Annotated in this window: 50 protein-coding genes and 6 pseudogenes (1 of these 56 cut by a window edge); 30 read left to right on the top strand and 26 right to left on the bottom strand. The window is 69.7% G+C overall.

Annotated elements, in window-relative coordinates:
* Together mgtA and OH809_RS07770 are read left to right on the top strand one after the other, a co-directional pair.
* A protein-coding gene (mgtA, locus tag OH809_RS07775) for a magnesium-translocating P-type ATPase (protein ID WP_406423103.1) crosses the window boundary here: on the top strand, nt 1-1,175 show its end. It extends 1,423 nt beyond the left edge of the window; only the last 1,175 of its 2,598 coding nucleotides appear in the window; its start codon lies off the left edge, out of view; its stop codon occupies nt 1,173-1,175.
* A gap of 369 nt (nt 1,176-1,544) precedes the next feature.
* On the top strand, nt 1,545-2,129 hold the full coding sequence (locus OH809_RS07770) for a TerD family protein (protein ID WP_406423104.1): 585 nt from the start codon (nt 1,545-1,547) through the stop codon (nt 2,127-2,129).
* A gap of 366 nt (nt 2,130-2,495) precedes the next feature.
* Here the strand turns inward: OH809_RS07770 and OH809_RS07765 are convergent, their stop codons facing one another.
* Complete coding sequence (locus tag OH809_RS07765; RefSeq protein ID WP_406423105.1) at nt 2,496-4,022, bottom strand: LCP family protein; 1,527 nt, start codon at nt 4,020-4,022, stop codon at nt 2,496-2,498.
* A gap of 138 nt (nt 4,023-4,160) precedes the next feature.
* Here OH809_RS07765 and tatA point away from each other — a divergent pair, with 138 nt between their 5' ends.
* Nucleotides 4,161-4,451 carry a Sec-independent protein translocase subunit TatA gene (gene tatA / locus OH809_RS07760; protein ID WP_406423106.1) on the top strand — a complete coding sequence of 97 codons (291 nt, stop codon included), beginning with the start codon at nt 4,161-4,163 and terminating at the stop codon, nt 4,449-4,451.
* Nucleotides 4,452-4,470: 19 nt separating this feature from the next.
* Here the strand turns inward: tatA and OH809_RS07755 are convergent, their stop codons facing one another.
* Entirely contained in the window at nt 4,471-4,701 is a 231-nt protein-coding gene (locus OH809_RS07755; RefSeq protein WP_406423107.1) for a hypothetical protein, read from the bottom strand.
* 379 nt (nt 4,702-5,080) lie between these two features.
* Between OH809_RS07755 and OH809_RS07750 the strand changes: the two are divergent.
* The 4 genes and pseudogenes from OH809_RS07750 to OH809_RS07735 form a co-directional block, all read left to right on the top strand.
* Nucleotides 5,081-5,245, top strand: a pseudogene (locus OH809_RS07750) (TetR family transcriptional regulator); the annotation flags it as partial.
* Between the two features lie 59 nt (nt 5,246-5,304).
* Nucleotides 5,305-5,841, top strand: coding sequence for an O-acetyl-ADP-ribose deacetylase (locus tag OH809_RS07745; RefSeq protein WP_406423108.1), 537 nt, complete (start codon nt 5,305-5,307; stop codon nt 5,839-5,841).
* A 49-nt stretch (nt 5,842-5,890) separates the two neighbouring features.
* The gene (locus tag OH809_RS07740; RefSeq protein WP_406423109.1) at nt 5,891-7,363 is read left to right on the top strand and encodes an AlkA N-terminal domain-containing protein; all 1,473 of its coding nucleotides are present in this window, start codon (nt 5,891-5,893) and stop codon (nt 7,361-7,363) included.
* 12 nt (nt 7,364-7,375) lie between these two features.
* Entirely contained in the window at nt 7,376-7,894 is a 519-nt protein-coding gene (locus tag OH809_RS07735; protein ID WP_406423110.1) for a methylated-DNA--[protein]-cysteine S-methyltransferase, read from the top strand.
* 81 nt (nt 7,895-7,975) lie between these two features.
* Here OH809_RS07735 and OH809_RS07730 read toward each other — a convergent pair whose 3' ends face one another.
* Complete coding sequence (locus OH809_RS07730; RefSeq protein WP_406423111.1) at nt 7,976-8,560, bottom strand: TMEM165/GDT1 family protein; 585 nt, start codon at nt 8,558-8,560, stop codon at nt 7,976-7,978.
* Between the two features lie 350 nt (nt 8,561-8,910).
* On the opposite strand from OH809_RS07730, the gene OH809_RS07725 reads away from it, so the two are divergent.
* Complete coding sequence (locus OH809_RS07725; protein WP_406423112.1) at nt 8,911-9,321, top strand: (2Fe-2S) ferredoxin domain-containing protein; 411 nt, start codon at nt 8,911-8,913, stop codon at nt 9,319-9,321.
* Here OH809_RS07725 and OH809_RS07720 read toward each other — a convergent pair.
* Both OH809_RS07720 and OH809_RS07715 read right to left on the bottom strand, forming a co-directional pair.
* Entirely contained in the window at nt 9,318-10,061 is a 744-nt protein-coding gene (locus tag OH809_RS07720) for an SIR2 family NAD-dependent protein deacylase (protein ID WP_406423113.1), read from the bottom strand. The genes OH809_RS07725 and OH809_RS07720 overlap by 4 nt on opposite strands.
* A gap of 374 nt (nt 10,062-10,435) precedes the next feature.
* Nucleotides 10,436-10,930, bottom strand: a complete 495-nt coding sequence (locus tag OH809_RS07715; protein ID WP_406423114.1) for an NUDIX domain-containing protein — start codon at nt 10,928-10,930, stop codon at nt 10,436-10,438.
* A gap of 151 nt (nt 10,931-11,081) precedes the next feature.
* On the opposite strand from OH809_RS07715, the gene OH809_RS07710 reads away from it, so the two are divergent.
* The gene (locus OH809_RS07710; RefSeq protein ID WP_406425311.1) at nt 11,082-12,197 is read left to right on the top strand and encodes a glycerate kinase; all 1,116 of its coding nucleotides are present in this window, start codon (nt 11,082-11,084) and stop codon (nt 12,195-12,197) included.
* A 294-nt stretch (nt 12,198-12,491) separates the two neighbouring features.
* Here the strand turns inward: OH809_RS07710 and OH809_RS07705 are convergent, their stop codons facing one another.
* On the bottom strand, nt 12,492-13,100 hold the full coding sequence (locus OH809_RS07705; protein ID WP_406423115.1) for a sigma-70 family RNA polymerase sigma factor: 609 nt from the start codon (nt 13,098-13,100) through the stop codon (nt 12,492-12,494).
* 62 nt (nt 13,101-13,162) lie between these two features.
* On the opposite strand from OH809_RS07705, the gene OH809_RS07700 reads away from it, so the two are divergent.
* Complete coding sequence (locus OH809_RS07700; protein WP_406423116.1) at nt 13,163-14,017, top strand: alpha/beta fold hydrolase; 855 nt, start codon at nt 13,163-13,165, stop codon at nt 14,015-14,017.
* A 200-nt stretch (nt 14,018-14,217) separates the two neighbouring features.
* Nucleotides 14,218-16,641: a SpoIIE family protein phosphatase gene (locus OH809_RS07695; RefSeq protein WP_406425313.1), complete on the top strand. Its 2,424-nt coding sequence runs from the start codon at nt 14,218-14,220 to the stop codon at nt 16,639-16,641.
* 91 nt (nt 16,642-16,732) lie between these two features.
* On the opposite strand, the gene pssA is transcribed toward OH809_RS07695, so the two are convergent.
* The 10 genes from pssA to OH809_RS07645 all read right to left on the bottom strand — a co-directional run bounded on the left by pssA (nt 16,733) and on the right by OH809_RS07645 (nt 28,691).
* Nucleotides 16,733-17,551, bottom strand: coding sequence for a CDP-diacylglycerol--serine O-phosphatidyltransferase (gene pssA / locus OH809_RS07690; RefSeq protein WP_406425315.1), 819 nt, complete (start codon nt 17,549-17,551; stop codon nt 16,733-16,735).
* Between the two features lie 22 nt (nt 17,552-17,573).
* A complete protein-coding gene (locus tag OH809_RS07685; RefSeq protein ID WP_406423117.1) occupies nt 17,574-18,221 on the bottom strand; it encodes a phosphatidylserine decarboxylase in 648 nt (215 codons plus the stop codon).
* Nucleotides 18,222-18,402: 181 nt separating this feature from the next.
* A complete protein-coding gene (locus OH809_RS07680; RefSeq protein ID WP_406514954.1) occupies nt 18,403-19,608 on the bottom strand; it encodes an acyl-CoA dehydrogenase family protein in 1,206 nt (401 codons plus the stop codon).
* 2 nt (nt 19,609-19,610) lie between these two features.
* The gene (locus OH809_RS07675; RefSeq protein WP_406423119.1) at nt 19,611-20,171 is read right to left on the bottom strand and encodes a MaoC family dehydratase; all 561 of its coding nucleotides are present in this window, start codon (nt 20,169-20,171) and stop codon (nt 19,611-19,613) included.
* Nucleotides 20,172-20,173: 2 nt separating this feature from the next.
* Nucleotides 20,174-21,193, bottom strand: a complete 1,020-nt coding sequence (locus OH809_RS07670) for an HpcH/HpaI aldolase/citrate lyase family protein (protein ID WP_406423120.1) — start codon at nt 21,191-21,193, stop codon at nt 20,174-20,176.
* Nucleotides 21,190-23,202, bottom strand: coding sequence for a protein meaA (locus OH809_RS07665; protein ID WP_406425317.1), 2,013 nt, complete (start codon nt 23,200-23,202; stop codon nt 21,190-21,192). The genes OH809_RS07670 and OH809_RS07665 overlap by 4 nt, the downstream gene beginning before the upstream one ends.
* A gap of 1 nt (nt 23,203) precedes the next feature.
* Nucleotides 23,204-24,541: a crotonyl-CoA carboxylase/reductase gene (gene ccrA / locus OH809_RS07660; RefSeq protein ID WP_406423121.1), complete on the bottom strand. Its 1,338-nt coding sequence runs from the start codon at nt 24,539-24,541 to the stop codon at nt 23,204-23,206.
* 410 nt (nt 24,542-24,951) lie between these two features.
* The gene (locus OH809_RS07655; protein WP_406514953.1) at nt 24,952-25,749 is read right to left on the bottom strand and encodes a GNAT family N-acetyltransferase; all 798 of its coding nucleotides are present in this window, start codon (nt 25,747-25,749) and stop codon (nt 24,952-24,954) included.
* Nucleotides 25,750-25,876: 127 nt separating this feature from the next.
* The gene (locus OH809_RS07650) at nt 25,877-26,692 is read right to left on the bottom strand and encodes a TetR family transcriptional regulator (RefSeq protein ID WP_406514952.1); all 816 of its coding nucleotides are present in this window, start codon (nt 26,690-26,692) and stop codon (nt 25,877-25,879) included.
* A gap of 217 nt (nt 26,693-26,909) precedes the next feature.
* Nucleotides 26,910-28,691: a 3-hydroxyacyl-CoA dehydrogenase family protein gene (locus OH809_RS07645; RefSeq protein WP_406425319.1), complete on the bottom strand. Its 1,782-nt coding sequence runs from the start codon at nt 28,689-28,691 to the stop codon at nt 26,910-26,912.
* A gap of 358 nt (nt 28,692-29,049) precedes the next feature.
* Here OH809_RS07645 and OH809_RS07640 point away from each other — a divergent pair, with 358 nt between their 5' ends.
* Nucleotides 29,050-29,637 carry an adenylosuccinate lyase gene (locus OH809_RS07640; protein ID WP_406423124.1) on the top strand — a complete coding sequence of 196 codons (588 nt, stop codon included), beginning with the start codon at nt 29,050-29,052 and terminating at the stop codon, nt 29,635-29,637.
* A gap of 113 nt (nt 29,638-29,750) precedes the next feature.
* Here the strand turns inward: OH809_RS07640 and OH809_RS07635 are convergent, their stop codons facing one another.
* The 3 genes and pseudogenes from OH809_RS07635 to OH809_RS07625 all read right to left on the bottom strand — a co-directional run bounded on the left by OH809_RS07635 (nt 29,751) and on the right by OH809_RS07625 (nt 32,010).
* Nucleotides 29,751-31,343, bottom strand: a complete 1,593-nt coding sequence (locus OH809_RS07635) for an alpha/beta hydrolase (RefSeq protein ID WP_406514951.1) — start codon at nt 31,341-31,343, stop codon at nt 29,751-29,753.
* Nucleotides 31,344-31,461: 118 nt separating this feature from the next.
* Nucleotides 31,462-31,854 (bottom strand): annotated as a pseudogene (locus OH809_RS07630) (radical SAM protein); the annotation flags it as partial.
* Nucleotides 31,855-31,872: 18 nt separating this feature from the next.
* A complete protein-coding gene (locus OH809_RS07625) occupies nt 31,873-32,010 on the bottom strand; it encodes a hypothetical protein (RefSeq protein ID WP_406423126.1) in 138 nt (45 codons plus the stop codon).
* Nucleotides 32,011-32,120: 110 nt separating this feature from the next.
* Between OH809_RS07625 and OH809_RS07620 the strand changes: the two genes are divergently transcribed.
* From OH809_RS07620 to OH809_RS07605, 4 genes and pseudogenes are all read left to right on the top strand, one after another.
* Nucleotides 32,121-32,564, top strand: coding sequence for an SRPBCC family protein (locus tag OH809_RS07620; RefSeq protein WP_406423127.1), 444 nt, complete (start codon nt 32,121-32,123; stop codon nt 32,562-32,564).
* 186 nt (nt 32,565-32,750) lie between these two features.
* The gene (locus OH809_RS07615) at nt 32,751-35,219 is read left to right on the top strand and encodes an MFS transporter (RefSeq protein WP_406514950.1); all 2,469 of its coding nucleotides are present in this window, start codon (nt 32,751-32,753) and stop codon (nt 35,217-35,219) included.
* Between the two features lie 267 nt (nt 35,220-35,486).
* Nucleotides 35,487-36,053: a transposase gene (locus OH809_RS07610; protein WP_406514949.1), complete on the top strand. Its 567-nt coding sequence runs from the start codon at nt 35,487-35,489 to the stop codon at nt 36,051-36,053.
* A gap of 9 nt (nt 36,054-36,062) precedes the next feature.
* Nucleotides 36,063-36,440, top strand: a pseudogene (locus OH809_RS07605) (ABC transporter permease); the annotation flags it as partial.
* Nucleotides 36,441-36,773: 333 nt separating this feature from the next.
* On the opposite strand, the gene OH809_RS07600 reads toward OH809_RS07605, so the two are convergent.
* Nucleotides 36,774-37,541 carry an SDR family NAD(P)-dependent oxidoreductase gene (locus OH809_RS07600; RefSeq protein WP_406423129.1) on the bottom strand — a complete coding sequence of 256 codons (768 nt, stop codon included), beginning with the start codon at nt 37,539-37,541 and terminating at the stop codon, nt 36,774-36,776.
* 420 nt (nt 37,542-37,961) lie between these two features.
* On the opposite strand from OH809_RS07600, the gene OH809_RS07595 reads away from it, so the two are divergent.
* Both OH809_RS07595 and OH809_RS07590 read left to right on the top strand, forming a co-directional pair.
* Nucleotides 37,962-38,588, top strand: coding sequence for an isochorismatase family protein (locus OH809_RS07595; RefSeq protein WP_406514948.1), 627 nt, complete (start codon nt 37,962-37,964; stop codon nt 38,586-38,588).
* Nucleotides 38,589-38,722: 134 nt separating this feature from the next.
* Complete coding sequence (locus tag OH809_RS07590; protein WP_406423131.1) at nt 38,723-38,980, top strand: hypothetical protein; 258 nt, start codon at nt 38,723-38,725, stop codon at nt 38,978-38,980.
* 227 nt (nt 38,981-39,207) lie between these two features.
* Here OH809_RS07590 and OH809_RS07585 read toward each other — a convergent pair whose 3' ends face one another.
* The 3 genes and pseudogenes from OH809_RS07585 to OH809_RS07575 form a co-directional block, all read right to left on the bottom strand.
* Nucleotides 39,208-39,447 (bottom strand): hypothetical protein, encoded by a 240-nt coding sequence (locus tag OH809_RS07585; RefSeq protein ID WP_406423132.1) that lies wholly within the window; start codon nt 39,445-39,447, stop codon nt 39,208-39,210.
* A gap of 266 nt (nt 39,448-39,713) precedes the next feature.
* Entirely contained in the window at nt 39,714-39,944 is a 231-nt protein-coding gene (locus OH809_RS07580) for a hypothetical protein (RefSeq protein WP_406423133.1), read from the bottom strand.
* 59 nt (nt 39,945-40,003) lie between these two features.
* Nucleotides 40,004-40,839: pseudogene (locus OH809_RS07575) on the bottom strand (aminoglycoside phosphotransferase family protein).
* A gap of 367 nt (nt 40,840-41,206) precedes the next feature.
* On the opposite strand from OH809_RS07575, the gene OH809_RS07570 reads away from it, so the two are divergent.
* Together OH809_RS07570 and OH809_RS07565 are read left to right on the top strand one after the other, a co-directional pair.
* Nucleotides 41,207-42,352, top strand: coding sequence for a winged helix DNA-binding domain-containing protein (locus OH809_RS07570; RefSeq protein ID WP_406423134.1), 1,146 nt, complete (start codon nt 41,207-41,209; stop codon nt 42,350-42,352).
* 278 nt (nt 42,353-42,630) lie between these two features.
* Nucleotides 42,631-43,512, top strand: coding sequence for a S41 family peptidase (locus OH809_RS07565; RefSeq protein WP_406514947.1), 882 nt, complete (start codon nt 42,631-42,633; stop codon nt 43,510-43,512).
* 130 nt (nt 43,513-43,642) lie between these two features.
* Here OH809_RS07565 and OH809_RS07560 read toward each other — a convergent pair.
* Nucleotides 43,643-43,762 (bottom strand): annotated as a pseudogene (locus OH809_RS07560) (IS5/IS1182 family transposase); the annotation flags it as partial.
* Nucleotides 43,763-44,743: 981 nt separating this feature from the next.
* On the opposite strand from OH809_RS07560, the gene OH809_RS07555 reads away from it, so the two are divergent.
* The 7 genes and pseudogenes from OH809_RS07555 to OH809_RS07525 all read left to right on the top strand — a co-directional run bounded on the left by OH809_RS07555 (nt 44,744) and on the right by OH809_RS07525 (nt 51,051).
* Entirely contained in the window at nt 44,744-45,577 is an 834-nt protein-coding gene (locus tag OH809_RS07555) for a M55 family metallopeptidase (protein ID WP_406514946.1), read from the top strand.
* A complete protein-coding gene (locus OH809_RS07550) occupies nt 45,570-46,913 on the top strand; it encodes a M20/M25/M40 family metallo-hydrolase (protein ID WP_406423136.1) in 1,344 nt (447 codons plus the stop codon). The genes OH809_RS07555 and OH809_RS07550 overlap by 8 nt, the downstream gene beginning before the upstream one ends.
* Before the next feature lie 20 nt (nt 46,914-46,933).
* Nucleotides 46,934-48,922: a prolyl oligopeptidase family serine peptidase gene (locus OH809_RS07545; RefSeq protein WP_406423137.1), complete on the top strand. Its 1,989-nt coding sequence runs from the start codon at nt 46,934-46,936 to the stop codon at nt 48,920-48,922.
* Nucleotides 48,919-49,863: an LD-carboxypeptidase gene (locus tag OH809_RS07540; protein ID WP_406423138.1), complete on the top strand. Its 945-nt coding sequence runs from the start codon at nt 48,919-48,921 to the stop codon at nt 49,861-49,863. The genes OH809_RS07545 and OH809_RS07540 overlap by 4 nt, the downstream gene beginning before the upstream one ends.
* 1 nt (nt 49,864) lies before the next feature.
* Nucleotides 49,865-50,089: pseudogene (locus OH809_RS07535) on the top strand (peptidase S15); the annotation flags it as partial.
* Nucleotides 50,090-50,202: 113 nt separating this feature from the next.
* Complete coding sequence (locus tag OH809_RS07530; protein ID WP_406423139.1) at nt 50,203-50,442, top strand: DUF1049 domain-containing protein; 240 nt, start codon at nt 50,203-50,205, stop codon at nt 50,440-50,442.
* 27 nt (nt 50,443-50,469) lie between these two features.
* Nucleotides 50,470-51,051: a GNAT family N-acetyltransferase gene (locus OH809_RS07525; protein ID WP_406423140.1), complete on the top strand. Its 582-nt coding sequence runs from the start codon at nt 50,470-50,472 to the stop codon at nt 51,049-51,051.
* A 50-nt stretch (nt 51,052-51,101) separates the two neighbouring features.
* On the opposite strand, the gene OH809_RS07520 is transcribed toward OH809_RS07525, so the two are convergent.
* Both OH809_RS07520 and OH809_RS07515 read right to left on the bottom strand, forming a co-directional pair.
* Nucleotides 51,102-51,824: a carbon-nitrogen hydrolase family protein gene (locus tag OH809_RS07520; protein ID WP_406514945.1), complete on the bottom strand. Its 723-nt coding sequence runs from the start codon at nt 51,822-51,824 to the stop codon at nt 51,102-51,104.
* Nucleotides 51,825-52,115: 291 nt separating this feature from the next.
* A complete protein-coding gene (locus OH809_RS07515; RefSeq protein ID WP_406423142.1) occupies nt 52,116-52,379 on the bottom strand; it encodes a helix-turn-helix domain-containing protein in 264 nt (87 codons plus the stop codon).
* Between the two features lie 170 nt (nt 52,380-52,549).
* Here OH809_RS07515 and OH809_RS07510 point away from each other — a divergent pair, with 170 nt between their 5' ends.
* The 3 genes from OH809_RS07510 to OH809_RS07500 all read left to right on the top strand — a co-directional run bounded on the left by OH809_RS07510 (nt 52,550) and on the right by OH809_RS07500 (nt 56,256).
* On the top strand, nt 52,550-53,101 hold the full coding sequence (locus tag OH809_RS07510; RefSeq protein ID WP_406423143.1) for a YciI family protein: 552 nt from the start codon (nt 52,550-52,552) through the stop codon (nt 53,099-53,101).
* An 821-nt stretch (nt 53,102-53,922) separates the two neighbouring features.
* The gene (locus OH809_RS07505) at nt 53,923-54,234 is read left to right on the top strand and encodes a hypothetical protein (protein WP_406423144.1); all 312 of its coding nucleotides are present in this window, start codon (nt 53,923-53,925) and stop codon (nt 54,232-54,234) included.
* A gap of 1,299 nt (nt 54,235-55,533) precedes the next feature.
* Complete coding sequence (locus OH809_RS07500) at nt 55,534-56,256, top strand: hypothetical protein (RefSeq protein WP_406514944.1); 723 nt, start codon at nt 55,534-55,536, stop codon at nt 56,254-56,256.
* The last annotated feature ends 203 nt before the right edge of the window (nt 56,257-56,459 follow it).

Raw genomic sequence — 56,459 nt, 5'->3', positions numbered from 1 at the left:
AGCAGGCGGACAGCGGTCTGCGGGTGCTGGCGGTCGCCACCGCCGAACGCCCCGCACGCACGCGCGACTACACCCCGGCCGACGAACGCGGCCTGACCTTCCGGGGTTTCGTCACCCTGCGGGACGCGCTCGTACCGACCGCGGCCGACGCCCTCAAGGCATTCGCCGACCGAGGCGTCACCGTCAAGGTCCTCACCGGTGACCACCCCGGTACGGCGGCCCATGTCTGCCGCGACCTGGGCCTCGCTCCCGGAGACGTACGGACCGCCGACGACATCGATACTCTCACCGATACCGAACTCACCGAACTCGCCCGCAGTACCACCGTCTTCGCCCGCTGCACACCGCAGCACAAGGCCCGGATCACCACCGCCCTGCGCGCCGGCGGACACACCACTGGATTCCTCGGCGACGGCGTCAACGACCTTCCCGCACTGCACGCCGCCGACGTAGGCATCTGTCCGCGCGACGCCGCGGACGTGACCCGGGAAAGCGCGGACGTGGTGCTGGCCGACAAGGACCTCACCGCGATCGACCACGCCATCACCGCAGGCCGGTACTCCAGCGGCAACATCGCCACGTATCTGCGTACCACGCTCTCCTCCAACCTCGGCAACGTCATCGCGATGCTTGCCGCGGGACTCCTCCTGCCCTTCCTGCCGATGCTCCCCACACAGGTCCTGGCGCAGAACCTGTGCTTCGACGCCGCCCAGCTCGCCTACGCCTATGACCGTCCCGCACGCAATGCGCTGCGGCGGCCCACGGTTCTGCGCCCGCGGGACCTCCTGCGCTTCATCACCGGCTTCGGCGTCCTCAACGCGGCCGCCGACCTCGCCACTTTCGGCGTGCTCGCGCTCGCGCTGCACGGGCCGGGGACGGGAGACGACGAGGCGGTGTTCCACTCCGGCTGGTTCACCGAGAACCTGCTCACCCAGGCTCTGGTGATGCTGCTCCTGCGCCTCGGCCGGCGCGGTGCCGAAGGCCGGACGTCGGGACCGGTCGGCCGGGCCGCGGCCCTGCTCGCCGCTGCCGGACTTCTTCTGCCCCTGTCCCCGCTCGCCCCGCTGCTCGGCATGGAACCGTTGCCGGGCCTCTGTTACCCGTTGCTTGCTGTCGTCCTCGCGCTCTACGCAATCGCGCTGAGGGTGGCCAGGGCACGCTACGAACGACAGTGAGCAGTTCCATCGGCGAGGTGCCATCGCATGAACGCGCTTCCCCGAAGACGGTCAGCTGTTACCGGGGTCTGCGCCGTGTACGCGCTGGTCGGAACGGCAGGTTCAGCTTCTGCCTGCATGCCGCTCACTCAGTCGCCCGCTGACCCGGTTGAAGATCGCCCGCGGGCCCGGAGCCGGTCGATCGTCTGCTGCGCTGCCGGTGGGTAATCCTGTGCCACGGGGGCTGGTTTCGCGGTGGCTTCGTGGCCCTGTACCGGCAGATGAAGTAGTGGGACGAGACGGTAATCGGCGGGCCAGATGTGAAGAACTCTGAAAGCCCCAGGCACACTCTGGGTGTCGCAGTCCCGTCGTCAAAAGGATGACCAACGCATGATTACGCTCAAGAAGGAAGACGGCCCGGCGGATCTGGACGGAGTGACCCACCTGTCCATCGGGGTGTCCTGGGATCCGACTGCCGGCAGCAGCGGTGGAGTGATGGGCATGCTTCGTCGCAAGTCCGGTACCGACCTCGACCTGATCGCCATCGCGATGCAGGGCGGGGACCCGGTGCGCCTGGCGGGACTCGACTCCCTCGACCCGATGGGTAACGGCTCCTTGGTGCACAGTGGCGACAACCAGACCGGGCACGGGGACGGTGACGACGAGACGGTGACGGTCGAGTTCGCGAGGATGCCGTCCAACATCACGTCGATAGTGTTCGTCGCCGCCGCCTACAAGAAGGGCAGTTCCTTCCAGAAGGCGCGCAACATCAGCTTCAAGGTGTACGACGCCACCGGGGGCAGCTCCCAGCAGGTTGCCGACATCTGGCCGAGCCTGCTCACTCAGGACAACGGCTGCGCCGTGGCCAAGGCCGTACGAGTCGGCGACAGCTGGAAGCTCGAAGTGATCAATACGACGGGGAAGATCAAGCAGGGCAACGAGCACGCCCTGATGCGCTTCGCCGTCAGCAAGTAGCGCGCAATGACCAGCCCGGTCCCGGTCTGCATCTGCTCGGTGGGCCGCCGGGCGGTCTCGCGGCGTCCGAAGGCGTCCCTCCGGCTCGGTCACGCCCGGTCCCTCGGTTCCTGTGCGCACACCTGCGGCAGAGGCTGCGGTCCCACATAGCGCTCGACCGGTCTCGTACCGCAGCGGCTCCTTGCCCTCGTCTCAGGCCGTCGGCACTTCAACGCGCTCATGGCACCGACCTTGTTTGCCGTGCTCGGCCAGATGGTGCCCGCATCCGCCCACCTTCCTCTCCCCCCTGCGCGGCCCCGGATCGGGATGGGCGGGCCTCGGATTTCACCTTCCTGGGCGGTGGGCGCATGGGCTTGCCGGGTGGTGCTACCCGTACGACAGGTTGGAGCACAGGTCGTCATCGGCCGAGCGGGCGTCGTCGGCCACGGTGGTGGGCACCGCGGTAGCCTCGGCCGAGGCGTCCTCAGCCGCGTAGGACCGGCCCAGGGTCACACTGATGCCCGTGCTCGTCGTCGAGTGCAACTGGGCGTTCGGGAAGAGCTTGGCGACGCTCTGGGCCTGGCTCTTCTGCCCCGGTCCGTACTCGATCACTGTGATGGCGTGGTCCTGGGTGCTCGCGTTCGCCGTACCGGTGACGGTGAAGTAGTGGTCGGTAAGGGTGGCTGCGGCACGTGCGGCGAGGCCGCTGGTGGTGGTGCCGTTGTAGACCGCGACGTCGACGCCTTCTCCGGACGGGTTCTCGTCAGCGCTCGGCGAGGCGGAGGCCGTCGCCGTGCTCTTCTTGCCGCTGGCGTCCTTGCCGTCGATGGTCCGGTCGGCCTTCAATGCGGCCCAGAGTTCGTCGGTGTCCGGCTGGACGATCGCGACGCGTGCACCCTCGTACCGCCAGGGGATGGTGACGAACTTGGTGTTGTGCAGGTCGATGTTCTTCAGGGACATCGCGAAGGAGATCATTTTGTCGGCCGAGCCGAGACCAGGGTCGACGGTCATAGACTTGGTGGCGGCGTCGGCGAGCGGCAGCAGCTTGGTGGGGGTGAGGCCGTCGCTCTTCACCCTCGTGATCAGGCTGCCCACGAACGCCTGTTGGCGCTTGATGCGGCCTATGTCGGAGCCGTCGCCGATGCCGTGCCGGATGCGTACGTAGTCCAGCGCCTTCTGGCCGGAGACGGTCTGCTCGCCCTTGCTGAAGAGGAGTTTGCCCTGGGTGGTGCGGTTGGGGTTGAGGTCCTTCTGGTAGATGTCCTGCGGCAGGCACACCTTCACACCGCCGGTCACGTCCGTCAGCTTGGCGAGGCCCTTGAAGTCGACGACCACCGTGTGGTCCACGCGCAGCCCGGTGAGTTCCTCGACGGTGTTCTGGGTGCAGGCGGGACTGCCGTTGGCTGTCTGCCCCACCGAGTAGGCCTCGTTGAACATGGTGTTGGTCCGCGTCTTGGTCCAGGAGCCGTCCGGCAGCTTGCAGGGCGGGATGGTGACCAGGGTGTCGCGCGGGATGGATATGGCGACAGCGTGCCGGCGGTCGGCGTAGACGTGCAGCAGGAAGGCGGTGTCGGAGCGGCCGATGTCGCCCTTGTCGCCGCCGCCCAGCGCGCTGTTGCCGCCGGTGCGCGCGTCCGACCCGATGACGAGGACGTTCTCGCCCTTCGCGGCTCTGGGGCGGTCGCCGGAGATACCATCCGAGCTGAAGGTGTCGATGTTGCCGTTCAGCTTCAGGAAGATCCAGCCGAGCCCGGCCGTGCCGAGCACGAGTATGGACGCAGCTATGGCGAGAGCGATCCGCAGGGGACTGCGTTTACGGCGCCGCCTGGTGCTGCCGCTGTGGTGTCCGCCGTGCCGCTGCGGAGGTGCGGTGTGCCTGCGGCGTGGCAGAGCCGCCGGGTGGCTGGTTGACATGTGTGCGCCCTCATCCGTCTGCCTCATACGGAGGGGACGACTGGCCCCACCACAAGGTTGTACAGTTGCGCAATGTAGCAAGCATTGCAGATGGTGCGGCGCGCTCGGCACCCACCTCTGTCCGGTGAAGGGAATGGGGTGGGCGGGACGTTCCGCAACGGACTGGAACCCTGGCACTTGCTGATCGTCGCGATCGTGGTCGTCGTGCTGTTCGGCTCGAAGAAACTGCCGGAGACCGCCCGGTCCCTGGGCAAGTCGATGCGCATCCTCAAAAGCGAGGCCAAGGCCATGAAGCAGGACGGGGCCGCGGAGCCCTCCGCCCCTCCTGCCGATAACACCTCGGCGCAGGAGGTGCCGCCCATCATCCGGGCGGCACCGGGAGATGCCGCGTCGGCCCGTCCCGCCACGGAGAGCGACACCGCCCGCTGAGCGGCGTGCGACGCACCTGTCAAGGGCTGGCCCCGTCGAAGCCGTACCGCAGCGGCTCACTCTTCACCCGGAAGTCGCGGCGGTAGATGTGTAGCGCCTCCGCGCGCACACCATTCGACGGGGCTTCCAGTTCGCAGGGGTAGGTCACCTGGATCGTCCGTGGCCGGTCGGTGACCCGCATCCGTAGCCCGTCCGCGGCCCCCCCGACGAGTACAGCCGCTTCCCGCCCCACCGGGCTGCCTGTGTTCATGGCGACAGTTTAAGCATTGCGCAACCTTTGAAGTGAAGTGAGTTGGGTCACGACGGTACGTGCGGCGTGCGAGCCATCGGCGGAGCGCGGCATCACGTGGCGTCGGGGTAGTCGAACGGCGCTCGGGCCACCGACTCCACCCCGGCCCCCTTCGTCAGGTTCACCCGATTGTGATGGGCTGGTTGTGCATCCTCTACGCGGTTCTGGTCAACGTCCTGGTCGTGGGGCTGATCGCGGGCCTGGCCGCCCTCTTCGGCGCGGTGTACCGCCCCCCTCCCTCCCGGAGCTGTGTCGGCCCCCGTCCCTGTTGGACGGCCGGGCGCGGCGGCTACGCTGCGGCCATGCGGGCGGTGGCGAAGAGTGACAGGAGCTATTCGCCGAGCGCGGTTTCGAGGCGACGTCGACTCGGGCGGTGGCAGCCACAGCCGGACTGTCCCCGGCACTGGTGACCCGGCGCCTAGCTAGGCGCCCGAGCGCGCCCTGCGAACCTCGCCGTCCTGCCCGGCCGGCCGGTCATGCGGCACACCTGGCGCCCTGCCGGTGAACGCGGTACGGCGGAGTTGCCGTCCCGCGGAGCAGCCCCGGGAACGGCATGATGGGAGCATGTGCACACCCCCGCCCGTCACGGTGACCCTGGTCCGCGGCGACATCACCCTGCAGTCCGTCGACGCCATCGTCAATGCCGCGAACTCCTCGCTGCTCGGCGGCGGCGGAGTCGACGGCGCGATCCACCGGCGCGGCGGCCCGGAGATCCTCGCCGCCTGCCGCGAGCTGCGCGCCTCGCAGTACGGAAAAGGGCTACGGACCGGTCAGGCGGTAGCGACCACGGCCGGGAAGCTCGACGCCCGATGGGTGATCCATACGGTCGGGCCGGTATGGAGCAGCGCCGAGGACCGCTCCGCGCTGCTGGCCTCCTGTTACCGGGAATCACTGCGGGTGGCCGCCGAGCTGGCTGCGCGGACCGTTGCCTTCCCCGCGATCTCGACCGGCATCTACGGCTGGCCCCTGGACGACGGTGCGCGGATCGCCGTCCGGACGGTCCTGGCGGAGGCGGGAGCTCCGGTGGAGGAGGTGCGATTCGTCCTGTTCGACGCACATGCGTACACGGAGTTCGAAGAAGCCCTGGCAGCGCAAGGCTGATGTCGGATTTCCGCCAGTCCGGCGCTGTCGGGTGGCTCATGCTTGAGCCATGTACACCGACACCGAGCGCTGCGTACGGGCCGTCCAGTCCAAGGACGCCCGCTTCGACGGCTGGTTCTTCACGGCCGTCCTGACCACCAGGATCTACTGCCGTCCGAGCTGCCCCGTCGTGCCGCCCAAGGTCGAGAACATGACCTTCTACCCCAGTGCCGCCGCCTGCCAGCAGGCCGGGTTCCGGGCGTGCAAGCGGTGCCGGCCCGACACCAGCCCCGGCTCTCCGGAGTGGAACGCCCGCGCCGACTCCGTCGCCCGTGCGATGCGGCTCATCGGGGACGGGGTCGTCGACCGCGAGGGTGTGCCGGGGCTGGCCGCCCGGCTCGGCTACTCCGCCCGGCAGATCGAGCGGCAGCTGCTCGCCGAGCTGGGTGCCGGTCCGCTCGCCCTGGCCCGCGCCCAGCGCGCCCAGACCGCCCGGCTGCTCATCGAGACGACCGAACTCCCCATGGCCGACGTGGCGTTCGCGGCCGGGTTCTCCTCCATCCGCACCTTCAACGACACCGTCCGTGAGGTCTTCGCGCTCGCGCCGAGCGAGCTGCGCACCCGCGCCGCCCGGTCCGCGAAACCGCCGGCGACGCCGGGAGTGATAACGCTTCGGCTGCCGTACCGGGCCCCGCTCAATCCCTCCAACCTCTTCGGTCATCTCGCCGCGACCGCGGTCCCCGGCGTCGAGGAGTGGCGCGACGGCGCCTACCGCCGGACGCTCACCCTCCCGTACGGGCACGGCATCGTCGCCCTCACTCCGCGCCCCGACCACATCGCGTGCCGGCTCTCGCTCACCGACCCGCGCGATCTCACCCTCGCCATCAGCCGCTGCCGCTGGCTGCTCGACCTGGACGCCGACCCGGTGGCCGTCGACGATCAGCTGCGGGCCGATCCGCTGCTCGCCCCGCTGGTCGACAAGGCGCCGGGGCGGCGAGTGCCGCGTACCGTCGACGGGGCGGAGTTCGCTGTACGGGCGGTGCTCGGCCAGCAGGTCTCGACCGCTGCCGCCCGCACTCACGCGGCCCGCCTGGTCACCGCCCACGGCGTCTCCGTCGACGACCCCGAGGGCGGTCTCACCCACCTCTTCCCGACCCCGGAAGCGCTCGCCGGGCTCGACCCCGAGCAGCTCGCGCTGCCGCGCAGCCGTCGCACCACCCTCACGACCCTCGTCGGCGCTCTCGCCGACGGCTCGCTGCAACTCGGCACCGACACCGACTGGGAGAGGACCCGGGCCGAACTCATCACCCTGCCAGGTTTCGGCCCCTGGACCGTCGAGGTCATCGCGATGCGGGCGCTCGGCGACCCGGACGCCTTCCTCCCCACCGACCTCGGCATCCGGCGGGCGGCGGAGGAACTCGGTCTCCCGTCGACCCCCGCGGCGCTGACCGCACGCGCGGCGGCCTGGCGTCCCTGGCGGGCGTACGCGGTCCAGTATCTTTGGACCGTCGACGATCACCCCATCAATCACCTGCCTGTATAGGGGAGTTCACTCATGACTGCGACACGCGCCGCGACCCGGCAGCACACGGTCGTCGACAGCCCGTACGGTCCATTGACCCTCGTCGCCACCGACGGCGTCCTCTCGGGCCTCTATATGACCGGGCAGCGGCACCGCCCGCCCGAGGAAACCTTCGGCGACCCGGACCCGCGCCTCTTCACGGAGACGATCCGCCAGCTGGACGCCTACTTCACGGGCGAGCTGCGGGAGTTCGACCTGCCCCTGTATCTGGACGGCACCCCGTTCCAGCGCAGCGTCTGGGAACAGCTCCGGTCGATCCCGTACGGCGAGACACGCTCGTACGGGGAACTCGCCGAAAACCTGGGCAAGCCGGGTGCTTCCCGCGCTGTGGGCCTGGCCAACGGCAAGAACCCGGTCGGGATCATCGTCCCCTGCCACCGGGTCATCGGAGCGTCGGGCAGCCTCACCGGCTATGGCGGCGGACTCGACCGCAAGCAGCGGCTGCTGGCTTTCGAGAACGGCACGGAGGGCGACACACCGGCGCTCTTCTAGTGCCGTGCTCCGGACACGCCGAAGCCCGGCGGACGCACGGGGCGGCCGTCGGGCTTCGTGGTGGCTGCGTCATGGACCGGCTCAGGCCATGAAAATCTCGACGACCGACCAGATCGCCAGCCCCAGCATGCACAGGCCACCGATGCGCTGCACCGTCTTGAGCGGCACCCGCTTGGCGATGAAGCGCCCGGCGACCAGGGCCAGCGCCGAGACGGACATCAGAGCGGCCGCGGACCCGATGGCCGTGGACCAGGTGCCGTTACTGGCGGCCAGGTTGGCGGTGGTGATCTGGGTGAGGTCACCCCATTCGCTGATGAACACCGCCATGAACGCGGTCGAGTAGACCGGCCAGAAGCCGGTCACGGTCCTGGTTTCGCTCTCCTCGTCGCCGTCGCCGCCGCCGGTGCGCAGCAGCATGAACGCGCCGAACGCGAAGAGGGCGGCCGAGACGAGCTTGACGATCCAGTCGGGCAGCAGCCCGATCAGACCGCCCGCGCCGACGGCGATCGCGACATGCACGAGGAACGCGGACGAGGTGCCGAACCAGACGTAGAGCGGCCGCATGCGCGTGCCCATGGCCAGCGACGCGAACATGGTCTTGTCGGGGAGCTCCGCGAGGAAGATCAGCCCGAAGGCGGTGACGATCGCCAGGGGGTCGAGATGCATTCCGGGTGGCTTTCTGTGAGAGCCGGGCCCGGGCCTTTCCGCGAAGCGCCACTCGGGCTTTTCGGAGGACCACTCGGCCCGGCATGACTGCAGCGCCCACAGGGTGCGGGCGTGTCATACCTGACCGAAGGTCTCGCCCGCCCGTAATGATCTACGAGCCCGGCCACCGGGAACCCGGGGGTTCCAGTGTGTCGACGACCGGTTTGCGGGGCTACTCCCCTTCGCAGCCACCCACCTTACCTCACCGGTTCACTCGGCCGCCGCGAGAGAGGGTGCAGGTGTTCGATTGCGGAGAGTGCTCGATAGAGTCCCACGGTGATCATCCGCGCCACCACCTGGAGCATTCCCGCATGAGCCGCCGCACGCGCAAGGCCGCCGCGCCCGCCCAGGGCGCGCCCCGCCCCACCGTCAGCGTCTGCCGCGGCTGCTGCTGCGGTACGCCGAAGATCCCGGACGTGGACCATGCCGGACAGCTCGCCACGCTGCGCCGGTCACTCGGCGAGATCGCCACGGTGCGGGCCGTCGAATGTCTGGACGCGTGCGAGCAGGCCAATGTGATGGTCGTGCAGCCGTCGGCCGAGGGCAGGAGGGCGGGTGGCCGCCCGGTCTGGCTCGGCCTGGTCAACGACCCGGATGCCGTCGCCGACCTCGCCACCTGGGTCGAGGCGGGCGGCCCCGGCCTCGCGGACGCCCCCGACATTCTCGACCTCTACACGTTCCGGCCCTCGCGCCGCATCGCGCAGGAACTGGACAGAGCCTAGCCGCCGGTCCCCGTGGCTGCCTCGGCGGACAGCCGCGCGAGCAGCGACGGCAGCGCGGTCCCGATGGGCTCGCGGATCGTCTCCTGCGCCAGTTCGTCGTACGGCGTCGGCTCGGCGTTCAACACGATCAGCCGCGCCCCGTGCTCCGCCGCGATCCCGGCCAGCGACGCGGCGGGCTGTACCTGCAGCGTCGTACCGACCGCTATGAACACCTCGCACGCCTTCGCGATCGACATCGCTTCGCCCAGCACCACTGGATCGAGCCGCTCACCGAACATGACGGTCGCCGACTTCAGGATGCCGCCGCAGACCGTGCACGCCGGGTCCGCCTCACCCGCCTCCACCCGGGTCAGCGCCGCCGCCATCGGTGAGCGGGCGTGGCAGCGGGTACAGACCACCTGACGCGCGGTGCCGTGCAGTTCGAGGACCTTGCGGGCGGAGAGGCCGGCCAGTTGATGCAGTCCGTCGACGTTCTGCGTGATCACCCGCACGGGGACCCCGGACCGCTCCAGGTCCGCCACGGCACGGTGGGCCGCGTTCGGCTCGGCGCGCCAGGTCGCGCTGGTGCGGCGCATCTGCCAGGAGCGGCGGCGGATCTCCGGATCCGCCATGTAGAAGTCGTACGTGACGAGCTTCTCGGCCTCCGGGTCCTTCCGCCAGAGCCCGTTCGGCCCGCGGTAGTCGGGGATGCCGGAATCCGTGGAGATTCCGGCGCCGCTGAGGATCGCGACGAGAGTCATACGGCGAGCGTACGCAGCGGCGGCTGCCGCCCGCGAGGTGATATCGGCCGGTGCTGGGTCCTGTCGTCACACTGCCGTCTGCCGGCGACGGCGACAGTGCGTGCCCCGCTTGCCGCGCCGGTCGCCGGACCCGGGACCGAACGCCAGCCCGCCACTTAGCATGGACATGACCGGACTGCCGGGCGCCGCCGTCCGCCGGGAGCGGTAGCGGTACGGAAGCCGCATGCGAGGCCGGAGCCGGGGCCTGATCTGCGGCCGCGCTTCCTGCGATGCCGACAACTTCCTTACGGAAGATCATTGTGACGACACGTCAGAAGATCGGGACGCGTAGGCGCACGATGCCGATACGGGATGAATGACCGCGAGTCAGGACGTCAGGAGGCGACGGGCCTGCCGTCCTCCAGCTCCACGGCGCCCGCTCCGGAGTCGAGCACCTCCAGCGCCGCCCGGACCCGGTGTCCGAGGGGACCGGGCAGATACCCGTCGAGTGCGCCGCGTTCCACCAGCTTCCAGGAGAGGAGCTCCTCCTCCTGCAGCCGGATCGCCGTCAACTGCGCCGCGTCCAGGACCCCGCCGTCGTACAGGTAGGCGGCGATCGGAGGCCGCTCGGGGCTGCGTGCCCAGTCGATCGCCAGCAGCCGTCCCGGCTCCAGATCGAGGCCGATCTCCTCGACCGTTTCGCGGCGTGCGGCCTGCCGCGGGGTCTCGCCCTCGTCGGACTCGATCGTTCCACCGGGCAGGGCCCAGCCGTCCCGGTAGTTCGGCTCGACGAGCAGCACTCGTCCTTCCCCGTCCCGGAAGACGGTTGCCGCGGCGGCCAGCACCTTGGGCAGTCCTGCGATGTACGTGGTGTAGTCAGTGGTGGTCACGTGCGCAGCGTAATGGGGGCCTGCGCGTCCGCCGTTCCGCAGGTCCAGGGCCCGGACACCCATGGGCAGACGGCCGGTGCTCCGGATAGGGTCGGGGCGGCGCGACTGCCTGTTCGAAAGCAAGGGATGCAAGGTGACGGACGGAGCAGTGATGGAGACCGCCCGCGTGCTCGTCGCGGCGGACAAGTTCAAGGGCTCGCTCACGGCGGTACAGGTCGCGGAGCGGGTGACGGCCGGGCTGCGGCGCGTCGTTCCCCAGGTGCAGGTCGAGACCCTGCCCGTGGCGGACGGCGGCGACGGCACGGTGGCGGCGGCGGTGGCCGCCGGATTCGAGCGGCGCGAGGCGCAGGTGACCGGGCCACGCGGGGAGACCGTGACCGCGGCGTACGCCCTGCGGGGCACCACCGCGGTGGTGGAGATGGCCGAGGCCTCAGGCCTTCAGCATCTTCCGGCGGGGGTGTTCGCCCCCCTGACGGCCACGACGTACGGCTCCGGCGAACTGCTGGCCGCGGCGCTCGAAGCGGGCGCCCGGACCGTTGTGTTCGGGGTCGGCGGCAGTGCCACCACGGACGGCGGCGCGGGCATGCTCGCCGCACTCGGCGCCCGCTTCCTCGACGCGGACGGCAAGCCCGTCGGCCCCGGGGGCGGTGGCCTCGCGGAGCTGGCCGAGGCGGATCTGACCGGCCTCGACCCACGGCTGGCCGACGTGGACCTGATCCTCGCCAGCGACGTGGACAACCCGCTGACCGGCCCGAAGGGCGCCCCGGAGGTCTACGGGCGGCAGAAGGGCGCGACCGAGGACGACATCGCGACCCTCGACGCGGCACTCACCCACTACGCGTCCGTCCTAGGCCCGGACCACGCGAAACTGCCCGGGGCGGGTGCGGCGGGCGGCATCGGTTACGGGGCGCTCGTCGCTCTCGGAGCCCGGTTCCGCCCTGGCATCGAGGTCATGCTCGACGTCCTCGGCTTCGCCCCGGCGCTGTCCCGCGCCACGCTGGTGATCACGGGGGAGGGCTCCCTCGACGAGCAGACCCTGCACGGCAAGGCTCCGGCGGGCGTCGCGGCGGCGGCTCGCGCGGCGGGGCTGGAGGTGGTGGCGGTCTGCGGCCGCCTCGCGCTGCCCCCGCAGGCGCTGGGACGTGCGGGCATCCGGCGCGCGTACGCCCTCACGGACCTGGAGCCGGACCCCGCTGTGTGCATGGTGCAGGCGGGGCCACTTCTGGAGCGGGTGGCGGAGGGGATCGCGCGCGACTTCCTGTTGTGAGCGGACCCCGGTCGTGCTGAGCTGATCGGGCGGGGCGGGGCGCCCGGGGCGGACCCGTTCCGGGGCCGCAACGGGTGCGTTCCGGTTCCGTCGCCACCCCGTCGCTCTTCCCGCCCCTCTCCGATGCCTCGGACGACGGGACCGTGCCGGAGCGGGCGGCGTCAGAAGGCGTGGTCCGCCGTGATCTGGGTCCGCAGTCACCATCGCGCCACACCACCGAACCGCTCCGCTCAACCCGTCGGCCAAGCGCACACGCAACGGAAACCAGTGAGTCACTGGCATCTGGCATTGCGGCTAGGCGTCGCCCCTGAGACGGTCGCGTTGGATCTGGCGGGCAAGGGCGCGGCGCACCGAGGCCGGAGCGGTGGTAGTGATCTTCGAGGGGACGGGGACGTCGAGACCACGGCTGATCTCGTCGTACGCGCGCCGGTAGCTGCCGGGCAGCTCTGCCCGATGCAGCATCAGGTCCTCTTCGACGAGGCGCCGCAGTTCGTCGACGTTCTGGGGCGTGAAGCGCTTTTTTCCCCGGGCTATGGCGTTGACGGAGCGCGTACAGCGGGCGGCATCGCAGAAGGTCTCGGACATTTCCTCGGCGAGGCCCCACAGGCGTCCTTCGAGCCAGGGCGCGTCGCGCTGTTCGAGGGAGAGCCCCATCCGGGGCAGCGGGTCGCCCTCCTTGTGCTTCTTCACCTGCTTGGACACGGCGGGCTGACTCATGTCGGTGAGCTGGGCAATTTTGTCCTGGGTCCAGCCGAAGTCAGTGAACAGCTTGATCATTTCGGTACGTAGCTTCCGCATCTCCTCGCCCGCACGGATGACGTCGTTCATGTCGGCGAGCATCCGCTCGGCCTGCTCCTCGGTCAGCGTCTCGGGGGTCCGACGCGATTTCTCTTCGCCTGCCATAGCTCGGTTATATACCTGACTCCCGTCGCTATAACCTGGTTATTATTGGCAGGGTTCGCCTCATGCCTACCTTCTCCGCACCTGACGGAACCCGGCTCGCCTACCGCGTGATCGGAGACGGCGACCCGGTCGTCTGCCTCCCGGGGGGTCCCACGGACTCCATCTACCTCGGCGACCTCGGCGGCCTGTCCACGCACCGTCGGCTTATCGTCCTGGACCTGCGCGGCACCGGCCGGTCCGCGATTCCCCAAGACACCTCTTCCTACCGCTGCGATCACCTGGTCGATGACGTCGAGGCGCTGCGCGTACACCTCGGGCTTCCCCGGATGGACCTGCTCGGCCACTCCGCCGGCACGAATATTGCGACGCAATACGCGGCCCGGTACCCGAAGAAGGTCAGCAAGCTCGCCTTGATCGGCCCCGGTACCCGAGCTGTCGGTATAGCGATCACCGGGGAGACGCGACTCGAGCTCGCGCAGCTTCGGAAGAACGAGCCGTGGTTCCCGGCCGCGTTCGCCGCCTTGGAGGCGATCGCCCAGGGCACGGGCAGCGACTGGGAGGCCACCACCCCCTTCTTCTGCGGCCGCTGGGACGCCGCGGCACAGAAGCACCATGCAGCCGGCCGGCCGAGGAACAAGGAAGCTGTCGCTCTCTTCGCGGCCGAGGGTGCCTTCAACCCGGAGACCACTCGTGCGGCGCTCGCCGCCTGCGAGGCCCCCGTCCTGCTGCTCGCCGGAGAGTACGACGTGAACAGCCCCCCTCAGTCGGTGGCCGAGTTCGCGGGGCTGTTCCCTGACGCCACGTTCGTGGTGCAGCCGGGGGCGGGCCACTACCCCTGGCTCGACGACGCCGACCGGTTCGTGGCGACCACCGCGGCATTCCTGGGTCGAGGAGCTGCTCACGCCCCTGGATTCTGAGATTCACCGCGGAGGCCAGCACCCCTCGTCATTACGTCTTCCGCGGCGTCCGGCCCACGCCTCGCACTCATCCCCGCCCGGGCACCGAGGTGCGCCGCAGGCGGGCCGGGGCGCATCCTGGCTGTGTGACCTCGTACGGCCTGCCCCCGTACCCTCCGCCCGAGAACGTGGTGGTGCCGGGGAGGGCGAGCGGCGGCGGGGTGCCGGACGAATTGTCCCTGGTGCTCGCGCAGGCCGCAGTGAGCGCGATCGAGTCCGCCGATGGGTATGCCGGCGGCATATATCTGTGCTCTCGTGACCCCGGGCTGCTGCGTCTCTCCGTGCTCGCCGGGCTGCCGACCCAGCTGTTCCGCCCCTGGCGGCGCATGCATGTGAACCGGCCCTTCCCCGTGGCCGAGGCGTACCGCTCGGGGAAGCCCGTCCACCTCGCCGACGTCGAGGAGGGCATGCGCAGGTTCCCGCAGCTGATGGCGGGCATGCCGTTCCCGTTCGGTTCGCTGTACGTGCCCGTCTTCGGCGGCCAGGAGAAGTTCGGCGTCCTCGTGGTGCTGCGCCCGGCCACCCCCGGCAAACCCGTCTCACACGCCGACCGGCGCGCGCTCCGCGACATCGCCGATCGGCTCGGTGCGGAGCTCGCCGGACTGGCGGCCGGGGGCACCAAGGTCGTATGGGACGGCGAGCCGGTCCCCGTGCAGCTGCCCTCCGTCACCGTGCCACCGGTACGGATCGGGCACTTCGACTGGGACCTCGAAACCGGTGCCGTCGACGCCGACGCGGAGCTGTGCGGGATCCTCGGCACCGAGCCCGCGCGGTTCCCGGGCACCGTCGACGCCCTGATGGCGCTGCTGGCGCCGGAGGACGTGTACGGACTGTGGACCCTCGCCCGCCAGGCGGCGAGCGCGGGCGGACCGCTCGTACGCAGGATGCGGTTGCGCGGCCCCGACGGCCGGACCAACCTCCTGGAACTCTCCAGCCGCTGGGCCCAGCCACCGCACAGCAGCGCGGCCGGGACACTGACCGGATTCCTGGTGGACCTCGGGGCCGGAGCGGTCATCGCCGAGGCCGCCGACCGGCTCCCGCGCGGCATCTTCTCGCTCGACCGGCTCGGACGGATCACCTACGTCAACCAGCTGGCGAAGGAGCTGCTCGGCAGGCAGCGGGCCGAGCTGGTCGGAAGCCTCCTGTGGGAGGCCCTGCCGTGGTTCGGGCATCCCGCCTACGAGGACCACCACCGGGCCGCACTGCTGTCCCGCGAACCGGTGCACTTCCTCGCGCGCCGCACCGAGCGGGACTGGCTGGCGGTGTCCCTGTACCCGGGCCACGACGGCGTGACCGCCACACTCTCCCCCACGGAAGAGCCCTCCTTCCCGCCGGGCGACTCCGTCGCATCGGGCGAGGGACTGGAGGGCGCGGCCGGGGTGTACCGTCCCGTCGCCCTCGCGATCGCGCTGACGGAGGCGGTCACCGCCCGCCAGGTCTCCGCGGTGGTCACCCAGGAGCTGCTCCCTGCGTTCGGCGGCAGGCAGCTGGCGATCTACCTGCTGCATGAACGCCACCTCTACCTGGCCTGGGAGACCGGCTTCCCGCACGGCTTCCTGAACCGCTTCGACGGCGTCACGCTCGACGCCCATCTGCCCGGCGTCGAGTCGCTCACCACCGGCCGCCCCATCTTCTTCGAATCCATGCAGCGCCTGGCCTCCGCCTACCCCGGCATTCCCCTGGACGCGAACGTCGGTGCCCGCGCCTTCCTTCCGCTCATCGCCTCCGGGCGGCCCGTCGGCTCCTGCGTCCTCGGCTTCGAGCAGCCACGCGGCTTCAGCCCCGAGGAACGCACGGTTCTCACCGCGCTCGCCGGACTCATCGCCCAGGCCCTCAGGCGAGCCCAGCGGTACGACACCGAGTCCGCCGTGGCCCGCGGCCTGCAGAACGCTCTGCTGCCGCACCGGCTGCCCGTACTCGACCAGGTCGACACCGCAGGGCGGTACCTCCCCGGCACCCAGGGCATGGACATCGGCGGCGACTGGTACGACGTCATCGAGACCGACCAGGGGCTGGCCCTGGTCATCGGGGACGTCCAGGGGCACGGTGTCGCCGCCGCGGCGACGATGGGCCAGCTGCGCAGCGCCGTACGCGCCTTCGCGCTCAGCGGGCACGAGCCGCAGGAAGTGGTGAGCGGCACCAACCGGCTGCTCATCGACCTCGACCCGGGCCAGATCGCCAGCTGCTGCTACATCGTCCTCGACCCCGCCACCGGTCGGACGCAGCTCGTCCGGGCCGGGCACCCGCAACCCCTGCTCCGCAACCCCGACGGCACGACCGAGGTCCTGGAAATCCCCGGCGGGGTGGTGCTCGGCGTCACCCCTGGCGCCACTTATCCCGTCAGCAGCCTGCAGCTGCCCCCGGGCGCGATCCTTGCGCTCTACACCGACGGACTGGTCGAGCAGGCGGGGGCCGATATCGACGACGGCGTCGAGCGGCTGCGCGCAATCATCGAGGCAGCCGACGCGCCGTCCCTCGCCGGCATGGCGGACCTGGTGATCAGGGAGGCGAGACGGGAGCCCGACCGCCCCGACGACATCGCCGTCCTGCTCGCCGCCCGCTGGGTCCGCGCGCGGGGCGCGTAGCGGGTGCCCGACCGGACAAGCGGGAGGGCCCGGGTGCTGGGGAAGCACCCGGGCCCTCGTCATACGTTCTGTGCGGCTCCGCCGCGCAGTCCTAGGGCAGCTGAGCCGCCCGGGCCTCGCGCCGGTTGTCGCGGAAGGTGTTCACCCGCCGCGCCGTCGCGAAGAGCGGGATGACCGCTCCCAGGACCACCTGCAGCGCGCAGCCGGTCTGCAGGAGCAGGCGACCGCTGGGGGCATCGAACGCCCATGCGGCGAGCAGACCCATCGCGGCCACGATCCAGCTGAGCATCGCCACCGCGAGGACTCCCCGCGGCTTCGGGTACTCGACCCGGCTGACCATCAGCCACGCCACTCCGATGATCGCGAGGAGCGTCGGTACGAAGGGCAGCTCCAGGAGCACGATCGAGACGACCGTGAGCGCTCCGAAGGGGCTCGGCATGCCCTGGAACATGCCGTCCTTCATGGTCACGCAGGAGAATCTGGCAAGTCTCAGCACCACGGCCAGCAGGACGACGATCGCCGCGAGCGCCGACACCCGCTGGTAGGCGTCGTCCGCGACCATGCCGTACACGAGCACGAAGTACGCCGGGGCCAGCCCGAAGCTGATCAGGTCCGAGAGGTTGTCCAGCTCCGCGCCCATCGGCGAGGAGCGGAGCTTGCGCGCCACCAGCCCGTCGAAGAGGTCGAAGACCGCGGCGAGGAGCATCAGGATCACGGCAGTGGCCGCGGAGTGCCGGGCCATGCCGCTCTCGTCGCTGCCCGTGAGGTGCGGGATGAGGATTCCCGTGGTGGTGAAGTACACCGCCATGAAACCGCACGTAGCGTTACCGAGAGTAAGGGTGTCCGCTATCGACAGCCGCATGGAGAGCGGCATGTCGTCGACGTCGTCCTCGCACTCGCTCTCCGGCACCCAGCCGGCCTGCGTGTCGGGATCAATCACGGTCAATTCGAGTCACCCCCGCGGTGGTGGCCTGGCCGACCTCGACCGCGACCTCGACACCCTCCGGAAGGTAGATGTCGACCCGGGAGCCGAAGCGGATCAGACCGATGCGCTCGCCCTGCTCGACCTTCGTGCCCTGCGGGAGGTACGGGACGATGCGACGGGCGACCGCACCCGCGATCTGCACCATCTCGATGTCGCCGAGCTCCGTGTCGAAGTGCCAGACAACGCGCTCGTTGTTCTCGCTCTCCTTGTTGAACGCCGGAACGAACCCACCGGGGATGTGCTCGACCGACGTCACGGTGCCGGCCAGCGGCGCACGGTTGACATGGACGTTCAGCGGGCTCATGAAGATCGCGACGCGGGTGCGTCCGCCCTTCCACGGCATGATGCTCTGCACCACACCGTCGGCCGGAGAAATGACCCGGCCCTGGGTGATCTCGCGCTCGGGGTCGCGGAAGAACCACAGCATGCCCGCCGCGAGGGCGGTGGTGGGCACGGCCACCGCGGCCCAGCGTCCGGACCTGCGGGCCCGGGCGAGGCTGAGGGCCGCGGTGGCGACGGTCGGGAGGAGCCACGGCGAAGCTCCGCGCGCAAGGCGGACCCCGCCGCGTGGTGCAGAGGTTTGGCTGTCGGGCATGGATGACCTTCGTAGCGGATGAGGCCGCGCTGGCAACGGGGGACGGCGGCTTTTCCGGCGATGTTATCGGTTGCGGGCCGCAACTGGGCAAGCCAGCAGCCGAGTCGGACGGCTTGAAGGCACCGGCAAAGGATGACAGGGTGTGATCTTCTTCGCTGCCAAATCGCCTCGAAGGGGACAATCAGCCCTGGAACCGGTACTCCTCGAGGAGTCGGCGCCCAATGATCATTTTCTGGATCTCGGCGGTACCTTCACCGATCAGCAGCATCGGGGCCTCCCGGTAGAGGCGCTCGATCTCGTACTCCTTGGAGAAGCCGTAGCCACCGTGGATGCGGAAGGCGTCCTCGACGACTTCCTTGCAGTACTCGGAGGCGAGGTACTTCGCCATCCCTGCCTCCAGGTCGTTTCGCTCCCCGGAGTCCTTTTTGCGTGCTGCATTGACCATCATTGCATGGGCGGCTTCGACCTTGGTGGCCATTTCGGCCAGCTTGAACTGGATGGCCTGGTGCTGGGCGATCGGCTTTCCGAAGGTGTGGCGCTGCTGAGCGTAGGAAACGCCCAGCTCGAATGCGCGCTGCGCGACACCGCAACCACGCGCAGCCACATTTACCCGGCCGACTTCGACACCGTCCATCATCTGGTAAAATCCGCGACCGGTGGTACCGCCGAGTGCACGATTGGCCGGAATGCGCAGTCCGTCCATGATGAGTTCGGTCGTGTCGACGCCCTTGTAACCCATCTTGTCGATCTTTCCGGGGATGGTGAGCCCCGGCCGGACCTCACCGAAGCCCGGTTCCTTCTCCACCAGGAAGGTCGTCATCGACTTGTGCGGGGCCGTGCCCTCGGGGTGGCCTTCGTCACTCCGGCACAGTACGGCGACGAGCGAGGACGTGCCGCCGTTCGTCAGCCACATCTTCTGGCCGTTCAGGACGTACTCTTCGCCGTCCCTGACGCCCTTGGAGGTGATCGCGGAGACGTCGGAGCCCAGGGCCGGCTCGGACATCGAGAACGCGCCCCGGACCTCGCCCAGCGCCATTCGGGGCAGGAACGTGTCCTTCTGCTCCTGGGTGCCGTGCTGCTTGAGCATGTACGCCACGATGAAGTGCGTGTTGATGATTCCCGACACGCTCATCCAGCCGCGGGCGATTTCCTCCACGCAGAGCGCGTATGTGAGAAGCGACTCACCCAGACCCCCGTACTCCTCGGGAATCATCAGCCCGAACAGGCCGAGTTCCTTGAGCCCCTCGACGATCTCCGTCGGGTACTCGTCGCGGTGCTCCAGTTGGGTCGCGACAGGAATGATCTCCTTGTCGACGAAATCCCGGACCGTGGAGAGGATTTCCTGCTGGATGTCGTTCAGGCCGGCGGTCTGGGCGAGTCGCGTCATGGCTACTTCTCCACGTTCTTCTGCGAAGGCTGGTTCAGCTCCGGGCGGCCGGGCTGCTCTCCCCCAGGGCCTGAATGGCCTGGGAGGTGCCCCCTTCCGCGCTCCTTGATGTAAGTCTCGGTGGGGACCATCACCTTGCGGCGGAACACGCAGACGAGCGTCCCGTCCTGCTTGTAGCCCCTGGTTTCCACGTAAACGATTCCGCGGTCGCTCTTGGACTTTGACGGAGTCTTGTCGAGAACGGTCGTCTCGCCGTAGATCGTGTCGCCGTGGAAGGTCGGCGCGACATGCTTCAGCGACTCGACCTCCAGGTTGGCGATCGCCTTTCCGGAGACGTCCGGCACGGACATGCCGAGCAGCAACGAGTAGATGTAGTTGCCGACTACAACGTTTTTGCCGAAATCGGTCGCCTTCTCCGCGTAGTTGCTGTCCATGTGCAGCGGGTGATGATTCATGGTCAGCAGGCAGAAAAGATGGTCGTCGTACTCGGTGACCGTCTTTCCGGGCCAGTGCTTGTAGACCGCACCGACCTCGAACTCCTCATAGGTACGTCCGAACTGCATGATCAGGCCTCCGGCGCTTCGAACTTGGAGGTGCGCTGCATACCGGCCGCGCGGCCCTTGCCCGCGATGACGAGCGCCATCTTCCGGCTGGCCTCGTCGATCATCTCGTCGCCGAGCATCGCCGAACCCTTCTTGCCGCCCTCCTCCGAGGTGCACCACTCATATGCGTCGAGGATCAGCTCGGCGTGGTCGTAGTCCTCCTGCGAGGGCGAGAACACCTCGTTGGCCGCGTCGACCTGACCGGGGTGCAGCACCCACTTGCCGTCGAAGCCCAGCGCCGCCGCACGGCCTGCAACCTCGCGGTACGCGTCCACGTCACGGATCTGCAGGAAGGGGCCGTCGATCGCCTGGAGGTCGTGCGTACGGGCCGCCATCAGAATGCGCATCAGGATGTAGTGGTACGCGTCCGCGCCGTAGCCGGGCGGCTGCTGACCGACGACCAGGGTCTTCATGTTGATCGACGCCATGAAGTCGGCCGGGCCGAAGATCAGCGTCTCCAGACGCGGCGAGGCGGCGGCGATGTCGTCGATGTTCACCAGGCCCTTGGCGTTCTCGATCTGTGCCTCGATGCCGATCTTGCCGACCTCGAAGCCCATCGTCTTCTCGATCTGGGTCAGCAGCAGGTCGAGCGCGACGACCTGCTGGGCGTCCTGCACCTTCGGCAGCATGATGCAGTCGAGGTTCTGGCCCGCGCCCTCGACGACCGTGATCACATCGCGGTACGTCCAGTGCGTCGTCCAGTCGTTGACGCGGACGACCCGGGTCTTGCCCGTCCAGTCGCCCTTGTTCAGCGCGTCGACGATGTGGTGCCGGGCGCCCTCCTTGGCGAGCGGAGCGCAGGCGTCCTCGAGGTCCAGGAAGACCTGGTCGGCGGGGAGGCCTTGGGCCTTCTCCAGGAACCGCGGGTTCGAGCCGGGCACGGCCAGACACGAGCGGCGGGGACGCAGGCGGTTCGGGACGTGCGCGGCGGAACCGCTCCCGGGAAGGGTGGTGGCGGGAGACGGGTGGGCGGGCTGGGTCATGCGGGGACCTCCAGAGGGTCGAGCTTGTTCGCTTTCCGGATCTCGTCGACGATACGGCCGATGATCTCCGTGATACCGAAGTCCTTCGGGGTGAAAACCGCGGCGATACCCGCCTCGATCAGCACGGCGGCGTCGGCGGGCGGAATGATCCCGCCCGCGATCACCGGGATGTCGTTCGCGCCGGCCTCGCGCAGCCGGTTCAGTACGTCCGGCACCAGCGCGGCGTGCGAGCCGGACAGGATCGACAGCCCGACGCAGTGCACGTCCTCAGCGAGCGCCGCCGAGACGATCTGTTCGGGAGTCAGCCTGATCCCCTGGTAGACGACCTCGAACCCGGCGTCACGGGCCCGTACGGCGATCTGCTCGGCGCCGTTGGAGTGTCCGTCCAGGCCCGGCTTGCCGACCAGCAGCCGCAGCCGTCCGGCGCCGAGGTCCTCGGCGGTGCGGGCGACCTTCTCCCGTACGAGAGCGAGCGGCGTGCCGGCCTCCGCGGTGACGGCGACCGGGGCGGACGAGACACCCGTCGGGGCCCGGAACTCGCCGAACACGTCGCGCAGCGCCCACGACCACTCGCCGGTGGTGACACCCGCGCGGGCGCACTCCACGGTCGCTTCCATCATGTTCTCGGTGCCGGCCGCGGCCTTCTTCAACGCCGCGAGGGCCTCGGAGGCGCGCGCCTCGTCACGGTGGTCGCGCCACTCGTGGAGCGCCGCGACCACCCTCGCCTCATTGGCCGGGTCGACGGTCATGATCGCGCCGTCGAGGTCCGCCGTGAGCGGGTTCGGCTCGGTCGTCTCGTAGATGTTGACGCCGACGATCTTCTCCTCGCCGCCCTCGATCCGGGCCCGCCGCTGCGCGTGCGAGGAGACCAGCTCCGACTTCAGGTAGCCGGACTCGACGGCCGCCATCGCGCCGCCCATCTGCTGGATCCGGTCGATCTCCGCGAGGGATTCGGTGACCAGTGAGTCGACCTTGGCCTCGATCACATGCGATCCGGCGAAGATGTCCTCGTACTCCAGCAGATCGCTCTCGTGCGCGAGGACCTGCTGGATGCGGAGCGACCACTGCTGGTCCCAGGGCCGGGGGAGCCCCAGCGCCTCGTTCCAGGCGGGCAACTGGACGGCCCGGGCGCGGGCGTCCTTGGAGAGGGTCACGGCCAGCATCTCCAGGACGATGCGCTGGACGTTGTTCTCCGGCTGCGCCTCGGTCAGTCCGAGCGAGTTGACCTGTACGCCGTAGCGGAATCGGCGCTGCTTGGCGTCGGTGATGCCGTACCGCTCGCGGGTGACCTGGTCCCAGATGCGGCCGAAGGCGCGCATCTTGCACATCTCCTCGATGAAGCGGACACCGGCGTTCACGAAGAAGGAGATGCGGGCGACCACATCGCCGAACTTCTCCTCCGGCACCTGGCCCGAGTCGCGCACGGCGTCCAGGACCGCAATGGCCGTCGACAGGGCGTACGCGATCTCCTGGACCGGAGTGGCACCCGCCTCCTGCAGGTGGTAGCTGCAGATGTTGATCGGGTTCCACTTCGGGATGTGGTTGACCGTGTACGTGATCATGTCGGTGGTCAGCCGCAGCGAGGGACCGGGCGGGAAGACATGCGTCCCGCGCGAGAGGTACTCCTTGACGATGTCGTTCTGCGTGGTGCCCTGGAGCTTCGTGGCGTCGGCGCCCTGCTCCTCGGCGACCACCTGATAGAGAGCCAGCAGCCACATCGCGGTGGCGTTGATCGTCATCGAGGTGTTCATCTGTTCCAGCGGTATGTCCCGGAACAGCCGCCGCATGTCACCGAGGTGCGAGACAGGCACGCCGACCCGGCCGACCTCGCCGCGAGCAAGGATGTGGTCGGGGTCGTAACCCGTCTGGGTCGGCAGGTCGAAGGCGACCGACAGACCCGTCTGGCCCTTGGCGAGGTTGCGCCGGTAGAGCTCGTTGGACGCCTCGGCGGTCGAGTGACCTGCGTACGTCCGCATGAGCCACGGGCGGTCCTTCTGGCGGCCGGCCACGTCAGGCATCCCTGAAGCGGTTGATGGCGTCGATGTGCTGCTCACGCAGCTCCTCGTTGCGCACACCCAGACCCTCGCGCGGGGCCAGCGCCAGGACGCCGACCTTGCCCTGGTGCAGGTTGCGGTGCACGTCGTACGCGGCCTGGCCGGTCTCCTCCAGGGAGTAGACCTTCGACAGCGTCGGGTGGATCCTGCCCTTGGCGACCAGCCGGTTGGCCTCCCATGCCTCGCGGTAGTTGGCGAAGTGCGAGCCCACGATCTTCTTCAGCGACATCCACAGGTAGCGGTTGTCGTACTCGTGGTTGTAGCCCGAGGTCGAGGCGCAGGTGACGATCGTGCCGCCCTTGCGGGTCACGTACACCGAGGCGCCGAAGGTCTCGCGGCCCGGGTGCTCGAAGACGATGTCGACGTCCTCGCCGCCGGTCAGCTCACGGATGCGCTTGCCGAACCGCTTCCACTCGCGCGGATCCTGGTTGTGCTCGTCCTTCCAGAATTTGTAGCCCTCGGCGTTCCGGTCGATGATCGCCTCTGCGCCCATCTTCCGGCAGATGTCCGCCTTCTGCTCGCTGGAGACGACACAGACCGGGTTGGCGCCACCGGCCAGCGCGAACTGCGTGGCGTATGAACCGAGTCCGCCGCTGGCGCCCCAGATCAGCACGTTGTCGCCCTGCTTCATGCCGGCGCCGTTGCGCGAGACGAGCTGGCGGTACGCGGTGGAGTTGACCAGGCCCGGAGCCGCGGCCTCCTCCCAGCTGAGGTGCTGCGGCTTCGGCATCAGCTGGTTGGACTTGACGAGCGCGATCTCGGCGAGGCCGCCGAAGTTGGTCTCGAAGCCCCAGATCCGCTGCTCTGGGTCGAGCATCGTGTCGTTGTGGCCGTCCGAGGACTCCAGTTCGACTGAGAGGCAGTGCGCGACGACCTCGTCGCCGGGGTGCCAGGCGTTGACGCCGGGGCCGGTGCGCAGGACGACGCCCGCCAGGTCGGAGCCGATGACGTGGTAGGGCAGGTCGTGGCGCTTGGTGAGCTCGCTGAGCTTTCCGTAGCGCTCCAGGAACCCGAAGGTGGAGAGCGGCTCGAAGATCGAGGTCCAGACGGAGTTGTAGTTCACCGAGCTGGCCATGACGGCGACCAGCGCCTCACCGGGCCCGAGCTCCGGAACCGGCACCTCGTCGAGGTGCAGCGACTTGCGGGGGTCCTTGTCGCGGGTGGCGAGCCCGGCGAACATCTCCGTCTCTTCCTTGTGCACGGTCACCGCGCGGTACGACTCAGGGATGGACAGGGCCGCGAAATCTGCGGCGGTGCTGTCCTGCGATTGGATCGCGTCCAGGATTTCCTTCACGGTGTGCCTCCGGGATGGGGTCTCCCCTGCTCGAGCGGGGCCGAGAGCTTGGGGAATGCGTCGAGGGACGCTTGAGGTCCCTGCCAACGGGGGTGCGGTGCGGTGTGGAGGTGCTGCCGTCGGTTCGGCTGGTGAAGCTTCGGCTTGCTCTCGTGGAGCAGAAGGGTTTGCCTGTGACGCAGGCGCCCGGGCGCGCAGGCACATGGCTTGCGGGGACAGCAGGCGTACGTGAGGTCTCTGCACGCCGGCCGCCCGGACAACTTCAACGTATGGCACTCCGTGACACCTGGCAAGGCACTCGGTGCCAACAATTTCTCTCAGTTGTCATCCGCTGGGCACGCATGAGCAGCAAGGGGGCTGTTTCGCGTTGTTCTGTCCCCCTGAGCCCGGCTGCCCCCCACTGAGTCCGGTCAGGCCGGGCGCCGGTACACGTACGGCGTGGTGGTGGACAGAGCCCGGAAACCGAGCCGCTGGAGGATCGGCCTGCTCAGGTCGGTCGCGTCGACCTGCAGATACCGGAAGCCCCGCTCGGCGGCGATCCGGGCACGGAACGCGATCAGCGCCCGGTAGATGCCCTTCCCGCGCCACGGCTCCACGGTCCCGCCGCCCCAGAGCCCCGCGAAGCTGGTGCCCGGGTACAGCTCCATCCGGGCCGAGCTCACCGGCTCGTCAGCCACCATGGCCAGCACCCCGACGAAGCTGTCCGGGGCCTCGGCCAGCCGCGCCAGCACCTGTTGCCGCAGCCGGGACCCGTCCGAGCCGAACGCCCGCTCGTGGGCCGCGGCCATCAGCTCCACACCGGCCGCATCCGTCACCGTGCGCAGCGTGACCCCCTCGGGGAGCTCCACGGCCGTCGGGAGGTCCGCGACGGGGGCGACCAGGAGAGTCTCCGGCGGCTCGGCGACGAAGCCGGCGCGTACCAGCCGCTGCCCCAGGTCGGCCGGTCGGTCGTGCGCGTACAGCTTCCACTCGAACTCGTCGTGGCCGAGCGCAGTGAAGTGCTCCACCTGCTCGGCGATGGCCGCATCCGCCCGTACGGCGTCCAGGCCGGGGGCCGACCAGACGACACCGTTCCAGTCGTCGGCCGCCCCGGCCTGCCGTACGACATCGGCGGAGCGCTCGACGCGGACGCCGGGCCCGTCGGGGCGGGCGTGCTCGCGCAACTCGCGGTCGAAGAGAGTCAGCAGGAGGTCGCGATCATGAGTCATCCGTCCACCCGAACACGGAGGTACGGGCGTGGCAACCGGGTTTCTCCGCCCGGACGCGCGAACGCCGGACGGGCTCGACTGCGAGCCCGTCCGGCGACGGTGGAGCGGCCGGCCGACAGGCCCCCGCTCAGCGGTCCTTGAGCGCCTGCTGGATCGTGCGCATCACTTCGTCGAGCGGCGCGTCCGTCCGTGCCACCGCGACGAGCACCTCACCCTCGGTGCTCACCGAAGCGGCGGGCGACGGCGTCGATTCGGCCCCGGCGATGCGCCCGGCCCCGATGCCCGTCCCGAACGTGTCCCGGACGATCGCGAAGGCATGGTCGAGCTGGGCCTCCACATCGCCCTGGCCGCCCGCCCTCAGCCAGCGGCGCAGCACATGGTTGTGCGCGGTGACGACGGCCGACGCCGCGACCTCCGCCAGCAGCGGGTCGTCGTTGCCGACATGGTGGTCGTGCTCGTCGAAGTGGCCCAGCAGATAGCGCGTGAACAGCCGCTCGTAACGGGCCACCGAGGCGATCTCGGCCTCCCGCAGCGTGGGGACCTCACGGGTCAGTTTGTAGCGGGCCACCGAGACCGCGGGCTTGGCCGCGTACATCTTCATGACTTCTTTGATGCCCCGGCAGACGGTGTCGAGCGGGTGCTCGTGCGCGGGGGCGGCGTTGAGGACGGCCTCGGCCCGGACGAGAGTGTCGTCGTGGTCGGGGAAGATCGCCTCTTCCTTGGAGCGGAAGTGCCGGAAAAAGGTCCGCCGGGCGACACCCGCGGCGCCCGCGATCTCGTCGACCGTCGTCGCCTCGTACCCCTTCGTGGCGAAGAGCTCCATCGCCGCGGCGGCCAGTTCGCGGCGCATTTTGAGCCGCTGGGCGGCGGCGCGCGTTCCTGCGGCACTTTCCGGGGCGTCGGGCGCGGCGGAGACACGGGGGGACCTGGCGGGCTGGGACATGGTGTGAACGTACTGCATCAGTGCGGGAGAGCGCGCCTGCGGGGGCGGGCCGCCCGGCCGTGCGTCCCACGTCGGGGGCTGCGCGGGCGGATCGAGCAGCCCTCCCCATCCGGCTCCCGGCCCAGGAGCCGCCGATGGCCCGGCCGGGCGCTCACGCCCGGCCGGGCGCTCACGCCCGGCCGGAGCACCGGTCCGCCGTTCAGGCACCTGCCGGTCCTCAGCGCCGGGCATATTCGCGGAAGCCGCGCCCCGTCTTGCGGCCGAGGCACCCGGCAGCCACCAGGTGCTCCAGCAGCGGCGCCGGGGCCAGGCCCGGGTCGCGGAACTCGCTGTGCAGCACCTTCTCGATGGTGAGCGAGACATCGAGGCCGACGACGTCCAGGAGCTCGAACGGGCCCATCGGGTAGCCGCCGCCCAGCTTCATCGCGGCGTCGATGTCGTCGAGGGTCGCGTAGTGCTCCTCGACCATCTTGATCGCGTTGTTGAGGTACGGGAACAGCAGCGCGTTCACGATGAATCCGGCCCGGTCCCCGCAGTCCACCGGGTGCTTGCGGATCTTCCCGCACACCGCACGGACGGTTGCGTGGACGTCGTCCGCGGTCAGCACCGTACGGACCACCTCGACGAGCTTCATCGCGGGCGCCGGGTTGAAGAAGTGCATCCCGATGACGTCCTGCGGACGCGAGGTCGCCCGCGCGCACGCCACGACCGGCAGCGACGAGGTGGTGGTGGCGAGCACCGCGCCCGGCTTGCAGATCTTGTCCAGCGTGCCGAACAGCTGCTGCTTGACTGCCAGATCCTCGGCGACCGCCTCGACCGCGAGGTCGACGTCGGCGAACGAGTCCAGCGAACCGGCGGCGGTGATCCGGCCCAGGGTCTCGTCCCGCGCCTCCGCCGTCAGCCGCCCCTTGGTGACCGAACGCTCCAGCGACTTGGCGATCCTCCCCTTCGCGGTATCCGCCTTCTCCTGGCTGCGCGCGGCGAGCACCACGTCGTAACCGGCCTTCGCGAAGACCTCCGCTATACCGGAGGCCATCGTCCCGGAGCCCGCGACGCCCACCGACCGGACCGTGCGCCCGGCCTCCGCTCCGGCGCTCTCCAGCGGCGTCTGCGCGTCCGGCACCACGGTCTGGCTGCCCGGTGCCATGTACGTGTAGAAGCCGCGGCCCGCCTTGCGGCCGGTCAGCCCTGCCTCGGTGAGCTGCTTGAGGATCGGAGCGGGGGCGTGCAGCCGGTCGTGCGACGCGGAGTACATCGCCTCCAGGACGGTTCGCGCGGTGTCGACGCCGATCAGGTCGAGCAGCGCGAGAGGGCCCATCGGCAGCCCGCAGCCGAGTGTCATGGCCGCGTCGATGTCCTCGCGGGAGGCGTAGTTCGCCTCGTACATCGCGGCGGCCTGGTTGAGGTAGCCGAAGAGGAGCCCGTCGGCGACGAAGCCCGGCCGGTCGCCCACCGCGACCGGTTCCTTGCCGAGCTCGCGGGCGAGCTGCGTGACCGCCTCGACGGCCGGCGGCGCGGTCAGCACCGAGGAGACCACCTCGACCAGCTTCATCGCGGGCGCCGGGTTGAAGAAGTGCAGGCCCAGCACGCGCTCGGGGTGCTGCGACTCGGCCGCAAGCCGGGTCACCGACAGGGCGTTCGTGCCGGTCGCCAGGATCGCGGCGGGGGAGACGATCGCGTCGAGCTCCCGGAAGAGCTGCTGCTTGATCTCGTACGACTCGGGAACGACCTCGATGACGAGCTGTGCGTCCGCCACGGCCTGCAGGTCGGAGAAGGTACGGAAGCGGGCGAGCGCGTCCCGGCGCTCCTCCTCGGTGATCCGCCCCTTCTTCACGGCGCGGGCGGTGGAGGCCTCCAGGGCGGCGACGGCCTGACGGGCGGCCGCCTCGCTGACGTCGATACCGATGACCTCGCGGTCGGCCCGGGTCAGGACCTCGGCGATGCCGATGCCCATGGTGCCGAGACCGACGACGGCGATGGTGGAGAGAGGGGTGTCCATCATGGGACTCCAGAGAATGAGTGACGACTGAGTGGGCGCACGGCGCGCACGGATCAGCTGGGGCCAAAAGGATCCAACCAGCGCATGGCGTGCGGGAATTGCGTGTCGAGGTGTTCCTGGCCGGGGGTGCGGGAGGCACGCCCGGACGGGAGAGGGGGCGACGGACTCTGTCCCGGAGTCGCGTCTCACAAAGCTGCCGAACCGACAAGCACTCCGGGTGGCTGCGTCACCAGGCCACTGGAGTCGGCGGGGAGTGTGTCCCGCTCACATGAGATTAACCGGCGAGTAACGAGCGCGCCAGCCCCGAGTCGCTGTGCGCCGGCTCACACTCACCGTGGCCGCCGATACCCTCAGGGTCATGGACGAGGAGTTCCGGTCGCTGACCGGCCGGCTGGCGGACGAGGCGGGGGAGTCGGCGGCGTACCGCAGACTGCTCGCCACCGACGACGACGAGGAACTGGCCCAGGTCCTCGTCGAACGGGAGCGACCGCTCTGGGCGCGTGAGATCGCCGCGTTCCGGCTCGGCTGCGGCGGGGACCGACGGGCCTTCGAGGCGCTGGTCCTGCTGCTCAACCACCGCGACCCGGAGCGCTGCGTCTCCGCGGCCCACGCCCTGGTGCGCCTGGGCGACCCCCGCACCCCGCGTGCCGCCGCCGCGCTCGCGACGAACACCCTGCGCACCGCGTACGCCCTGCACCCGGTCCGTCTGCTCACCGCCCTGCGGGCCCCCGAGTCCGTCCCGGCGCTGATCAGCACCCTGGAGCGGCTGCTGGGGCCGGACGAGCCGCACTGGCGGGTCGCGCTGGCCTGTGTGGAGGGTCTGGGGCAGCTCGGCGACGCGCAGGCCCGCCCGGTCCTGGAGGCGGCACTGCCGCACCCCAGGCTGGCCGGAGCGGCGGAGCGGGCGATCAGCCGGCTGCCGTCCCCGCGCGTGTCCGGCGATTGAGGACGCAGCAGCGGCCGGGCGGGTCCGGCTCCCTTCGCCGGACCCGGCCCCGGTTCCCGCAGAGGCTGTCGGGCTACCTCTGATCGGGCGGTCGAAGGTAGCCCGAAAGCCTCTCAGCCGTGGAAGCCGAGCAGCCCGTGCAACGTGCCGCCCTTGCTGTCCGCGCGCTTCGCCGACTTCGCCGCCTCGGCGGTCAGCGGCTTCGGGTCGGGCGACGTCCCGCACACCGCATCCACGTCGGCGAGGCTGCCGTCGCCGCGAGGGACGGTGCCCTTGGCGAGATAGTCCGTCAGATATTTGTCCAGGCATGCGTTGCCGCTCAGCGTGACACCGTGGTTGCCGCCGCCCTGCTCGACGACCAGGCTGGAGCCGCGGAGCCGTCGGTGCAGGGTGACCCCGCCCGCGTACGGTGTGGCCGCGTCCTCCGTGGCCTGGAAGAGCAGCACCGGCGGGAGCGCGTGGTTCGAGACCCGCACCGGATTCAGCGGCTCCACCGGCCAGTAGGCGCACGGTGCGTTGTACCAGGTGTTGCTCCAGGTGTAGAAGGGCGCTTTGGCGTGCACCTTCCAGCTGTCGTTGCGCCAGGTGTTCCAGCTCAGCGGCCACCGGGAGTCGCGGCACTGCACGGCCAGGTACACGGAGTAGCCGTTGTCGCCCTTCGCGTCGACGGCACCGAGCCGGTCGTACGCGGCGACGAGCGCGTCCTGGTCCTTGTGGTTCACGTACGCGGCGAACGCGTCGGCCAGATAGGGCCAGTACCCGTTGTAGTAGCCGCCCGGCAGGAAGGTGTTCTCCAGCTCGCTCGGGCCGACCTTCTTGCCCGCGGGCTGTTTCCGCACCGCGTCGCGCATCCGGTACCAGGCCGCCTCGACCCTCGCCGGGTCGTTGCCTAGCCGGTACGTCTCGTCGTGCTTCGCCACCCATGCGGCGAACGCCTTCTGGCGGGCGTCGAACGCGTAGTTCTGGCCGATGTTGTCCTTGTACCAGACCCCTTCCGGGTCGACGTTCGAGTCGAGCACCAGCCGCCGCACCCGCTGCGGGAACAGCTTCGCGTACACCGCGCCCAGGTACGTACCGTACGAGTACCCGAAGTAGTTGATCTTCGGGGCGCCGGTGGCCTGCCGGATCACATCGAGGTCCTTGGCGGCGCTGATCGTGTCCATGTACGGCAGCAGGTCGGGATACTTCCTGCCGCACTCCGCGGCGAAGTTGCGCGCCCGGTCGCGGTGGGTGAGCTCGTCGGCGACGGTCTGCGGCACCGAGTCGGGTCGCGGCGGCTTGAAGTACTTGGGTACGCAGTCCAGCGCCGGGGAGCTCTTCCCGACCCCGCGCGGGTCGAACCCGATCACGTCGTACTGCGCGGCGACGTCTGTCGGGAGCGAGGAGGCCACGAACCCGGCCATGGTGAGCCCGCTGCCGCCGGGACCCCCGGGGTTGACGAACAGCGGGCCCTGCGAGGTCTTCGCGGTGTGCGGGATCCGGGACAGGGCGAGGGTGATCCGTCGGCCCGACGGGTCGTCATGATTGAGCGGCGTACTGACCTTTGAGCACTGCAGTTTCGGATACGCCTTGGTGCCGCAGCCGGTCCAGCGGAGTTGCACGGCATGCGGTGCGACACCGGTGGCGGCCGCCGGGGACGGCACGGCGGTCACCAGACCGGCGACCGTCGCGCCGACGGCGATCAGAATTCCTGAACGATTCGTCATATGGCCTCCCGTGGTGGAGGGAATGCGGCTGCGTGTGGCACAGCCCCCGCCGCATGCTCCCCACATTCGGACACGGAAGGACATGATCGGGTAAGAGTTGACCCGTTTGCCGGTGGTGACGGAGGCTCAGAACAGGGTCAGCCGGGTGGACCCGGGACCGTCCGCCGTCGGCGATCGCGCGGACCGTGGCCCGCAGCTGGTCCGGCCGGTCACCGAGGAACGGGATGGCGGGTGCCATCAGCACACCGCAGTCGATGCCGTTCTCGCTCAGGGTGCGCACGACGCCCAGCTGGCGCTCGGGGGGCGGGGCGCCGGGCTCCACCGTGCGCCACAGCTCCGGATCGACGAAGCCGACCGAGACGGAGATGCCGACCCCGGTGACTTCCGCGGCCTGCGTGAGCAGCTCCGGATCGCGCAGGATCAGCGTGCCCGTGGTCAGGATCGAGAACGGGTTCGCGTGATCACGCAGAGCCGCGATGATGCCGGGCATCAGCAGGTAGCGGTCCTCCGAAGGTGATCCCCCCGGAATTCAGGGGGTGTCGAAGGTGCGCGTGGACATCGCGTCCGCGACGAAGAGCGTGCCCGTCCCGGCCTCGCGGGTGTTCTCGGCCGGATTGTCCGAGCGCATGGACGCCTTCGCGGTAGCACTGGAGAGAGAATGGAACACTTGTTCCGGTGGTCGTTTTTTCCCCTTCGTTCCGGCCCGGATTTTGAGCGGCGTGCCGGAGGTGATTGGCTCAGCACACCCCCGAACAACCGAGTGCTGGAGGAACAGCCATGGCGCAGGTCGAGGCCACGACAGAGCGGATCATCGCGGCGGACGCGGAGACGGTGTTCGACGCGCTGGCCGACTACCAGGAGGTCCGGGGCAAGGTCCTGCCCGGCCACTTCAGCGAGTACGAGGTCCTCGAGGGCGGTGACGGCGAAGGTACCCTCGTCCACTGGAAGCTCCAGGCGACCAGCAAGCGGGTCCGCGACTGCCTGCTCGACGTGACCGAGCCGACCGACGGGCAGCTCATCGAGAAGGACCGCAACTCGTCGATGGTCACCACGTGGACCGTCACCCCGGCCGGTGAGGGCCGGTCCAAGGCCGTCGTCTCGACCGTCTGGAACGGCGCGGGCGGCATCGGTGGATTCTTCGAGAGGACCTTTGCGCCCAAGGGCCTTGGGCGCATCTACGACGAGCTGCTGCAGAACCTCGCGACCGAGGTCGAGAAGTAGCCTCATGTATCCCTGCCCGGCCTCACCGGTTCGGGTGGTTTTCCCGGCCGGTCGGTTGTGCGCCGTAGTGGCTCCCACCGGGGGATAAGCCCCCCGAGGCGCCGTCAGCGCCCCCCGTTGCGTTTGCCCTCCCTTGTCGCGCAATGCGAGAAATGGGCGGCGCAGATGCGACGAGGGGAGCGGCACGTGGCGGGTGGAATCACTCTGGTGAAGGACGAGCCGGACGGTGCGGAGGGCGACGTCGAGGCGGCGATCGCGGATCCGCACGGTGCTCGGACCGCCGCCCTGCCCGGTGCGGAGACTCCGCCCTCGCCGCCACCGGGTCCCGACGCCGCGGAGATCAGCCCCCGCCGGATCCGGCTGGTCTTCCTCGGGCTGATGCTCACCCTGCTGCTCGCGGCGCTCGACCAGATGATCGTCGCCACCGCGCTGCCGAAGATCGTCGGTGAGCTGCACGGCCTGGAGAAGATGTCCTGGGCCGTCACCGCCTATCTCCTCGCTTCCACCATCGGGCTGCCGATCTACGGCAAGCTCGGCGATCTCTTCGGCCGCAAGAGCGTCTTCCAGTTCGCCATCGTCGTCTTCGTCGTCGGCTCCGCGCTGGCCGGCTGGTCCCGGAACATGGACGAGCTGATCGCCTTCCGCGCCGTCCAGGGCATCGGCGGCGGCGGGCTCATGATCGGGGTCCAGGCGATCATCGCGGACGTCGTACCGCCCCGCGAGCGCGGCCGTTTCATGGGGCTGATCGGCGCCGCCTTCGGTCTCGCGTCCGTCGCCGGACCGCTGCTCGGCGGCTTCTTCACCGACCACGCGTCCTGGCGCTGGTGCTTCTACATCAACGTCCCGTTCGGACTGGTCACGCTGGCCGTCATCACCGTCGTACTGAAACTTCCCAAACCCGACGTCCGGCCCCGGCTCGATGTGCTCGGCGCGCTGCTGCTGGCCGCCGCCTCCACCTGCGTGGTGCTGCTGACCAGTTGGGGCGGTACGGAGTACGCCTGGGGCTCGCGCACCATCCTCGGGCTGGCCGCCGGGGCCGCCGGAACGACTCTGCTCTTCCTGGCCGTCGAGCGCCGTGCGCCCGAACCCGTGATCCCGCTGAGGCTGTTCCGCGACTCGATCTTCAACGTGACCGCGCTCGTCGGCGCGGTCGTCGGCGTCGCCCTGTTCGGCGCCGCCAGCTATCTGCCGACGTTCCTGCAGATGGTCGACGGCGCCACCGCCACCGAATCCGGGCTGCTGATGCTCCCGATGATGGGCGGCATCGTCGGCGCGTCCGTCGTCTCCGGCCAGCTGATCTCCCGTACCGGCCGCTACCGCGTCTACCCGATCCTCGGCAGTGCGATCTCGGTCGTCGGCATGTGGCTGCTCTCCCGTCTCGAAACCGACACCCCACGCCTCGAATACAGCATCGCGCAGGCCGTCCTCGGCATCGGGATCGGCCTGATCATGCCGGTGCTCGTCCTTGCCGTGCAGAACTCCGTACCACCCGCCGACCTCGGCACCGCCACCAGCGCGAACAACTACTTCCGGCAGATCGGCGGCAGCGTCGGCGCCGCCGTCTTCGGGACGCTCTTCGCGGGCCGTCTCGCCGACGCCCTCGCCGTCCGCCTCCCGTCCGGCGCCGACCTCCCCGACCCCGAGTCGATCACCCCGCAGCTGGTCCACGCCATGGAGCCGGCCCTCCGCGACAGCTACATCCAGGCGTACGCCGACGCGATGCCGCGCATCTTCCTCTACCTCGTGCCGGTGCTCGCACTCGGCCTCGTCATCGCCTTCTTCCTCAAGGAGAAACCGCTGGTGTCCCACCACAGCCCCGAATCCGCAGCCGCCGAGTCCGCCACCCCCATCCCCGCCGCCCGCACCACCCACGCCCCTCCACCGCCCGTCCACCTGTCGGGCGTCCCGGTGTGCGGCTGCGTCCAGCACGCCGACGGTACGAAGGTCCCACGCGCCGCCCTCACCCTGATCGACATCCAGGGGAAGCAGGTCGGCCGCGGCGCGAGCGGCGACGACGGGCGGTACGCGCTGAGCGTGCCCGGCTCCGGTTCGTACGTCCTCATCGCGGCGGCCGGAGGGCACCAGCCGCAGGCCGTCAGCGTCACCGTCGGCGAGCGGCCCGTCGAGCTCGACGTGGTGCTCGGCGGTGCGGGCCGGCTGGCCGGGACCGTCGTCACGGCCGACGGGATCCCGGTGCGGGACGCCGCCGTCACGCTCACCGATGTGCGCGGCGAGGTCGTAGCGTCCACCCGCAGCGGTCGTGAAGGCGGCTATGTGATCTCGGAGTTGGTGGCCGGAGAGTACACCCTCGCCGCCAGCGCCCCCGCCTTCCGGCCCGCCGCGCTGCCGGTCAGTGTGCAAGCGGCCAGGGAGACCCGGCAGGACATCGAACTGGCCGGCGGCGCGGTGCTGCGCGGCGTCGTACGGGCGAGCGGCGGACGGCCCGTCGAGGACGCCCGGGTCACGCTCCTGGACGCGGCGGGCAATGTGGTTGACACGCTGACCACCGGGCCCGACGGCGCATTCCGGTTCGTGGACCTGTCCAGCGGTGAGTACACGGTGATCGCGGCCGGGTATCCGCCGGTGGCCACCGTCCTCCAGGTCGCGGGTGGCGGACGGACCGAACGCGACCTCCAACTGGGCCACGAGGACTGACCGTTCCGAGGAACGACGGGCCGGCCGGAGGCGTCACCGGCCGGCCCGGCACCGCGGCGGGGCCGTTCCGTGCGCGGCCGGTTGCGCCGGGCTCACCACCCCCCGGGGGGCGATTGGGTCGATAACCGGCGGGCGCCGGACGCGGACCGTACCGTGGAGTCACGAACTGTTCGGATACCGAATGGGAATCGCTCAGTCCGCTGATACCGCGATCCGGGACGGGCCGACCGCGTCCGGACGCGACCGCATGATGCTGAACGGGATCGTGTGGAAGTTCCGCACCCGGGTGCCTGGCGGGACGTGCCCGATCGGTACGGCTCCTGGGCCACCTTGCACACCCGGTTCCGGCGCTGGGCCAAGGACGGCACATTCGACGGCGAGTGGCCGACCGGCTTCGGCCTGGCCCGGCGCCACGCGACGAACATGCTGCTCGCGGGCCACCGCGTTGAGGTCCTCGACCTCCCTGTCGAGCAGGGGCACCCCGCGCAGTCCGCTGTCGGACGCGAAGTACAGCCGCATGCCGCGCGTCAGCCCGGACGCGGGCTCGCCCGCGCCTATCACTCCGGTCGGCTGGACGCCGCAGCCCATGAGGGCGATCCCCAGCGCGGCGACCACGATCCCCTGCCGGACCTTCACTCCGTCCCCTCTCCTGTACGTCGCAGGGGCAGCCGCAGCCTGAACACCGCGACGCGCTGCGGTCCATCGGCCCCGTCGGCCACGTCGATCGTGCCGCCGTGCAGCCGCGCGTTCTCCAGCGCGATCGCCGTGCCGAGGCCGCTGCCCTGTCCGCTGTCGTCGGCCGCGCCACGCGTGCGGGCCGCGTCCGCCTTGTAGAACCGGTCGAAGACCACGGACGCCTCGGTGGAGGACGTACGGGCCATCCTGGCCCGCACCTTCAGTCCCGGCAACGAGGGGAGCGTCAAGGTCTCCCGCCCCTCGGACGCGCTGCCCGCCAAGGCCGCCACCGACGAGGGACTGACGACCCTGATGCTCGGCCTGGGCGCGGTGGCCCTCCTGGTCGGCGGTGTGGGCGTCGCCAACACCATGGTCATCTCCGTCCTGGAGCGCCCCCAGGAGATCGGCCTGCGCCGCTCGCTGGGCGCGACCCGCAATGCGATCCGGCTCCAGTTCCTGACCGAGTCGCTGCTGCTGTCGGCGCTGGGCGGGGCGACGGGCGCGCTGCTGGGCGCGGCGGCGACGTCGTCGGCCTGGCGGATCCAGCCGCGCAGAGCGTCCGGGTGCACGCCCAGAGCGCCGGCCAGCCGCTTGAATTGCGGCTTCGGATCAGCGGTCCGGTACATCCGCGCCGCACGGTCACGCAACTCAACATCTGACCTGCTGTCAGCTCTCTCCGCATCTCGGGGGAAGCTCAGAGCGGCAGACGGTTCACGAGTCACCCGGCCCGGCGTCCTGCGGCACACTACGAGCAGCCAACACGACCGCGTCCCGCTACCCCCATACAAGTCGGCGGTTCTCTCGTTGCTGCCGTGCTCGCCGGCCAGATGAACCCGCGGCCCGGCCAGACCGACCACCTGCCACCGCTGGCCTCGCGGTTCAAGAGCTCGGGAACAGGGGCCCGCCCGCCATGAGGCCACCGTCGGCCAGGAGGATGTGTCCGGTGACGTAGCTCGCCTTGTCCGAACCCAGGAACTGGACGGCCTCGGCGATCTCCTCCGGGGTACCCGCCCGGTGCATGGGCAGCACCGAATCGACCGCGGCGCGAGCCGTGTCGTCGCCGGTGAACCGCTCGTACATAGCGGTCCGGGTGTAGCCGGGCGCGACCGCGTTGACCCGGATACCGTGAGCGGCGCCTTCGAGTGCGGCCGCCTTGGTGATGCCGACGACGGCGTGCTTGCTCCCGACGTACAAGGTCGCCCCGGGATAACCCATCAGGCCGAAGTTGGAGCTGACGTTGACGATGCTGCCGCCGCCCTGTTTCCTCATGACCCGGAACTCGTGCTTCAGGCACAGCAGCGTTCCCTTGACGTTGGTGTCGAAGGTGGCCTGGTAAGCCTCGTCGGTGATCTCGGTGACAGGGCCGGGTGTTCCCTCGGTGCCGGCGTTGTTGAAGGCGACATCGATCCGCCCGAACCGCACGACCGCACGGTCGACGAGGTCTTTTACGTCGGCGTCGAAGCGGACGTCGGCACGCACGAACTCGGCCGGGGCGCCGAGGTCGGAGAGCTCCCCGGCAAGCTGCTCGCCGACGTCCTCCCGGCGGCCGGAGACCACAAGGTTCGCGCCTTGACGGGCGTAAGCGAAGGCGGTGGCGCGGCCGATTCCGGTGAGCGCGCCCGTGATGAGGACAACGGGATCAGACACGTCGAGGGTCCTTTCTTCAACCACCCAGGTGAACGACGGGCAAGCGGTTCGGAACCCGCACGACACCGGGTTCCTCTTCGGGCCGGGACGTATCCCCCGGTACGCCCGCGAGGAGGGTGTCCCAGCCGGAGGGCAGCCGTATCGGGCCCGACCGCCGCATCCATCGAACGGCGGCACTCCATGACCCGTATGGCCCGCGGACGACGACCGGGACAGACAACCCGCAGGCGGTCACGCGGCGGGAGGGGATCCATGGCTTCGGACGGAAGCTGCCATGGGGCGCGGATCGGGGAAACGGTCCGCACGCTGGAGCCCGCTCGCGGGGCATTCCTCCGAGCTATAGCTTCAAGTTGTCATCAAAATTGACTATCAAGTTTGGTGACCAATGGCGCTGTGGCTCAACCACCAAAGGAGCGGAAGATGAGCGAGCGCAGCAAGTTCCTTGAGTCGATCACTCGGGAGAACGCCGCCGTGGTGCTGGTCGACCACCAGGTGGGCCTTCTGTCCGGCGTCCGGGACATCCCGGTCGGCGAGCTGAAGCACAACGTGGTGGCGCTGGCACGGGCGGCGACCGTGCTGGGCATCCCGCTGGTCGCCACCACCACCGCGGCCGACAGCATGTGGGGGCCGACCATCCCCGAGCTGGTCCAGGCGCTGCCCGCCGGACAGAAGATCATCGACCGCAGTACGGTCAACGCCTGGCACGACGTCCGGGTCCGCGAGGCCATCGAGGCCGCCGGGCGACAGAAGCTGATCTTGGCCGGGGTGTCCCTGGAGGTGTGCGCGGCACTGCCCGCGATCTCCGCGACGGCAGCCGGGTACGACGCGTACGTCGCCGTGGACGCTTCCGGCACCTTCAGCCAGGCCAAGCGGGAGGCCGGACTGCTGCGCATGCAGCAGGCGGGCGTCATCGTCAGCGACTACGCCACCTTCATGGTCGAGGCCCTGGCCGACAACGCGCTCCCCGAGGCCGGTGATCTTTACGCCGCCCTCGACATGCCGTTCGCCGTCCTGGTCGGCCAGATCTCCGCGGCCTACCAGGCATAGAGGCCCACCGGCCGACCGGTCGTCGGCGGCCGTGCCCCCGGCGCCTTCCCGCGTCGGAGGCGCGGCGGCTGCGACTGCCTCCGCCCGGAGGCGAAGCCATCGACATCCTCGAACCCGGGTCCCATCGCAAGCGAATGCAGCGTCACCGCCCCCGACAAACCAAGGACGCCCAGCTGCGGTCCGGGCCGACCGAGGTCACCGGCTTCGCCTTCGCCGGGGACGATAGAATCGTGGAACGCGTGGATGTCTCCGCCGACCACGGCGTCACCTGGGCCCACGCCGACCCGCCGGAGAACCCCTGGACGTGGCAGCACTGGCGCGCCACGCTTACCCTGCCCCCGGGCGAGGCCGAGCTCATCGCCCGCGCCTGGGACTCCACGGCGGCCGTGTAGCCCGAATCCCTGGCGACCGTCTGGAACCCCAGGGGGTACGCCAACAACGCTGCGGCTCACCTCCACGTCACATGCCGTCCCTGACCCGGACGCCTCGGTCGAACGACTCAGTGCCTGTGTTCAAACCCAGTCCGCACTGTCAGGAGCGGACGCCATACTTGAGCCCGAGGGGTGCTGCACCGCAACGGATAGCTCGAACACAGCGGGGAGAGGCGGTCCGTCGTCGTCTACTCCGCCCGGAGAGGGTCGGAGGGATCCGGCGCCGCGTCGTCCGTGTGGCCAGCGCCGAGGGCTCGTCGCGGGCTCGGCGGCGCTGCGGGGTGGGCTCCGAGGACTCCGCGGGCTCGCAACTCGCCGAGGTCTGGCAGATGGACGCCGGGCAGTGCGTCGAGAAGGTCGGCCTGGGCGGCGCGGATGCTCTGCGCGGGAGCCTCGGGGCCGGTGCCAAGAGTGCGGCGGGTGGTCACGGTGATCATCGTAGGGGCGGCCCTTGGCCGGAGCGTAGCCGGAAGCCTGGTGCCGTACGGTGGGCACATCGCCAGGCTCACTTGAGCTACGAGCCGTCCGGCAGGTGGTTACGGCCTCTTCCACCCCGCCGGGGATCGGCAAGGCCGAGGCCGGCCGGGGGTCATTGGCCCTCTGGATTCCTTCCCGTACGCGGCGATCCACTCGCGGTGGGCGCGCAGCAGTGCACTCTGCCGCTCGGCGGCAGGCTGCCAGCCGGTGCCGCGCGTCACGACTGCGCTTTTGCCCGGGCGAGCTTCTTCAGCGCCATCCAGGCCGCCGGCGTTCCGGCCGCAGTCTGCCAGTACGGGTGTCCGGCGATGCGCCGGGACAGCTCCTGCAGGCGTCGCCGGTGAGTGGCGGTGTCGTGAGCGGGCGAGGTGTCGGCGAGCTCCTGGTACGTGGCGTACCAGGCGGTCTGAGCCCCTGACCTCTCGCAGCGAAGGTTGAGTGTTCTCACCGAAGGTTGAGCACCGAGTCGCGCGAGACCGAACGGATGGGAGTCGGGTGGAGCCTCGTCTACATCAGACCGTCTCTCAGGACACGATCGAGCGCTGCCCGGCCTGCGGGTCCCCATGTCGGCCTGCCGCCGGGAAGGCCCCGGTCTCCGTTCTGGCCCATCAGCATGAGGAACAGGCTTTTCAGAGCAGCCAGCCCGCGGGAAGGACCACCCATGCGGCCGCGAGGTCCCACGCCGGATCGCCGGCGAACATGTCACCGAAGTCGATCACGCCCGAGAGCGTCCCGTCCGCGACGACGACATTTGCGGGATGAAGGTCACCGTGCACCCATACCGGCGGGCTCTCCCACTCGGGGGCCGCTACGGCATCGTCCCAGACGGCCCGGACGTCGTCGGCAATGCCGCTGGGTGCAACGGCTTGAAAGAAGTGGTCGAAGCCGTCCGCGCACTTCTTGGGGTGAGCGCCGCGGTCCGAACTGGTCGGCGCTTCAGCGGGCGCCTCCACGTGGAGCGCCCTGAGGAAGCCCGCCAGGGTGTCGGCCGCGTGGTCGCCGCGGCTGATTGAGGTGTAGTCCAGTGGCTCGCCGGGAACCCACGTCATGATGGTCCAGGGCTTCGGGAAGCGCGCAGACGGTTCACCGATCCGCACAGGGTTCGGGACCTGGAGCGGCAGGCGCGGGGCCAGGACGGGCAGCCAACGGCACTCCTTGCGCTGGAGATCCGGGGCACGTTCTGTCCGCGGCATGCGCACGGCCAACTCGTCCCCAAGGCGCCACTGCTGGTTGTCCCATCCGCCCGCTACCTCGCGGATGGCCAGCCCTGCAAGGTCTGGATGCTGCTCCTGCAGCAGGTCGTGGACCAGGTCTGCGGTGATCTCGATCCCGGCGTCGGTCATGCGAAGCCACCGTACTGGGTCAGGCGGAGTGTTATGCGTGTAACGCTTTCCCCTGCCGTCTCCCCAAGAGTGCCAGGCCCCAACAGCCACTCAACCTTCGCTGAGAAAACCTCGCGGTCACCAATCTTCGCTGACAACACTCAACCTTCGCTGCGAGAGATCAGCCTCCACGAGTTCACTGGGGAAGGCGTTGGCAGCCATACCGCCGATTAGATCGCATGTTCGATTCTTGAGGCAAAGGTAGCGTGCCTGAACCTGTGAGGCGCGTGTCCTGTGCCACCGAAGTTTGATCGATGCCATTGAAGGTTGATGGTCCGTAGCGCCGGTGTTGGCGGGTGGGGGCCGGGGCGCGGCAGAATCCTGCGTCGTGAAGATCACCGCGCGCGGGCTCAACCGGGCTACCCTCGGCCGCCAACTGCTGCTCGGGCGGGAACCGTTGACCGTCCCTGACGGAGTGCGGCGCGTAGTCGCGCTTCAGGCGCAGCACCCGGCCTCGCCGTATCTCGCTCTCTGGAATCGGCTCTCCGGCTTTGCCCCGGCCGAGCTGGATGCCGCCTTCACCCGGCGCTCGGTGGTCAAGGCGACCTTGATGCGGATCATCTTGCACGCTGTGAACGCCGAGGACTACGAGGTGTTCCGTGTGGCGATGCAGCCGGTCCTGTATGGCTCTCGCCTCGGGCCTCGCTTCGCTGCCGGGAGGCGCACGCCGACGGACGCCGAGGAGATGATGCCGGAGCTGCTGGCCTTCGCCGCCCGCCCGCGGACCGCGGCCGAGATGCAGGTATGGGTCGAGGAGCGGCTCGGCGCCGAGAAGAAGGACGGGGCGTGGTGGGGGCTGAAGGCGTACGCGCCGCTGCACCATGCCCCGGCGGGCGCGCCGTGGTCGTTCGGTGCCAAAGCGTCCTTCGTCGCGGCCGGGACCGGGCCCGTACCCACGGAGCGGCTGGCGGAGCCGGATGCGCTGCGGCCCCTGGGCCTGCGCCATCTCGCGGGGTTCGGGCCCGCGTCGGTGGCGGACGTCGCGCAGTTCACCATGGTGCAGCGGGCACCTGTCCGTGCGGCCCTCCGCGCCCTGGACGGCGCCCTCGAGCAGCTCCAAGGGCCGGACGGCGTCACGCTGTACGACGTGCCAGGTGCCCCCCGGCCGCCCGCGGACACCCACGCTCCGCCCCGGCTCATGGCGATGTGGGACAGCATTCTGCTGGCCTATGCCGATCGCAGCCGGGTGATACCCCCCGCCTACCGCTCTCTGGTGATCCGGAACAACGGCGACGTACTGCCCACCCTGCTGGTGGACGGTCATGTCGCCGGCGTGTGGCGGCCGGTGGAGGGTGGCATCGAGGCCGCCGCGTTCCACCCCCTCCCGCCCGCTGTCTGGGACGGACTCGCCACAGAGGCCCAGTCCCTGACGACGCTGCTCGCAGACCGCGAAGCGACGGTCTACAGCCGCTATCACCACTGGTGGGCCAAGCTCCCCGAGGCCGAGGTACGGCTGCTGCCAACACTGCGATAATCAGCGGTTTTGTCGCTCACACTTCCATGGCACACGCTCAGTACCTGATTCTCGTCTGGGAGGTTGTCAGCAGTTGATCGTCAACGTTAGGGTTGCTTCCTGGATCAAGCGCCTGGGGGGGGCGGATGAGGCGGGGACGTCTACTGCGTATGTCGGCCTGTGCTGGGCTGGTTGCGGTCGTCGTCGCAGCGACGGGCTGCACGAGCCGTTCGCAGGAGTCATCCAGCGACGATATGGCGCCTAAAGCGCGGACGTATTTGTCGAAGGCGCTGAGCATCATGGAAGAGCACTCTCTTCTCCGGCGCCAGGTCGACTGGGCGGCCGTGCGGAGCAAGGCGTTCACGCAGGCACACGGTGCGCGGAAGCCGGCGGACACCTACGGGGCAATCGGCTCGGCATTGCAGACTATTGGCGATGGGCACAGCGCCTTCTGGGAGCCGTGGCAGGCCAAGGAGAACCTGGGATCCTCCGCGGTCTTTCTCGATGGCCTGCGGGGCCGTTCACTGAAAAACGGCATCGGGTACATATCTCTCCCCGGACTGCAGGGATCTCAGAAGACGTACGACAAGTACGTACGCCAGGGCCGAGATGCCGTGGCGAAGGCAGACCGGACCGCATCCTGCGGCTGGGTGGTGGATCTGCGTTCGAATACGGGCGGCAACATGTGGCCGATGCTGGCCGTCGTAGGGCCCATCCTGGGCGATGGCCAGGTCGGCATGTTCGTGGATGCCGACGGCAAGAAGTCCGTCTGGTCGATCAAGCACGGTGCCCCGTACGTAGACGGGAAGTCGAAGGGCTGGGGCGACGGCCAGCCCGTCGCCCGGAGCATGCCACCGGTCGCGGTCTTGACTGGTGAGCAGACAGCCAGTGCGGGTGAAGCGGTCGTGGTGGCCTTCCGAGGGCGTCCGGACACCCGATTCTTCGGCGAGCGGACCAACGGCGTCCCCACGGCGAACAAGGCGTACCGCCTGCCTGACGGAGCCATGCTGATCTTGACGGAAGGCAAAAACGCGGACCGTACGGGCCGTACCTACGATGCAGCGATCCCACCGGATGAAGAGATCGTCAAGGACCCGCGCCCAGTGGCACGCAACCGGGACGAAGTTCTGGAGGCAGCCCAGAGTTGGCTCCTCCAGCAGAACGCCTGCCGACAACCGTGAACTGCTCAGCCACTCACTGGCACTGTCTGAACCGGCTGGCCGGGTTCGGCGGTCCGGAGACTGATCAGGCGGCTTCTGGCATCACGTAGCCGTGACCGACGTCGCGGCGTTCGGCTGGACGGGTCTTGCGGCGGGTGAGCCGTCGGGTCATGAGTGTGATTGCGGCCCATGTGATCAATGATTCGCTCATCTCGGGCAGGCGTTCGTGGTCGCGGCAGTGCACGCCTTGACGGCGCTGGCCGGCGGGCCAGCGGTGGGCGGCGAACCGGTAGCTGCGGACGGTGCTCAGCGACAGCCCCAGGTCGTCGGCGTAGATCTGTAACGAGACGTCGACGCCGAACAGGTCCTCGCCGGGGGCCGGGTGGGCGCCGCCGATCTGCTGCATCGGCTCGATCTCCAGCGCGTGGTCCCCGATGGTGAACTGGATGCGCTGCATCTGTCCGACCAGTTCCCGGTCGGCGGCGATGATCTGCTCGTAGCGCTCGCGGGTGACATGACCGATCGTGGCGGTGGGCATGGTGGCCACCATCCCTCGCGGTCGGGGCCCGGCGGACCGGCCCGCCGGCGACAAGCCCCGGCCCTTCCGTCAGATTCCGCCCAGCGGCAGATCGTTCGCCCACCATGGCTGGAAATGGGGGAAATTGAAGACTCCGGCCGTTGCCTCGGCTCGTGAACTGTTCGCTCAAGCGTCAGCCGGACGCTTCAGCGAACGCTGCCCTGCGGCGGCTCCAGGCCTTTTTCCGGCAACGCGGCGAGCAGTACACCGCGTTGCTGCGATGATCCACCCCGGCCACCCACACGGCCCTGCACTCTGGGCACACCCTGCGGCCCTCGCCCCGTTCAAGTGCCGCCACCCGCAGCCGCAGCCGCCGTATCCGGCGCCACAGCCTGCAACGACACACCCCCGAGCAGTACACCGCCCGGGGCACGGCCCGTGGCCCCAGTCATGCGCCGCACCCGGGACAGCGCCGATCGAGACCAGGCCCGTTGGCCCCAGACACGCCGTCAGCCTAGACCCGCCCAAAGATCGAAAGGGAGGTTGAGACACAGGCTCGTGAGATCGGCGTGTTTCGGCCCCGGTGACGGAGGAGGGGAGACGGTTGGCCAGCAAAGATGCTTGTATGGGGGCGCCGAGTTGGGTGCCTGCTTAATGGCCTTCAGGAACTGATGTCAGCAACTGGTGCCACGACCGGCCCAGATAGTCCCTGACCTGTAAGAAGACGGACTCATCATGAAGATTCTGATCAGCGCGGACATGGAAGGCGCCACCGGCGTGACCTGGCCGGCCGATGTACTGCCGGGCACCCCCCAGTGGGAGCGGTGCCGTTCCATGTTCACCTCCGATGTGAACGCGGCGGCCCTCGGCTTCTACGACGGGGGCGCCGACGAGGTGCTGATCAACGAGGCCCACTGGTCCATGCGCAACCTGCTGCTGGAGCGGCTCGACGAGCGGGTCCAGATGCTCACCGGGAAGCACAAGTCCCTCAGCATGGTGGAGGGCATCCAGCACGGTGACGTCGACGCGATCGCCTTCGTCGGCTACCACACGGGAGCCGGTACGGAGGGCGTGCTCGCCCACACATACCTGGCCAACTCCATCACCGGCGTCTGGCTGAACGGGGTCCGCGCCAGCGAGGGACTGCTCAACGCGCATGTCGCCGCGGAGTACGGCGTGCCCATCGTCCTCGTCACCGGCGACGACCTGACCTGCGTGGACGCCGGCGGATACGCCCCCGCCGCCCGCAAGGTCGCGGTGAAGGACTACGTGTCGCGGTACGCCGCGGTGTGCCGGACCCCCGCTCGTACCGCGGCCGATATCCGCGCGGCCGCCAAGGAGGCCACCTCGCTCGCCGGGCGCCTCGAACCGGTGCGGGGCGGCCCGTTCACGGTGGAGCTGGAGTTCGATGCCGAGCATCTGGCCGCAGCGGCCACCGTTGTTCCCGGCGTGGTGCCCAGTGGCGAGCGGCGCGTCGCCTACACCAGCGCGACGATGTACGAAGGTATTCGCACGTTCAAGGCGGTGACGACGATCGTGTCGTCCGCCGTGGAGGAACAGTATGGCTGAGGCGACCACCCCCCAGGACTCCGTCGACGACCTGGCACTCGACGAATCCGTGACGTTCACGTCCGAACTGATCCGGATCGACACGACCAACCGGGGCGGCGGCGACTGCCGGGAGCGCCCGGCCGCCGAGTACGTCGCCGAACGGCTGGCCGCGGCCGGACTGGACGCGCAGCTCCTCGAACGCACCCCGGGCCGCACCAACGTGGTCGCCAGGATCGAGGGCACCGATCGGTCCGCCGACGCGCTCCTCGTCCACGGGCATCTCGACGTCGTGCCCGCCGAGGCCGACGACTGGACCGTGCACCCCTTCTCCGGGGAGGTCCGCGACGGTGTCGTCTGGGGCCGCGGCGCCATCGACATGAAGAACATGGACGCGATGGTCCTCGCCGTCGTCCGGGCCTGGGCCCGGGCCGGCATCCGGCCCCGCCGGGACATCGTGATCGCGTACACCGCCGACGAGGAGGCCAGCGCGGAGGACGGCTCCGGCTTCCTTGCCGACCGGCACCCCGAACTCTTCGAAGGGTGCACGGAGGGCATCAGTGAATCCGGCGCCTTCACCTTCCACGCCGGACCGGGGATGCCGCTCTACCCCATCGCCGCCGGCGAGCGCGGGACCGGATGGCTGAAGCTCACCGCCCACGGCAAGGCCGGGCACGGCTCGAAGGTCAACAGGGCGAACGCGGTCACCGCACTCGCCGCGGCCGTCGCCCGGATCGGCACGCACGAATGGCCGGTACGGCTCACCCCGACCGTACGCGCCGCCCTCATCGAGATCGCCGCCCTGCACGGCATCCGCGCCGATGTCGACGCCCCCGGGTTCGACGTGGACGAACTGCTCGGAAAGCTCGGACCGGCCGCTGCCCTGGTCGAGCCGACCGTCAGGAACAGCTCCAACCCGACGATGCTCGAAGCCGGGTACAAGGTCAACGTGATCCCCGGCCGTGCCCTCGCCTACATCGACGGCCGGACGGTGCCCGGTGGCGAGGACGAGTTCCACGCCACCCTGGACCGGCTGACCGGACCGGGCGTCGACTGGGAGTTCCACCACCGCGAGGTCGCTCTGCAGGCGCCGGTCGACTCACCGACGTACGCGAAGCTGCGCGCCGCAGTCGAACGCTTCGACCCGGACGGCCATGTCGTGCCGTACTGCATGTCGGGCGGCACGGACGCCAAGCAGTTCTCCCGGCTCGGCATCACCGGCTACGGCTTCTCACCGCTGAAGCTCCCGGTCGGCTTCGACTACCAGGCGCTCTTCCACGGCGTCGACGAACGCGTGCCCGTCGAGGCACTGCACTTCGGCGTCCGTGTACTCGACCACTATCTGCGCACGGCCTGACCCGTACGGGGGGATTGAACATGGTGTCCACAGGGGCCTACGGAACATGGCCGTCTCCGATCGACGCACGGCTGGCAGCCTCGCACGACGGCCGCCCGGAGTACGTCGGCGCGGTCGGCGACGAGGTGTGGTGGACGGAGCCGCGCCCGGCCGAGGCGGGCCGCCGCGCCCTGGTCCGCCGCCGGGCGGACGGGACCACCGAATCCGTGCTGCCCGTTCCGTGGAACGTACGCAGCCGCGTCATCGAGTACGGCGGACTGCCCTGGGCCGGGGCCGGGCGCGCCGACGCCGGACCGCTGATCGTCTTCGTGAACTTCACCGACCAGCGGCTGTACGCGTACGCGCCCGACGGGCCCGACGAACCATGGCCGCTCACCCCGGTCTCGGCCATCGGCGGCGGACTGCGCTGGGTCGACCCGCAGCTGCGCCTCGACCGGGGCGCGCGGGGCGAAGTGTGGTGCGTCCTGGAGGAGTTCACCGGCGAGGCACCCACCGATGTGCGCCGGGTGATCGCCGCCGTACCGCTGGACGGATCGGCGGCCGACGACCGCGGCGCGGTACGCGAACTCTCCGACGGCCGGCACCGCTTCGTGACCGGGCCGAAGCTGTCGCCCGACGGGCGGCGTGTGGCGTGGATCGCCTGGGACCATCCGCGGATGCCGTGGGACGGCACCGAGGTGATGCTCGCCGACGTCACCGACGACGACACGTTCCGCAGCGCCCGGAGCTTCGGCGGCGGCCCCGGGGAATCGGTGCCGCAGGTCGAATGGACCACCGACGGACAACTCCTCTTCGCGAGCGACCGCAGCGGCTGGTGGAACCTGTACCGCGCCGATCCGCACCGGGGCGCGGTGGCGCTCTGCACACGGGAGCAGGAGTTCGCAGGGCCGCTCTGGAAGATCGGGCTCAGCTGGTTCCGCCCGCTGGAGAACGGTCTGATCGCCACCATCCACGGCAAGGGCACCACCACCCTCGGCATCCTCGACCCGGAGACCGGCGAACTCGCCGACGCCGCCGGGCCCTGGACCGAGTGGGCCGAGACGCTCGCCGTTCACGGCAGCCGGATCGTCGGCGTCGCCGCGGGTCCGCGGAGCGCGTACGAGGTGGTGGAGCTGGACACCGCGACGGGCCGCACCCGGATCATCGGCGCGCAGCACCGCGACGCGGTAGACCCGGCGTACTACCCCGCACCGCAGAACCGCACCTTCACCGGGCCCGAAGGCCGCGACATCCACGCCCACATCTATCCGCCCCGCAACCCCGAACGGGAGGGTCACGAAGGCGAGTTGCCGCCCTATGTCGTGTGGGCGCACGGTGGTCCCACCGGGCATGCCGCGCTCGTCCTCGACCTGGAGATCGCCTACTTCACCTCGCGCGGCATCGGCGTCGCCGAGGTCAACTACGGCGGCTCCACCGGTTACGGCAGGGCCTACCGCAACCGGCTGCGCGAACAGTGGGGCATCGTCGACGTGGAGGACTGCGCCGCCGTCGCCCGGGCGCTGGCAGCCGAGGGAACGGCCGACCCGGACCGGCTCGCCATCCGCGGCGGCAGCGCCGGCGGCTGGACCACCGCCGCCTCGCTGACCAGCACCGACGTCTACGCCTGCGGCACCGTCAGCTATCCGATCCTCGACCTGACCGGCTGGGGCACCGACGAGACCCATGACTTCGAGTCGCAGTACCTGGAGTCCCTGATCGGCCCGCTCGCCGAGGTCCCGGACCGCTACCGCGCGCGGTCGCCGATCAACCGCACCGACCGGCTGACCACCCCGTTCCTGCTGCTCCAGGGGCTGGACGACGTGATCTGCCCACCGGTCCAGTGCGAGCGGTTCCTGACCGCCATCGAAGGGCGCGGCATCCCACACGCGTATCTCACGTTCGAGGGGGAGAGCCATGGATTCCGGCGTGCCGACACCGTGATCGCCGCACTGGAGGCCGAACTCTCCCTCTACGCCCAGACCTTCGGCATCTACCGCCCCGACGTGCCACAACTGGAGCTGAAGAAGTGACGCTGACTCCTCTGACCCGCGCCGCCCGCCTGCGACCGGGTGCCAGGGTCGCCGTCGTGTCGCCCAGCGGTCCGGTGCCGGACGACCGCCTCGAGGCGGGTCTGGACGTGCTGCGCGGCTGGGGCCTGGAGCCCGTCGAGATGCCCCATGTCCGCGATCTGCACCCGGAGCTGGGCTATCTCGCCGGTACGGACGAGGCGCGCGCCCGCGACCTCGAGCAGGCGTGGTGCGACCCGTCGTTCGACGCGGTGCTGTGCGCCCGCGGCGGGTACGGGGCGCACCGCATGGTCGACCTGGTCGACTGGGCGGCGATGCGCACGGCCGGGCCCAAGGTGTTCGTCGGCTACAGCGACATCACCGTGCTGCATGAGGCATTCGCCCAGCGCATGGGGCTCTCGACGCTGCACGGACCGATGGTCGCCACGGAGACCTTCCTCAAGGACCCGGACACCCAGGAGTCGCTGCGGGCCACCCTGTTCGAGCCGGAGTCGGTGCGGACCCTGGGCCTTCGCACGGCCGGGGTGCTGGCGCCCGGCCGGGCCCGCGGCATCACGTACGGCGGCTGTGTGAGCCTGCTCGCCGCCGACATCGGCACTCCGCACGCCCGGACGTCCGCCCGGGGCGGACTGCTGATGATCGAGGACACGACGGAGGATCCGTACCGCCTCGACCGCATCTTCACTCAACTGCTGCGGGCCGGGGCGCTGTCCGGGATAGCCGGGGTCGCCTGCGGTTCCTGGCAGGGCTGCGAACCGTACGAGGAGGTGCGTGCGGTCCTGGCCGACCGGCTCGGCGGGCTGGGCGTGCCCGTCGTCGAGGAGCTGGGCTTCGGCCACGGCCCGACGGCGCTGACGATTCCGCTCGGCGTGCCCGCGGTGCTGGACGCGCCGGAGGACGGCGGTCCGGGCACGCTCACGGTCGAGGTGCCCGCGCTGATCTGAACGCTGGGTCCCGCCGGTACGGGTGCCCGACGTCACCCGGCCGTTCACCGTGCAGCTGCCGGGCATCGTGCACCGGTACGAGGCGGGGCACCGGCTCGAATTCGTGATCGCGGCCAGCGGCAGCGCGTATTTCGGGAACCGCGGCATCAAGCCGGTCACGGTCGTCAGCAGCCCGCAGAACACCGGCGTGCTGGAGCTGCCGGTGGTCGCAGGACGGGTGAACTGACCCGGAGCGGAGCGTCACCTGTACGGCCCCACGTCACCGCCCCCCGGGTGCGGGATGGAGGCATCCTGGAGTCGGGGGCGGTGGCGTACCAGGACCAGGGAAGGGGCCCAGCCATGAGCCCGAAGGATGTATCGAGCGGCGGCAAGGGCAGCGTGGGACCGTTCTCGCCGTCCCGCATCATTGCCCTCGTCATCGCGGTCCTGTCGATCGTCTTCATCGCGGAGAACACCGGCGAGGTCACCATCCGTCTGGTGATCCCGCTGGTGACGCTGCCCATGTACGTGGTGCTGCTCGCGATGTTCGCGGCCGGCATGGCGTGCGGCGGCTATCTTTTCCGCCGTCGGCCCAAGTGAGCCCGATGCGCTGTCTACGCTGTCCGGATGTCTGACAACGTCTACCTGGACGAGGGCCCGCACGTGGGGATCCGCCCCTTCACCTTCGCGGACGCCGAGGAGTTCACCGGCCGGGCCCGGGAGAGCGGTGGCCTGCACCGCCCGTGGCTGTTCCCGCCCGACGACGCGCGTGCGTACGCCGCTTACGCGGGCCGGCTGATCGAGGACCCCACAAAGGCGGGCTTCCTCGTCTGCGAACGCACAGCCGTCGACGACGGGAACGGAAACGCGGCCGGAAGCGGCCCCATCGCAGGTTTCATCAACATCAACAACATCGTCGGCGGCGCCTTCCGCTGCGGCGCGCTGGGATACGGGGCGTTCGCCCATGCGGCCGGGCGCGGCCTGATGAGCGAGGGCCTCGACCTGGTCCTGCGGCACGCCTTCGGACCGCTCGCCCTGCACCGCCTGGAAGCGAACATCCAGCCCGGCAACAAGGGCTCGATCGCCCTCGTGCGCCGGGCGGGCTTCCGCCTCGAAGGCCTCTCCCCGGACTTCCTCTTCATCGACGGGGCGTGGCGGGACCATCAACGGTGGGCGATCACGTCGGAGATGCTCGCGCCGGGTCCCTGATCCGGAAGAAGGCCCCAGGGCGTGTCCCGTCCTGATCTGCCGGACACGCCTCAGGCAGGCACGGTTCCCCCGAGCGCCGCGGACACCACGGCGCCGGGCTCCGGCCCGGACTGCACGACCACGGCTCCGTCGGGACCCCAGACACCGGAACCGCCGGACGTCTCCGGATACGTACCACTGGCCCCCGCCGAGGTGGCCAGCACCACCCACACCCCGTGAGCGAGCGCCCGCTCCCTCATGTGCCCGTCGCGCCGGGCCGCCGAATCGGGGCCCGCGCCGTAGAGCGTGCCGGCCACATACGCGTCGATGCCCAGCGCGGCGGTCTCGGCCGCGTGCTCCGGGACGGCCGCGTCGTAACACACCGCAAGGCCCAGCCGCACGCCGTCGATCACCAGGACTTCCGGTTTCTCGCCCGGGGCGAAACGGTCGAACTCCTCGCCGTGCAGCCACATCTTCCGGTAGACGACCCGCACGCCCTCTCCCGTGACGGCCAGCACGGCGATGTACTCACGCCCGTCCGCCTCGCGTACCGGGGCCCCGACCAGGGCGGTCGCTCCGGTGGAACGGCACGCGGAGACGATCGGCCGGAGACGCGCGTCGTCGGGCGAGACGGCCGGGGCGGCGAGGTCGTAGCCCGTCAGTGACAGCTCCGGGAAGACGACCAACCGAGCCCTCACGTCTCTGATCGCCTCGGCATGGGCTGCGGCGTTCGCGGCGACGTCGAGGTGCTCACAGACGGGCTGGGCGACGGCGACGGTGAGTGGTGCGGGCATGTGCTGCTCCGAATCGGTCGGCTGCTCGGGCGGCGGAGCTGTCCCGAGGTGGCCGCCCCTCGACATACTCGCAGCTCACCGGCGGTCGCACCGTACCCGGGGGCCGGGACCGGGCCGAATCGAGAGGATCACGAGACGCTGCTCGGCACGGAAACGGAGGGGGGAAGCACTGTGGCTCAGCCGGTTCGCGAGGCTCCTGGGGTTCGGCGCACGCCCGTCACCCGGGCCGATGGCTCATGGTGGGGGCTGCTGCTGGACGTCCATGAGACCACGGCGTCGGCCCGGCCCGCCTCAGGGGGCTGTCGGTGGGCGCCCGCGCTCGTCTTCGGTCCTCCGGTGCGTGAGCAGGTCGCCCGGCTGGCAGTCGAGGACCTCGCAGATGCGGGTCAGCGTGGTGAAGCGGATCGCGCGGGCCCGGCCGTTCTTCAGGATGGACAGGTTCACGTTCGTCACGCCGACCCGGGAGGCGAGCTCCGCGAGGGTCATGCCGCGCTCGCTGAGCATGCGGTCGAGATGGACCTCGATCGCGTGGCCGTCGTTGTCGTCCGGCGTCATCACACCGTCCCTTCCAGATCCTCCCGCATGGCCACCGCGGCGCGCATGATGCGGGCGAACGTGAGGATGCCCAGAGCTGTGAATGACCAGCACCTTTCACCGGCGACGCAACGAAGTAGCGCTGCTGAATTCGATGTTCGCGTGGAGGGGCGCTCGTCCAGACTGTGGGCATGGAGTTCTTCTGCTACCACCGCGATCGGTCCGACTCCGTGGCGCTGCGCAACGAGCTGCTGGAACAGCACTGGTCCTACATGGACCGGTACGAGAAGGAGATGATCGCCCGGGGCCCGACCCTCACCAGCGACGGTGACGCGGCCACCGGGAGCGTGCACATCGTCGACTTGCCAGATCCCGCCGCCGCCCGCGCGTTCGCCTTCGACGAGCCCGGCTACCAGGCCGGCGTGTACCGGGACGTGCTGCTGCGCCGATGGCGCAACATGCTGGGGCGCACCATGTGGGATTTCCCCGGTGGCCGGACCGGTGGCAACCGGTACCTGGTGCTCGGCCTCGGCATGGGGCAGGCCGTCGACCTCGTCGTGCCGCCCGACCGGGACGAGTTGATCGCGTACGGGCCGCTGCTGTCCGACGACGGCACCACCTGGCTCGGTACGGCGGCGCTGATCCGGGCGCCGGACCCGGACACGGCACGTGCCGTCCTGACCCCGGACCGGTATGCCGACATCGAGGTCCACAACTGGCAGTTCGGCGGCCGACCGTCATGAAGCGGACGTCCGGACAGTACTGAAGTGCCGAGTTGTACCAGGCCGGGAACGGGGGAGCGCCGTCGGCGGCCGATGCCGCCGACGGCGCCGGCCTGCGGCGGGGCTGGGGCGCGTGCCTTGGGCATGGACCGGTCTTGCGGCCGAGGCCCCTGCGTTCGCCGTGACGCACGCGTCAGGGACGCTGATCGTGAGTGAGCCCGCACCGCGCTTCAGTCCAGGGTGACTCGATAGACAGTCGACTCTCTCCGTCGGAAACCCGCCCGCTCGGGCGAGCCGTCCAAGCCGATGGCGCGTCAGTATCCACGGACACGGGACACGACCGTCTGGGTACGCGTACGGAGGGTGGTGCGCGGCGACGCCGAAGCAGGATGCCCACGTGACGGACTCTCCTGCAGAGACGGCCTGGCGGGTCAGCTGCGTCAGCCTGCGCGGCTCTTCTGTCGCCCGCAACGAGATTGCCTCTCTATTTCTCTGCCATTGCTCCATGCGGGTGGTGTGGGCCTTTGGGGCGTCACCGTCGAAGAGAGATGGAGTCAGGGCGGACGTCACGGGCTCGGGCCTGGCCGTCGGCCGCTGACCTGCGGGTTCGAGGAGATTTCTGTTCAAGATGCTGGACGGGTCAGGTGCTACTAACGTTTGGTAGTGAGAGTGGCAACTGGGGCGCGCCCCTGGGCGGCAAGGTTCCCGAAGGGTGGGAACCGATCAGCCGCGAGACGTGCTCCCGCTTCGCGCTGTGACCTCCGCGAACCGCGCCGCATGTTCCGCGTGCGCTGTGGCCGTCCACCTTCGATCTTCAGTGGTGGAAGGAAAGGTAAAGACTCATGCGAGCACCTCATATCAAGCGTTCTCTCGCTGTAGCCGCCGCCGGTGTGATGCTGGCCGGTGGCGCCGCTGTCGGGGCGGCGGGTACGGCCACGGCGGCTCCTGCCCACGCGACCTCCGCGGCCAGCCACTCCTACGACTGGTGCGGCTGGTGGGGTGACTGCTACGGGTACGGCTACGACAACGGCTACGGGTACGGCTACGACAACGGCTACGGGTACGGCTACGACAACGGCTACGGCCACGTAGCCATCGTCGTAGTGACCGTACCTGGCGGCTACGGCGGCTACGGCGGCTACGGCGGTTACTGAGCCAACTTCGGGAAAGGTGAATTGGACGGTCCTCTCGAATGAGGGGACCGTTTTCATGGGGGCAGGGGCGCACGAACCGTCGGCTCCGAGGGACCCGGCATCGCCGAGCAACAGCCGCCCATTCCAGACAACGCTGTTCCGGTGTGTCGGGGCCGTGGGCTGGGCTTCTGCCGTTCGTGGTGTGGTGTGTGGTGCGCGACGGTGGGTAGTGGTCCCGCTACATCGCGCTGTGTCGTCCCGACGTTGGGTCCCAGGCGCCGCTGAAGAAAGCCGGCTCGAGCACGTCCGCTTGGAATGCGGGCCATCCGAGGCGGGACGAGGCGAGTTGCGCGGTGGCGGCCATCAATCGCTCGTATACGCCGTAACGGTGCGAGGCCGAACCGGCCCCGGCCGCAGAGCCGTCTGGTTCGCCCTGGCCGACCGGGCACCGATTCGCCGACCGCACCAGAGCCTCGGACTGTTATCGCGTCGCGAAGTGACTCCGGCTCGCCCGGCGCAGCGCCGGGGTAGAGCGCAGCTCCTGGAGCGGTCGGTTCAGGAGGTTGCCCGTCGTTCCGGCGCGTCCAGGTGGTCAGCTTGGGTCGCGCTGGGAGAGGAGCGGGCACCGGAGTCATTGTTCACGGCGAAGTGACGGGGTCGTGCCCACGGCTCCGGATGCCCGCTGGATCAGTTTCACCGCAGCTCTGTTCCGGGGCAACGATTTGGGGCCGGCGCCGGGCAAAAGTCGCACCGATGGAGCAGCCGGACCGCGCCGGTGCCGCCGGCCCCGTCTCGCGCGCTGGTGGCCAACTCCCGCCGTACTGTCACGGCTACGGACGGACGGGGCACCGCAGCGCCGACCGCGACATCCGGGGCGCAGGGCCGACGCGAAACCGCGCAGCCTGCTGAATGGTCTGTTGAAGGACGTCGACTCCCTGACCGGTGCGGCCCCGCCCAGTACCGCGGCAAGGGTGGACGCTGACCGCGGCTCAGAGCGCAGGAACAGAAGGCATATGACGGCTGCTCAGGAGAAAGGGGACGTGTACTCGTTCCGTACTGGAGCGAGCTACCTGGCGCCGATACGCCGAGGTGTGCGCCCGGCAGTCGCCGGACGGCTCACCGGTATCCCATATGTGCGTATTGAATGAGTTTGTGACTATTCATCAAAGAAGAAGCGTTATGTGCAAAATATCGCACAAGCACCCAATCGGCCCTCAAGGTCACTCCTTAGGTGCGTCCGATATGACAGATAAAATGCGTATTAGTACGTTTGTCAAGGATCGACGCACAGTCGATGTCTCTGAGACAAGGAGAACTGATATGGCCACGCGTACTGTCGCCGTGACCGCCGCCGTTGTAGGCGCCGCGGCCCTGGCAGCAACCGGAATCAACTACGCCATGGCCGCGGATACCCCCGCAGCCGCGCCCGTCGTTCAGCAGCAGACCTCCGCTCCCGCCGCGGCTCTGGGCGAGGATGGCGGCAAGCAGCAGGGCGAGGGTAACGGGGGCGGCAATGGCGGAGGCAGGGAAAACGGGGGCGGCAATGGCGGAGGCAGGGAAAACGGGGGCGGCAACGGCGGAGGCAGGGAAAACGGGGGTGGCAATGGCGGAGGCAGGGAAAACGGGGGTGGCAATGGCGGAGGCAGGGAAAACGGGGGTGGCAATGGCGGAGGCAGGGAAAACGGGGGCGGCTACGGCGGCGGGGGTAACGGGGGCGGCTACGGCGGCGGGGGTGACGAGGGCGGCTACGACAGGGGAAGGATTTTCTTGAACGAGCGGTCGTACTCCGCCCACCCCGATGGCTGCATCACCGTGGTGAGCGGTCTGGGCTCCAGGACACTCAACGTCCGCAACGACAGCCGTCGGACCGTTGAGGTCTTCCGCGGCGCGACCTGTGACAACGGCTCTCCCGTTGCCACGGTCGGCCCGTTCAGCACCAGCAACGGTGTCACGCCGCGTTTCGTCCACGGCGGCGTGTGGGTCAAGAACGGCGTCGTGGGTAGCTTCCGAGTGATCGAGGACCGCTACCGCGACAAGTGGTGACAAGTAGAGCCAGCACAGCGTGGAAACCCCGGCCCGTCGGAATAGGGCCGGGGTTTCCGGGCATTCGATTCGCGGTGCGCATCGGTTCGGCGTCGCGGAAGCCGCAGGGCGCGACCGCGGACACTTGGACGACCGGGTCTGCCCCGGCGCGACGGAACCGGAGCGTGGATCTTGGCTGTCTCAATCCCTGCCGAGACGGGGCC

It is taken from the genome of Streptomyces sp. NBC_00873 (assembly GCF_045207415.1).
In the GTDB taxonomy this organism is placed as follows: domain Bacteria; phylum Actinomycetota; class Actinomycetes; order Streptomycetales; family Streptomycetaceae; genus Streptomyces.
The sequence above is the reverse complement of the archived record's forward strand: the minus strand, read 5'-3'. Positions and strand labels throughout refer to the sequence as shown.

What these genes read in the sequence shown, in the direction of transcription:
- OH809_RS07720 (WP_406423113.1), bottom strand. Translation starts at nt 10,061, where the DNA reads ATGACTCTCGTCGCGATCCTCAGCGGCGCCGGAATCTCCACGGATTCC.
- OH809_RS07765 (WP_406423105.1), bottom strand. Translation starts at nt 4,022, where the DNA reads ATGTCAACCAGCCACCCGGCGGCTCTGCCACGCCGCAGGCACACCGCA.
- OH809_RS07735 (WP_406423110.1), top strand. Translation starts at nt 7,376, where the DNA reads ATGACTGCGACACGCGCCGCGACCCGGCAGCACACGGTCGTCGACAGC.
- OH809_RS07515 (WP_406423142.1), bottom strand. Translation starts at nt 52,379, where the DNA reads ATGACGCCGGACGACAACGACGGCCACGCGATCGAGGTCCATCTCGAC.
- OH809_RS07670 (WP_406423120.1), bottom strand. Translation starts at nt 21,193, where the DNA reads ATGACCCAGCCCGCCCACCCGTCTCCCGCCACCACCCTTCCCGGGAGC.
- OH809_RS07500 (WP_406514944.1), top strand. Translation starts at nt 55,534, where the DNA reads ATGGCCACGCGTACTGTCGCCGTGACCGCCGCCGTTGTAGGCGCCGCG.
- OH809_RS07645 (WP_406425319.1), bottom strand. Translation starts at nt 28,691, where the DNA reads ATGGACACCCCTCTCTCCACCATCGCCGTCGTCGGTCTCGGCACCATG.
- OH809_RS07740 (WP_406423109.1), top strand. Translation starts at nt 5,891, where the DNA reads ATGTACACCGACACCGAGCGCTGCGTACGGGCCGTCCAGTCCAAGGAC.
- OH809_RS07510 (WP_406423143.1), top strand. Translation starts at nt 52,550, where the DNA reads ATGGAGTTCTTCTGCTACCACCGCGATCGGTCCGACTCCGTGGCGCTG.
- OH809_RS07705 (WP_406423115.1), bottom strand. Translation starts at nt 13,100, where the DNA reads ATGGCAGGCGAAGAGAAATCGCGTCGGACCCCCGAGACGCTGACCGAG.
- OH809_RS07700 (WP_406423116.1), top strand. Translation starts at nt 13,163, where the DNA reads ATGCCTACCTTCTCCGCACCTGACGGAACCCGGCTCGCCTACCGCGTG.
- OH809_RS07655 (WP_406514953.1), bottom strand. Translation starts at nt 25,749, where the DNA reads ATGACTCATGATCGCGACCTCCTGCTGACTCTCTTCGACCGCGAGTTG.
- OH809_RS07730 (WP_406423111.1), bottom strand. Translation starts at nt 8,560, where the DNA reads ATGCATCTCGACCCCCTGGCGATCGTCACCGCCTTCGGGCTGATCTTC.
- OH809_RS07745 (WP_406423108.1), top strand. Translation starts at nt 5,305, where the DNA reads ATGTGCACACCCCCGCCCGTCACGGTGACCCTGGTCCGCGGCGACATC.
- OH809_RS07505 (WP_406423144.1), top strand. Translation starts at nt 53,923, where the DNA reads ATGCGAGCACCTCATATCAAGCGTTCTCTCGCTGTAGCCGCCGCCGGT.
- OH809_RS07685 (WP_406423117.1), bottom strand. Translation starts at nt 18,221, where the DNA reads ATGCCCGACAGCCAAACCTCTGCACCACGCGGCGGGGTCCGCCTTGCG.
- OH809_RS07680 (WP_406514954.1), bottom strand. Translation starts at nt 19,608, where the DNA reads ATGACGCGACTCGCCCAGACCGCCGGCCTGAACGACATCCAGCAGGAA.
- OH809_RS07545 (WP_406423137.1), top strand. Translation starts at nt 46,934, where the DNA reads ATGGTGTCCACAGGGGCCTACGGAACATGGCCGTCTCCGATCGACGCA.
- OH809_RS07520 (WP_406514945.1), bottom strand. Translation starts at nt 51,824, where the DNA reads ATGCCCGCACCACTCACCGTCGCCGTCGCCCAGCCCGTCTGTGAGCAC.
- OH809_RS07530 (WP_406423139.1), top strand. Translation starts at nt 50,203, where the DNA reads ATGAGCCCGAAGGATGTATCGAGCGGCGGCAAGGGCAGCGTGGGACCG.
- OH809_RS07555 (WP_406514946.1), top strand. Translation starts at nt 44,744, where the DNA reads ATGAAGATTCTGATCAGCGCGGACATGGAAGGCGCCACCGGCGTGACC.
- OH809_RS07590 (WP_406423131.1), top strand. Translation starts at nt 38,723, where the DNA reads ATGCAGCGTCACCGCCCCCGACAAACCAAGGACGCCCAGCTGCGGTCC.
- OH809_RS07755 (WP_406423107.1), bottom strand. Translation starts at nt 4,701, where the DNA reads ATGAACACAGGCAGCCCGGTGGGGCGGGAAGCGGCTGTACTCGTCGGG.
- OH809_RS07650 (WP_406514952.1), bottom strand. Translation starts at nt 26,692, where the DNA reads ATGTCCCAGCCCGCCAGGTCCCCCCGTGTCTCCGCCGCGCCCGACGCC.
- OH809_RS07675 (WP_406423119.1), bottom strand. Translation starts at nt 20,171, where the DNA reads ATGCAGTTCGGACGTACCTATGAGGAGTTCGAGGTCGGTGCGGTCTAC.
- OH809_RS07595 (WP_406514948.1), top strand. Translation starts at nt 37,962, where the DNA reads ATGAGCGAGCGCAGCAAGTTCCTTGAGTCGATCACTCGGGAGAACGCC.
- OH809_RS07620 (WP_406423127.1), top strand. Translation starts at nt 32,121, where the DNA reads ATGGCGCAGGTCGAGGCCACGACAGAGCGGATCATCGCGGCGGACGCG.
- OH809_RS07710 (WP_406425311.1), top strand. Translation starts at nt 11,082, where the DNA reads ATGGAGACCGCCCGCGTGCTCGTCGCGGCGGACAAGTTCAAGGGCTCG.
- OH809_RS07640 (WP_406423124.1), top strand. Translation starts at nt 29,050, where the DNA reads ATGGACGAGGAGTTCCGGTCGCTGACCGGCCGGCTGGCGGACGAGGCG.
- OH809_RS07725 (WP_406423112.1), top strand. Translation starts at nt 8,911, where the DNA reads ATGAGCCGCCGCACGCGCAAGGCCGCCGCGCCCGCCCAGGGCGCGCCC.
- OH809_RS07550 (WP_406423136.1), top strand. Translation starts at nt 45,570, where the DNA reads ATGGCTGAGGCGACCACCCCCCAGGACTCCGTCGACGACCTGGCACTC.
- OH809_RS07525 (WP_406423140.1), top strand. Translation starts at nt 50,470, where the DNA reads ATGTCTGACAACGTCTACCTGGACGAGGGCCCGCACGTGGGGATCCGC.
- OH809_RS07770 (WP_406423104.1), top strand. Translation starts at nt 1,545, where the DNA reads ATGATTACGCTCAAGAAGGAAGACGGCCCGGCGGATCTGGACGGAGTG.
- OH809_RS07635 (WP_406514951.1), bottom strand. Translation starts at nt 31,343, where the DNA reads ATGACGAATCGTTCAGGAATTCTGATCGCCGTCGGCGCGACGGTCGCC.
- OH809_RS07565 (WP_406514947.1), top strand. Translation starts at nt 42,631, where the DNA reads ATGGAAGAGCACTCTCTTCTCCGGCGCCAGGTCGACTGGGCGGCCGTG.